Origin of the sequence: Pseudomonas fluorescens, from assembly GCF_902497775.2 — a bacterium.
Taxonomy (GTDB): Bacteria; Pseudomonadota; Gammaproteobacteria; order Pseudomonadales; family Pseudomonadaceae; genus Aquipseudomonas; species Aquipseudomonas putida_F.
Genome location: NZ_OZ024668.1, coordinates 5,824,622 through 5,882,292, shown reverse-complemented (window position 1 = coordinate 5,882,292; position 57,671 = coordinate 5,824,622). Strand labels below are relative to the sequence as shown.

The 57,671-nt window shown below is 62.7% G+C and carries 48 protein-coding genes (2 of these 48 running past the window's edge); 22 read left to right on the top strand and 26 right to left on the bottom strand.

Annotated features, from left to right (window positions below; all coding sequences use genetic code 11):
- The 4 genes in view from bioC to bioB are tightly spaced (at most 7 nt apart) and all read right to left on the bottom strand, a layout consistent with a single transcriptional unit that may run on beyond the window.
- Positions 1-678 carry the 5' portion of a malonyl-ACP O-methyltransferase BioC gene (gene bioC / locus F8N82_RS27075; RefSeq protein WP_038998390.1) on the bottom strand. It extends 147 nt beyond the left edge of the window, so only the first 678 of its 825 coding nucleotides appear in the window; it begins with the start codon at positions 676-678; the stop codon falls past the left edge of the window.
- Positions 671-1,402 carry an alpha/beta fold hydrolase gene (locus tag F8N82_RS27070; RefSeq protein WP_038998387.1) on the bottom strand — a complete coding sequence of 244 codons (732 nt, stop codon included), beginning with the start codon at positions 1,400-1,402 and terminating at the stop codon, positions 671-673. The genes bioC and F8N82_RS27070 overlap by 8 nt, the downstream gene beginning before the upstream one ends.
- Positions 1,395-2,567, bottom strand: a complete 1,173-nt coding sequence (bioF, locus tag F8N82_RS27065) for an 8-amino-7-oxononanoate synthase (RefSeq protein ID WP_038998384.1) — start codon at positions 2,565-2,567, stop codon at positions 1,395-1,397. The genes F8N82_RS27070 and bioF overlap by 8 nt, the downstream gene beginning before the upstream one ends.
- 7 nt (positions 2,568-2,574) lie before the next feature.
- Positions 2,575-3,633 carry a biotin synthase BioB gene (gene bioB, locus F8N82_RS27060; protein WP_038998383.1) on the bottom strand — a complete coding sequence of 353 codons (1,059 nt, stop codon included), beginning with the start codon at positions 3,631-3,633 and terminating at the stop codon, positions 2,575-2,577.
- 89 nt (positions 3,634-3,722) lie between these two features.
- Here bioB and F8N82_RS27055 point away from each other — a divergent pair, with 89 nt between their 5' ends.
- From F8N82_RS27055 to rarD, 5 genes are all read left to right on the top strand, one after another.
- On the top strand, positions 3,723-4,460 hold the full coding sequence (locus F8N82_RS27055; RefSeq protein ID WP_095163117.1) for a ComF family protein: 738 nt from the start codon (positions 3,723-3,725) through the stop codon (positions 4,458-4,460).
- A 59-nt stretch (positions 4,461-4,519) separates the two neighbouring features.
- Positions 4,520-5,284 carry a TOBE domain-containing protein gene (locus F8N82_RS27050; RefSeq protein WP_038998380.1) on the top strand — a complete coding sequence of 255 codons (765 nt, stop codon included), beginning with the start codon at positions 4,520-4,522 and terminating at the stop codon, positions 5,282-5,284.
- A 63-nt stretch (positions 5,285-5,347) separates the two neighbouring features.
- A complete protein-coding gene (locus F8N82_RS27045; RefSeq protein ID WP_038998376.1) occupies positions 5,348-7,249 on the top strand; it encodes a PhoX family protein in 1,902 nt (633 codons plus the stop codon).
- Between the two features lie 87 nt (positions 7,250-7,336).
- The gene (locus tag F8N82_RS27040) at positions 7,337-8,311 is read left to right on the top strand and encodes a serine/threonine protein kinase (protein ID WP_038998375.1); all 975 of its coding nucleotides are present in this window, start codon (positions 7,337-7,339) and stop codon (positions 8,309-8,311) included.
- A gap of 65 nt (positions 8,312-8,376) precedes the next feature.
- Positions 8,377-9,264 (top strand): EamA family transporter RarD, encoded by an 888-nt coding sequence (rarD, locus tag F8N82_RS27035; protein ID WP_038998374.1) that lies wholly within the window; start codon positions 8,377-8,379, stop codon positions 9,262-9,264.
- Positions 9,265-9,362: 98 nt separating this feature from the next.
- Here rarD and F8N82_RS27030 read toward each other — a convergent pair whose 3' ends face one another.
- The gene (locus F8N82_RS27030) at positions 9,363-9,881 is read right to left on the bottom strand and encodes a glycine cleavage system protein R (RefSeq protein WP_038998373.1); all 519 of its coding nucleotides are present in this window, start codon (positions 9,879-9,881) and stop codon (positions 9,363-9,365) included.
- Positions 9,882-10,315: 434 nt separating this feature from the next.
- Between F8N82_RS27030 and F8N82_RS27025 the strand changes: the two genes are divergently transcribed.
- Both F8N82_RS27025 and F8N82_RS27020 read left to right on the top strand, forming a co-directional pair.
- Positions 10,316-12,493: a malate synthase G gene (locus F8N82_RS27025; protein ID WP_038998372.1), complete on the top strand. Its 2,178-nt coding sequence runs from the start codon at positions 10,316-10,318 to the stop codon at positions 12,491-12,493.
- A 181-nt stretch (positions 12,494-12,674) separates the two neighbouring features.
- Positions 12,675-13,589: an EamA family transporter gene (locus F8N82_RS27020; RefSeq protein ID WP_052251618.1), complete on the top strand. Its 915-nt coding sequence runs from the start codon at positions 12,675-12,677 to the stop codon at positions 13,587-13,589.
- A gap of 6 nt (positions 13,590-13,595) precedes the next feature.
- On the opposite strand, the gene F8N82_RS27015 is transcribed toward F8N82_RS27020, so the two are convergent.
- Positions 13,596-14,054: a response regulator gene (locus F8N82_RS27015; RefSeq protein WP_038998370.1), complete on the bottom strand. Its 459-nt coding sequence runs from the start codon at positions 14,052-14,054 to the stop codon at positions 13,596-13,598.
- 234 nt (positions 14,055-14,288) lie between these two features.
- Between F8N82_RS27015 and F8N82_RS27010 the strand changes: the two genes are divergently transcribed.
- From F8N82_RS27010 to F8N82_RS26980, 7 genes are all read left to right on the top strand, one after another.
- The gene (locus F8N82_RS27010) at positions 14,289-16,226 is read left to right on the top strand and encodes a DUF294 nucleotidyltransferase-like domain-containing protein (RefSeq protein WP_038999694.1); all 1,938 of its coding nucleotides are present in this window, start codon (positions 14,289-14,291) and stop codon (positions 16,224-16,226) included.
- Positions 16,223-16,933 (top strand): 3'-5' exonuclease, encoded by a 711-nt coding sequence (locus F8N82_RS27005; RefSeq protein ID WP_038998368.1) that lies wholly within the window; start codon positions 16,223-16,225, stop codon positions 16,931-16,933. The genes F8N82_RS27010 and F8N82_RS27005 overlap by 4 nt, the downstream gene beginning before the upstream one ends.
- 95 nt (positions 16,934-17,028) lie before the next feature.
- The gene (locus tag F8N82_RS27000) at positions 17,029-17,547 is read left to right on the top strand and encodes an RNA polymerase sigma factor (RefSeq protein WP_038998367.1); all 519 of its coding nucleotides are present in this window, start codon (positions 17,029-17,031) and stop codon (positions 17,545-17,547) included.
- Positions 17,544-18,509 carry a FecR domain-containing protein gene (locus F8N82_RS26995; protein ID WP_038998366.1) on the top strand — a complete coding sequence of 322 codons (966 nt, stop codon included), beginning with the start codon at positions 17,544-17,546 and terminating at the stop codon, positions 18,507-18,509. The genes F8N82_RS27000 and F8N82_RS26995 overlap by 4 nt, the downstream gene beginning before the upstream one ends.
- A 109-nt stretch (positions 18,510-18,618) precedes the next feature.
- On the top strand, positions 18,619-21,045 hold the full coding sequence (locus F8N82_RS26990; RefSeq protein ID WP_038998364.1) for a TonB-dependent siderophore receptor: 2,427 nt from the start codon (positions 18,619-18,621) through the stop codon (positions 21,043-21,045).
- Positions 21,046-21,053: 8 nt separating this feature from the next.
- Positions 21,054-22,187, top strand: coding sequence for a PepSY-associated TM helix domain-containing protein (locus tag F8N82_RS26985; protein ID WP_038998361.1), 1,134 nt, complete (start codon positions 21,054-21,056; stop codon positions 22,185-22,187).
- Positions 22,184-22,357, top strand: coding sequence for a hypothetical protein (locus F8N82_RS26980; protein ID WP_167336595.1), 174 nt, complete (start codon positions 22,184-22,186; stop codon positions 22,355-22,357). Before F8N82_RS26985 ends, F8N82_RS26980 begins: the two co-directional genes overlap by 4 nt.
- Positions 22,358-22,401: 44 nt before the next feature.
- Here F8N82_RS26980 and F8N82_RS26975 read toward each other — a convergent pair whose 3' ends face one another.
- The 8 genes from F8N82_RS26975 to glnE all read right to left on the bottom strand — a co-directional run bounded on the left by F8N82_RS26975 (position 22,402) and on the right by glnE (position 32,455).
- On the bottom strand, positions 22,402-23,844 hold the full coding sequence (locus F8N82_RS26975) for a lipopolysaccharide kinase InaA family protein (protein ID WP_038998360.1): 1,443 nt from the start codon (positions 23,842-23,844) through the stop codon (positions 22,402-22,404).
- Positions 23,844-24,596: a lipopolysaccharide kinase InaA family protein gene (locus F8N82_RS26970; protein WP_038998359.1), complete on the bottom strand. Its 753-nt coding sequence runs from the start codon at positions 24,594-24,596 to the stop codon at positions 23,844-23,846. The genes F8N82_RS26975 and F8N82_RS26970 overlap by 1 nt, the downstream gene beginning before the upstream one ends.
- Positions 24,593-25,327, bottom strand: coding sequence for a lipopolysaccharide kinase InaA family protein (locus tag F8N82_RS26965; protein ID WP_038998358.1), 735 nt, complete (start codon positions 25,325-25,327; stop codon positions 24,593-24,595). The genes F8N82_RS26970 and F8N82_RS26965 overlap by 4 nt, the downstream gene beginning before the upstream one ends.
- The gene (gene rfaP, locus F8N82_RS26960) at positions 25,327-26,133 is read right to left on the bottom strand and encodes a lipopolysaccharide core heptose(I) kinase RfaP (RefSeq protein WP_038998357.1); all 807 of its coding nucleotides are present in this window, start codon (positions 26,131-26,133) and stop codon (positions 25,327-25,329) included. The genes F8N82_RS26965 and rfaP overlap by 1 nt, the downstream gene beginning before the upstream one ends.
- Positions 26,130-27,254 carry a glycosyltransferase family 4 protein gene (locus F8N82_RS26955; RefSeq protein WP_038998356.1) on the bottom strand — a complete coding sequence of 375 codons (1,125 nt, stop codon included), beginning with the start codon at positions 27,252-27,254 and terminating at the stop codon, positions 26,130-26,132. Before F8N82_RS26955 ends, rfaP begins: the two co-directional genes overlap by 4 nt.
- Entirely contained in the window at positions 27,254-28,312 is a 1,059-nt protein-coding gene (waaC, locus tag F8N82_RS26950; protein WP_038998355.1) for a lipopolysaccharide heptosyltransferase I, read from the bottom strand. Before waaC ends, F8N82_RS26955 begins: the two co-directional genes overlap by 1 nt.
- Positions 28,313-29,362 carry a lipopolysaccharide heptosyltransferase II gene (waaF, locus tag F8N82_RS26945; protein WP_038998354.1) on the bottom strand — a complete coding sequence of 350 codons (1,050 nt, stop codon included), beginning with the start codon at positions 29,360-29,362 and terminating at the stop codon, positions 28,313-28,315.
- A gap of 156 nt (positions 29,363-29,518) precedes the next feature.
- Entirely contained in the window at positions 29,519-32,455 is a 2,937-nt protein-coding gene (gene glnE / locus F8N82_RS26940) for a bifunctional [glutamate--ammonia ligase]-adenylyl-L-tyrosine phosphorylase/[glutamate--ammonia-ligase] adenylyltransferase (protein WP_038998353.1), read from the bottom strand.
- 383 nt (positions 32,456-32,838) lie between these two features.
- Between glnE and aceE the strand changes: the two genes are divergently transcribed.
- The 6 genes from aceE to F8N82_RS26905 all read left to right on the top strand — a co-directional run bounded on the left by aceE (position 32,839) and on the right by F8N82_RS26905 (position 43,476).
- A complete protein-coding gene (gene aceE / locus F8N82_RS26935; protein WP_038998352.1) occupies positions 32,839-35,484 on the top strand; it encodes a pyruvate dehydrogenase (acetyl-transferring), homodimeric type in 2,646 nt (881 codons plus the stop codon).
- Positions 35,485-35,497: 13 nt separating this feature from the next.
- A complete protein-coding gene (aceF, locus tag F8N82_RS26930; RefSeq protein ID WP_038998351.1) occupies positions 35,498-37,129 on the top strand; it encodes a dihydrolipoyllysine-residue acetyltransferase in 1,632 nt (543 codons plus the stop codon).
- A 541-nt stretch (positions 37,130-37,670) separates the two neighbouring features.
- Positions 37,671-39,083, top strand: a complete 1,413-nt coding sequence (locus F8N82_RS26920) for an alkaline phosphatase D family protein (protein WP_038998350.1) — start codon at positions 37,671-37,673, stop codon at positions 39,081-39,083.
- A 295-nt stretch (positions 39,084-39,378) separates the two neighbouring features.
- Positions 39,379-42,072 carry a putative bifunctional diguanylate cyclase/phosphodiesterase gene (locus tag F8N82_RS26915; RefSeq protein WP_038998349.1) on the top strand — a complete coding sequence of 898 codons (2,694 nt, stop codon included), beginning with the start codon at positions 39,379-39,381 and terminating at the stop codon, positions 42,070-42,072.
- 93 nt (positions 42,073-42,165) lie between these two features.
- A complete protein-coding gene (gene msrA, locus F8N82_RS26910; RefSeq protein WP_038998347.1) occupies positions 42,166-42,834 on the top strand; it encodes a peptide-methionine (S)-S-oxide reductase MsrA in 669 nt (222 codons plus the stop codon).
- A 9-nt stretch (positions 42,835-42,843) separates the two neighbouring features.
- Positions 42,844-43,476 carry a glutathione S-transferase gene (locus tag F8N82_RS26905; protein ID WP_038998346.1) on the top strand — a complete coding sequence of 211 codons (633 nt, stop codon included), beginning with the start codon at positions 42,844-42,846 and terminating at the stop codon, positions 43,474-43,476.
- A gap of 183 nt (positions 43,477-43,659) precedes the next feature.
- Here F8N82_RS26905 and creD read toward each other — a convergent pair whose 3' ends face one another.
- The 4 genes from creD to F8N82_RS26885 all read right to left on the bottom strand — a co-directional run bounded on the left by creD (position 43,660) and on the right by F8N82_RS26885 (position 47,793).
- Entirely contained in the window at positions 43,660-44,994 is a 1,335-nt protein-coding gene (creD, locus tag F8N82_RS26900; protein ID WP_038998343.1) for a cell envelope integrity protein CreD, read from the bottom strand.
- Positions 44,995-45,089: 95 nt separating this feature from the next.
- The gene (creC, locus tag F8N82_RS26895) at positions 45,090-46,523 is read right to left on the bottom strand and encodes a two-component system sensor histidine kinase CreC (RefSeq protein ID WP_038998341.1); all 1,434 of its coding nucleotides are present in this window, start codon (positions 46,521-46,523) and stop codon (positions 45,090-45,092) included.
- Complete coding sequence (gene creB / locus F8N82_RS26890) at positions 46,523-47,206, bottom strand: two-component system response regulator CreB (protein ID WP_038998340.1); 684 nt, start codon at positions 47,204-47,206, stop codon at positions 46,523-46,525. The genes creC and creB overlap by 1 nt, the downstream gene beginning before the upstream one ends.
- An 83-nt stretch (positions 47,207-47,289) precedes the next feature.
- Positions 47,290-47,793: an ATP-dependent zinc protease family protein gene (locus tag F8N82_RS26885; protein WP_038998339.1), complete on the bottom strand. Its 504-nt coding sequence runs from the start codon at positions 47,791-47,793 to the stop codon at positions 47,290-47,292.
- Positions 47,794-47,973: 180 nt separating this feature from the next.
- On the opposite strand from F8N82_RS26885, the gene F8N82_RS26880 reads away from it, so the two are divergent.
- Entirely contained in the window at positions 47,974-48,861 is an 888-nt protein-coding gene (locus tag F8N82_RS26880; RefSeq protein WP_038998338.1) for an acyltransferase, read from the top strand.
- Here F8N82_RS26880 and F8N82_RS26875 read toward each other — a convergent pair whose 3' ends face one another.
- From F8N82_RS26875 to F8N82_RS26860, 4 genes are all read right to left on the bottom strand, one after another.
- Positions 48,862-50,019 carry a glutathionylspermidine synthase family protein gene (locus F8N82_RS26875; RefSeq protein WP_038998336.1) on the bottom strand — a complete coding sequence of 386 codons (1,158 nt, stop codon included), beginning with the start codon at positions 50,017-50,019 and terminating at the stop codon, positions 48,862-48,864.
- A gap of 9 nt (positions 50,020-50,028) precedes the next feature.
- A complete protein-coding gene (locus F8N82_RS26870; protein ID WP_052251617.1) occupies positions 50,029-50,796 on the bottom strand; it encodes a DUF1190 domain-containing protein in 768 nt (255 codons plus the stop codon).
- Positions 50,797-50,812: 16 nt separating this feature from the next.
- A complete protein-coding gene (locus F8N82_RS26865; RefSeq protein ID WP_038998335.1) occupies positions 50,813-51,241 on the bottom strand; it encodes a DUF350 domain-containing protein in 429 nt (142 codons plus the stop codon).
- 71 nt (positions 51,242-51,312) lie between these two features.
- Entirely contained in the window at positions 51,313-51,879 is a 567-nt protein-coding gene (locus F8N82_RS26860; protein ID WP_038998333.1) for a DUF2780 domain-containing protein, read from the bottom strand.
- A 239-nt stretch (positions 51,880-52,118) separates the two neighbouring features.
- Between F8N82_RS26860 and F8N82_RS26855 the strand changes: the two genes are divergently transcribed.
- Positions 52,119-52,574, top strand: a complete 456-nt coding sequence (locus F8N82_RS26855; protein WP_038998332.1) for an REP-associated tyrosine transposase — start codon at positions 52,119-52,121, stop codon at positions 52,572-52,574.
- Positions 52,575-52,632: 58 nt separating this feature from the next.
- On the opposite strand, the gene fdhA is transcribed toward F8N82_RS26855, so the two are convergent.
- The 4 genes from fdhA to F8N82_RS26835 all read right to left on the bottom strand — a co-directional run.
- Positions 52,633-53,832, bottom strand: a complete 1,200-nt coding sequence (gene fdhA / locus F8N82_RS26850) for a formaldehyde dehydrogenase, glutathione-independent (RefSeq protein ID WP_038998331.1) — start codon at positions 53,830-53,832, stop codon at positions 52,633-52,635.
- A 130-nt stretch (positions 53,833-53,962) separates the two neighbouring features.
- Positions 53,963-54,820 (bottom strand): formyltetrahydrofolate deformylase, encoded by an 858-nt coding sequence (gene purU, locus F8N82_RS26845; protein ID WP_038998330.1) that lies wholly within the window; start codon positions 54,818-54,820, stop codon positions 53,963-53,965.
- An 11-nt stretch (positions 54,821-54,831) separates the two neighbouring features.
- The gene (locus F8N82_RS26840) at positions 54,832-55,464 is read right to left on the bottom strand and encodes a sarcosine oxidase subunit gamma (RefSeq protein ID WP_038998329.1); all 633 of its coding nucleotides are present in this window, start codon (positions 55,462-55,464) and stop codon (positions 54,832-54,834) included.
- A 59-nt stretch (positions 55,465-55,523) separates the two neighbouring features.
- A protein-coding gene (locus F8N82_RS26835; RefSeq protein WP_038998328.1) for a sarcosine oxidase subunit alpha crosses the window boundary here: on the bottom strand, positions 55,524-57,671 show its 3' portion. It continues 870 nt past the right edge of the window; only the last 2,148 of its 3,018 coding nucleotides appear in the window; the start codon falls outside the window, past its right edge — the gene reads right to left on this strand; it ends in the stop codon at positions 55,524-55,526.

Below are 57,671 nucleotides of genomic sequence, written 5' to 3'. Positions count from 1 at the left end.
GTTGAGATTATGAGCGCCGAGGGCCTTGAGTTCGTGGGTCAGGCTGCGCACATCCGGGTAGTGCAGCACATGGGGCCGAGCCTCCAGGTTCAACACCTGCAGCTCACTTTCGCCACACAGGCGCTGATAGTCTTCAAGGCGCCGGAAACGATTGACGTGTACCAGGCCATCGACCGCCTGCCAGCTTTCGCGCAACTCATGCAGGGTGCCGACGCAGAGGCTGGCAAAAGCCAGTACCCCGCCCGGTTGCAACACACGCCCGGCCTCGCTGAGTACGGCGCGAAAATCACCGCACCATTGCACCGCCAGGCTGGTGAAGATCAACTCGACACTGGCGCTGCGCAGCGGCAAGCGCTCGGCATCGCCAGCCACATGGTAAGACGCCCCGCCCTGCTCCCAGGCGTGCTGGAGCATGCCTTCGGCAATGTCCACGGCAACACCGGCGGCCTGGGGAAAACGGCTGCTCAGGGCACGGCTGAAGTAGCCGGTACCACTGCCCAGGTCCAGCCAGCGTTGCGGCTCGAATACACCGGGCAACTGCTCAAGCAGCGCACTGCCCACCGCCCGTTGCAGTTCGGCAACGCTATCGTAGCTGGCGGCAGCACGGGAGAACGACGCTGCAACCTGACGTTTATCGGGTAAGGCGCCGGGCAGGCCCGGCAGAGAAAGATCAGTCATCGCCACTCTCATGTACAAAGGCCTTGATTGCTGCCGCCAACTCATGAGGTGTTTCCATCACAAAACCATGAGCACTGTCTTCCAGCAGCCCGACTTCCACGTCGGGCAGTATTTCCAGCAACTCGCCGGCAACTTCGGCCGGCACCAAGCCGTCACGGCCGGCAAACAGGTGCAACTGCGGGCCACCGTAGCGCTGCAGCGCGGCGCGGGTATCGAGCTGGCCGAGCACTTCGAGCCCGGCCACCAGTTGCTCCGGAGCGGGAGCCGGCAGGCTGGCGCTGAGCAAACGGGCCAGGCTGCGCGGCTCTTCAGCGCCCTGGCTGCACAGCGAAACAAAGCGTTTCAGGGTGACCTGGGTGTGATAGCGGCAACCTTCAAGGAAGGTCTGGAAGGTATCCACCGCCATGCCGTGCGGCCAGTCCGGGCGGCTGACGAAACTGAGGTTGCTGCCCAGGGTAATCAACCCATGGCAGTCATCACCGCGCCGGGCGGCCAGTTCTGCGGCGAGCATGCCGCCCAGCGACCAGCCCCCCAGCCAGGCATGGCGCGGCAGTTGCCGATCGAGCTTGTCGAGCCAGTCTTCGGGGTTACTGGACACCAGGCCGGGCAAGGCCTGGATCTCGACCTGCAAACCGGGGTCGATGGCTCGCAGGGTCGCCACCAGCGGTTGCAAGGCGGAAATGCCCAGGCCCCAGCCCGGCAACAGGATCAGATGGTTACGCATCAGCAGGCTCCAGCAGCGGATAACAGTCAGCCAATGCATTCAACAATAGCTGCACCTGCGCCGGGCTGTGCGCCGCACTCAGGGTCACGCGCAGGCGCGCGCTGCCGGTGGGTACCGTTGGCGGACGGATCGCGGTCACCAGCAGGCCGCGCTCGCGCAGCATCTGCGACAGGCGCAAAGCGCGGGTGCTGTCGCCAATCAGGATCGGCTGGATCGGCGTGAAACTGTCCATCAGTTGCAGGCCGATCTGCTCGGCGCCGCTGCGAAATTGCTCAATCAACGCCGCCAGGTGCTCACGGCGCCAGTGTTCGCTGCGCAGCAGCTCCAGGCTGCGCAGGGTGGCGCAGGCCAGGGCCGGTGGCTGGCTGGTGGTATAGATGTAGGGCCGGGCGAACTGGATCAGACACTCGATCAGCTCTTCGCTGCCGGCGACAAAAGCACCCGCAGTACCACAAGCCTTGCCTAGCGTACCGATCAGCACCGGCACTTGTTCAAGGTTCAGGCCGAAATGCTCGACAATGCCGCCACCATTGCGCCCCAGAGTGCCGAAGCCATGGGCGTCGTCGACCATCAGCCAGGCGTCGCGGGCATTGGCTACCGCAGCCAGGGCGGGTAGATCGGCCAGGTCACCGTCCATGCTGAACACCCCGTCAGTCACCACCAGGGAGTTGCCGACGGCCTTGTCCAGGCGATTGGCCAGGCTTTGGGCATCGTTGTGCAGGTAGCGATTGAAACGCGCACCGCTGAGCAGCCCGGCATCGAGCAGCGAGGCGTGATTGAGGCGGTCTTGCAGCACCGTATCGCCCTGCCCGACCAGCGCGGTCAAGGCACCGAGGTTGGCCATGTAACCGGTGCTAAACAACAGCGCTCGCGGCCGCCCGGTAAGCTCGGCCAGGGCCTCTTCCACCGCGTGATGTGGGCTGCTGTGGCCGATCACCAGGTGCGAGGCACCGCCGCCAACACCCCAGCGTTCAGCTCCGGCGCGCCAGGCGGCGATCACTTCAGGGTGGTTGGCCAGGCCCAGGTAATCGTTGCTGCAGAACGCCAGCAACGGCTGGCCATCGACCACCACTTCCGGGCCCTGCGGGCTTTGCAGCAGCGGGCGCTGGCGGTACAGGTCAGCAGCGCGGCGCTGCTCGAGCCGCGCGCGAAGATCAAAAGCCATGCGCGCCTCAGGCCAAGGCGGCGTTGTAGAACAGCTCGCTGCTCTTCTGTTCCACCAGGGCTTGCTCGATGGCGGCCTGATGGACTTCGTCAGCGTGCTCTTCACGGGCTTCAGGCTGGATGCCCAGGCGCGCGAACAGTTGCATGTCCTTGTCGGCTTGCGGGTTGGCGGTGGTCAGCAGTTTCTCGCCGTAGAAGATCGAGTTGGCACCAGCGAAGAAGGCCAGGGCCTGCATCTGCTCGTTCATCGCCTCCCGCCCTGCGGACAGCCGTACGTGGGACTTGGGCATGAGGATCCGGGCCACGGCAAGCATGCGGATGAAGTCGAACGGGTCGACTTCTTCGGCGTTCTCCAGCGGAGTGCCGGCAACTTTTACCAGCATGTTGATCGGCACCGACTCCGGGTGCTCCGGCAGGTTGGCCAGCTGGATCAACAGCCCGGCGCGATCGTCCAGCGACTCACCCATGCCGAGGATGCCGCCCGAGCAGATCTTCATCCCGGCATCGCGTACGTAGGCCAGCGTCTGCAGGCGCTCGCTGTAGGTGCGGGTGGTGATGATGCTGGTGTAGAACTCCGGCGAGGTGTCGAGGTTGTGGTTGTAGTAGTCCAGTCCGGCCTCGGCCAGCGCCTGGGTTTGCTCCAGGTCGAGCTTGCCCAGGGTCATGCAGGTTTCCAGGCCCATGGCCTTGACCCCTTTGACCATCTGCAGCACGTAGGGCATGTCCTTGGCCGACGGGTGCTTCCAGGCGGCGCCCATGCAGAAGCGGGTCGAGCCGATGGCCTTGGCCCGGGCGGCTTCTTCGAGGACCTTCTGCACTTCCATCAGTTTCTGTTTTTCCAGCCCGGTGTTGTAGTGGCCGGACTGCGGACAATATTTGCAATCTTCCGGGCAGGCGCCGGTCTTGATCGACAACAGGGTCGAGACCTGCACGCGGTTGGCGTCGAAATGCGCGCGGTGCACGGTTTGCGCCTGGAACAGCAAGTCATTGAACGGTTGCTGGAACAGGGCTTTGACCTCGGCCAGGGACCAGTCGTGACGTGTTGTTGCAGTTGTGCTGGCGCTCATCGGCGATTCCTTGTTTAGGCTTGTACAAGCGCCGGCACAGGAAACCCCGCCAGCGCATCACGGATAGCTCGCATAGTTAAGGAAGGCTGATGCACTGTCAACCACAAGTCAAAATCAAGGTTTACAACTGGCTATTAAATAACCATATCTGTTTACTCTGCAATGAAGCGGCCGAGCAGCCCTACCCACTGTGTGTCGCCTGCGAAAGCGAACTGCCCTGGCTGAATGAGCATTGCCAGGTCTGTGCCCTGCCGCTGCCCATGCACGGCCTGGTCTGCGGCCAGTGCAGCCGGCGCCCGCCGGCTTTCTATCGAGTCGAGGCGCCCTGGCATTACGGCTTTCCGGTCGATGCGCTGGTGACCCGTTTCAAGCACAACAGCCAGTGGCCGCTGGGCCGCCTGCTGGCGCAACTGCTCGGGCGCTGGCTGATTCACCGCTTCGACGAAGGGTTGCCGCGCCCCACCCTGCTGCTGCCGGTACCGCTGTCACGGCGGCGTTTGCGCCAACGCGGCTATAACCAGGCGGGCATGCTCGGCAAATGGCTGGCGCAACAGCTGGGTATAGGCTGCAGCGAGCAGGTGCTCAGCCGCACCCTCGATACCCCGGCCCAGCAAGGCCTCAAGGCCCAGGCCCGCAAACGCAACCTGCGCCAGGCTTTCGCCATGCACGACAGCAGCCTGATTGCCGGGCGCCATGTAGCGTTGGTGGATGATGTGCTGACCACTGGCGCCACCGCCCAGGCGTTGGCCAGCCTGCTGCTCAAGGCGGGTGCGCGGCGAGTCGATGTCTACTGTCTGGCGCGGACCGCCAAGCCCGGCAGCGCTTGACTTGAACGCGGGGTGCGGGCACTTTCGGGCTGTTTCCTTTCAGGTGCCCGTTACCGCTTATGTCTCTGCCTGCCCTGCTCACTCAGCACATCGTCCGCCGCCCGCAGCGTATTGCCTTGCTGCAACACATTGCCGAACAAGGCTCGATCACCCGTGCGGCAAAAAGCGCCGGCATGAGTTACAAGGCGGCCTGGGATGCCATCGACGAACTCAACAACCTGGCGGCCAGCCCGCTGGTCGAGCGCAGTGTCGGCGGTCGTGGCGGTGGCGGGGCAAAACTGTCCGCCGAAGGGCAGCGGGTGCTGCGCCTGTACCAGCGTTTGCAGGCCCTGCAGGCACAGATCCTCGAAGCCGCCGAAGACGCCAGCGATCTCGACCTGCTCGGCCGCCTGATGCTACGCACCAGCGCGCGCAACCAGCTGCACGGGCGCATCCGCTCGATCGAGGCCCAGGGCCGTTATGACCGTATCAACCTGACCCTGGCGGGCGATCTGCGCATCGATGCCGAGATCACCCACGACAGCACCGAGCGCCTGGAACTGAGCCCGGGTACCGCCGTAGTAGCGCTGATCAAGGCGGGCTGGCTGGAATTGCTGGGCCTCGGTCAGCAGCCTGCCGAGGGCTACAACTGCTTGCCGGTCAAGGTCGATGCCTTGCTTGACGGCACCGAAGGCCCCACCGAAGTGCGCCTGGCCCTGGCCAGCGGGCAAACCCTGTGTGCCTTCGCCGAGGCCCGCTGGCTGAAGGACAATAAGGTCGTTGTAGGCAACGACCTGCAGGTGCAATTCCAGCCTTCCTATGTGCTTCTCGGAACGCCGTTGTAAAACTGCCACAAAACCGTCATGCGCCCTGACTAAGGTGACTGCCAAACCCGCAGGAAGCCTGTCATGCACCTATTAGAAGAACACCAGCCAACCGACCTCGAACACCTGACCAGCCTCAGCCGCCGCCGCTTCATCGGCGCCGGCGCCCTGTGCGGCGCGGCGCTGTTTCTCGGCGGCAATCTGCTCAGCCGCAGCGTCCTGGCAGCCAGCGTCAGCGCCGGCAACAGCAGCCTGCTAGGCTTTGCCAGTATCCCTGCCGCCACCGCCGACAGTATCACCCTGCCGCCAGGCTACCAGGCTCGGGTATTGATCAGCTGGGGCCAGCCGCTGCATGCCGACGCCCCGGCCTTCGACCCTTCCGGCAAGGGCAGCGCCCAGGCCCAGGAACTGCAGTTCGGTGACCACAACGACGGCATGAGCCTGTTCCCCTTCCCCGGCGACGACAACCGCGCGCTGATGGCGATCAACAACGAGTACACCAACTACCGCTACCTGTTCAGCCATGGCGGCAAACCGGCCTCTGCCGAAGAGGTGCACAAGGCCCAGGCCGCCGAAGGGGTGTCGGTGATCGAAGTGCGGCGCCGTGATGGCCAGTGGCAGTTCGTCCAGGACTCACCCTACAACCGGCGTATCCATGGCAACACGCCCATCAACCTGAGTGGCCCGGCCGCCGGCGATGCACTGCTCAGAACCGCGGCCGACAACAGCGGGCGCAAGGCGCTGGGCACCTTCCAGAACTGCGCCAACGGCAAGACGCCGTGGGGTACTTACCTGACCTGCGAAGAGAACTTCACCGACTGCTTCGCCAGCAGCGATTCATCCCAGGCCTTCGACGCCGCACAGAAGCGCTACGGTGCCTCGCTCACCGGCAAGGAGGTCGACTGGCACCAGCACGACCCGCGCTTCGACCTGGCCAAGAACCCCAACGAACTGAACCGTCATGGCTGGGTGGTGGAAATCGATCCGTTCGATCCGCAATCGACGCCGGTCAAGCGCACTGCCCTTGGCCGTTTCAAGCACGAGAACGCCGCCCTGGCCGAAACCCGCGACGGCCGCGCCGTGGTGTACATGGGCGACGATGAGCGTGGCGAGTTCATCTACAAGTTCATCAGCCGTGAGCGCATCGACCACAAGAACCCCAACGCCAACCGCAACCTGCTGGACCATGGCACCTTGTATGTAGCGCGCTTCGACGATAGCGACCACGACGTTGATCATCCGCGCGGCAAGGGCCAATGGCTGGAGCTGACCCATGGCAAGAATGGCCTCAACGCCGCCAACGGTTTTGCCAGCCAGGCCCAGGTGCTGATCCATGCGCGCCTGGCCGCCAGCCATCTCAAGGCCACGCGCATGGACCGCCCGGAGTGGATCGTGGTCAGCCCCAAGGACGGCCAGGTCTATTGCACCCTGACCAACAACATCAAACGCGGTGAAGACGGCCAGCCGGTCGGCGGCCCCAATCCGCGCGAGAAGAACCTCTACGGGCAAATCCTGCGTTGGCGCGAAAACACCGATGACCATGGCGCGATGAGTTTCGCCTGGGATCTGTTCGTGGTGGCCGGCAATCCGTCCGTACATGGCGGCGATGCCAAGGCCGGCTCCGCCAACATCACCCCGCAGAACATGTTCAACAGCCCTGATGGCCTGGGCTTCGATGCCGATGGCCGCTTGTGGATCCTGACCGACGGCGACTACAGCAACAGCGGTGACTTTGCCGGCATGGGCAACAACCAGATGCTCTGCGCCGACCCGGCCAGTGGTGAGATCCGCCGCTTCATGGTCGGGCCGGTGGCGTGCGAAGTGACCGGGATCGCCTTTGCCCCGGACCAGCGCACGGTGTTCGTCGGTATCCAGCATCCGGGGGAAACCGGTGGTTCGACCTTTCCCGAGCACCTGCCCAATGGCAAGCCACGCTCGTCGGTGATGGCGATCAGCAGGGAGGATGGCGGTATCGTTGGGGCTTGAGTCTGTGTAGCCCGCTCCCGCACGAGGCCCTGATGTGCGATACCATGCAGGAACCTTGCGGCCACCTGCCGCACAGCAGGAGCGAGCATGTCCCACCCCTTTGAAACACTCACCCCCGACCTGGTCCTGGACGCCGTGGAAAGCATCGGCTTTCTCAGCGACGCCCGGGTGCTGGCACTCAACAGCTACGAGAACCGGGTCTATCAGGTGGGCATCGAAGGGGGCGAACCGCTGATCGCCAAGTTCTACCGCCCGGATCGCTGGAGCGACGCGGCGATCCTCGAAGAGCACAGCTTTACCGCTGAACTGGCCGAATGCGACGTGCCGGTGGTGGCGCCACTTATCCACAACGGCAAGACCCTGTTCGAACACAGCGGCTTTCGCTTCACCCTGTTCCCCCGTCGCGGCGGTCGCGCGCCGGAGCCGGGCAATCTCGACCAGCTGTATCGCCTCGGGCAGTTGCTCGGCCGTCTGCACGGGGTTGGCGCCACCCGTGCGTTCGAGCACCGTGAAGCACTGGCAGTGGATAACTTCGGTCACGCCTCGCTGAACACCCTGCTTGAAGGCAACTTTATCCCCAAGAGCCTGCTGCCAGCCTTCGAGTCGGTGGCCCGCGACCTGCTCAAGCGGGTCGAGGCGATTTACGCCAACACCCCGCACCAGGTCATCCGCCTGCACGGCGACTGCCACCCCGGCAACATGATGTGCCGCGACGAGGTGTTTCATATCGTCGACCTCGACGACTGCCGCACGGGCCCGGCGGTACAGGATTTGTGGATGATGCTCGCCGGCGAGCGCCACGAGCGCCTGGGCCAGCTAGCCGAGCTGATGGATGGCTACAACGAGTTCCACGATTTCGATCCGCGTGAGTTGGCGCTGATCGAACCCTTGCGCGCCCTGCGCCTGTTGCACTACAGCGCGTGGCTGGCCCGACGCTGGGACGACCCGGCGTTCCCGCGCAGCTTCCCCTGGTTCGGCCAGGAGCGTTACTGGGGCGACCAGATCCTCGCCCTGCGCGAGCAAATGGCGGCGCTGGACGAAGAACCGCTGAAATTGTTCTGAAGCGCGCGCGAGTCTGTCTACAATAGCCCCCTGCTTTTAGATAGCTGCCTAAGCAAGGAATCTGCATGCACGCCGCCAACCCGCGTCGCGGGTACATCCTGGGCCTGAGCGCCTACATCATCTGGGGTTTGTTCCCGCTCTACTTCAAAGCGCTGCAAAGCGTCCCCGCAGTAGAAATCATCGTCCACCGGGTGCTCTGGTCGGCGCTGTTCGGCTCGTTGTTGCTGCTGGTCTGGAAGCATCCGGGCTGGTTGCGCGAACTGCGCGAAAACCCCAAGCGCCTGGCAATCCTGGCCTTGAGCGGCTCGCTGATCGCCGGCAACTGGCTGACCTACGTGTGGTCGGTGAACAACGGGCGCATGCTTGAAGCCAGCCTTGGCTACTACATCAACCCGCTGGTCAACGTGCTGCTCGGCATGCTTTTACTCGGTGAGCGCCTGCGCCGCCTGCAGTGGGTTGCCGTGGGCCTGGCCGCACTCGGGGTGGCCCAGCAGGTCTGGCAAGTGGGCAGCCTGCCGTGGGTATCCTTGGTGCTGGCACTGAGCTTCGGCTTCTATGGCCTGATCCGCAAGCAGGCGCCGGTAGCCGCCCTGCCCGGGCTGGTGGTGGAAACCTGGATGCTGGTGCCGCTGGCCATCGGCTGGATGCTGCTCAACCCCATGGCCCATAGCGCCCAGGCCAGTTTCTACACCAGCAGCGAAGCCTTGTGGCTGGTTGCCGCCGGTCCAGTCACCCTGGTACCGCTGGTCTGCTTCAACGCCGCCGCACGGCACCTGCCCTACACCACTCTGGGCTTCTTGCAATACCTGGCGCCCACCCTGGTGCTGCTGCAGGCGGTGTGGTTGTTTGACGAGCACCTGTCGAGCAGCACCCTGGTGGCTTTCATGTTCATCTGGGCGGGCCTGGCGCTGTACAGCGTGGACGCCTGGCTGAGCCTGCGCCGACGCAGCTGATCAAAAAACACACAACACGCTACAGGCTATGTGAACCCTGGCCTGTAGCGACATCTCCCAAGCTTATCCACAGGCGCATCCCCGATAAACCGGGATAACTAATCCTCGGGGCGCAGCTTCAGCTCCACCATCAGGTCATCGGCCAGTTCCTCCAGCTTGCCCTGCAGGACATCCAGCGACAGCGTCAGCGGCACCGCCAGCAAGGCATCGGCATGGAACAACGGCTCGCTGCTCATCGGCGCCGGACGCACCTCGGTGGTCAGGCGCTCGACGTTGACGCCCTGATCGGCCAGCAGACGGGTAATGTCACGGACGATACCCGGGCGGTCATTACCCACCAGCTCCATGGCGATCGGCTTCCAGGTACAGGACGGCTCGATGCCGCTTTCGGCGATCAGCACACGGATGTCGTACTTGCCCAAGGCCTGCAGCGCCTCGACCAGCTCATCGTAGGACTCAGCCGGCACCGCTACCTTGAGAATACCGGCAAATTGCCCGGCCATCCGCGACATGCGGCTCTCCAACCAGTTACCGTTATGCTCGGCAATGCATTCAGCGATACGCTCGACCTGCCCGGCCTTGTCGGGAGCGATCACTGTCAATACGAGATGATCCACGCGGTAACCCTCTGCTTTTAACGTTCAGCCCCGAAATCAAAGGGCGCGGGGAAAGTATAGGCAAGGCGCGGCAACCTGCCGCAGGAGCGTCGAATGACTAATCGTGTACTGTTTCAAGATTTATCTGGAACAATCTGCCGGTTTTTTGAGAACATACCGCTTCCCAGCGTGACCCTATGCGACCAATTGGTCGCAGAACGACGTATTTAGTCTAATTTTCACAACCGCAGCGCATCATGTAGTATGCCGCAGCGCGGACTACAAAACGTTGGATCGATGTCTGCCAAGGCGCCTGTGAAAATACGCCAACGCCTGCCAGCCTGTCTGGCAGGCCGCATCCAGCCGCCCGCGAGGGCAAGTACTGGTGCCGTGTTTAGAGAAGCGCGCAAGGCTTAAATAGAAGAGCTGAATAGCTGAGCAGAGTGAGGCAAGCAATGACTGAACACGTTCAAGTCGGTGGCCTTCAGGTCGCCAAAGTCCTTTTCGACTTCGTGAACAACGAAGCCATTCCCGGAACCGGCGTCAGCGTCGAAAAATTCTGGGAGGGTGCGGAAAAGATCATCAACGACCTCGCTCCAAAGAACAAAGCCCTGCTGGCCAAACGTGACGCACTGCAAGCGCAGATCGACGCCTGGCACCAGGCACGCAAAGGCCAGGCTCACGATGCCGTGGCTTACAAAGCCTTCCTTCAGGACATCGGTTACCTGCTGCCAGAAGCTGCAGACTTCCAGGCCTCGACCCAGAACGTCGACGACGAAATCGCCCGCATGGCCGGCCCGCAGCTGGTAGTGCCGGTGATGAATGCCCGCTTTGCCCTGAACGCCTCCAACGCCCGTTGGGGTTCGCTGTACGACGCCCTGTATGGCACTGACGCCATCAGCGAAGCCGGCGGCGCGGAAAAAGGCAAAGGCTACAACAAGGTTCGCGGTGACAAGGTGATTGCCTTCGCCCGCGCCTTCCTCGACGAGTCGGCGCCACTGGCTGCCGGCTCCCATGTCGACTCAAGCGCTTACTGCATTGAAGACGGCAAGCTGGTTGTCGCCCTCAAGGGTGGCAGCAACAGCGGCCTGCGTGACGACGCCCAACTGATCGGTTACCAGGGCGAGGCTTCGGCGCCGATCGCGATCCTGCTCAAGCACAACGGCCTGCACTTCGAAATCCAGATCGACGCCAGCACCCCGGTCGGCCAGACCGATGCTGCGGGCGTCAAGGACGTGCTGATGGAAGCCGCCCTGACCACCATCATGGACTGCGAAGACTCGGTCGCCGCCGTCGATGCCGACGACAAAGTGGTGATCTACCGCAACTGGCTGGGCCTGATGAAAGGCGACCTGGCCGAAAGCGTCAGCAAAGGTGGCCAGACCTTCACCCGGACCATGAACCCGGATCGTGAATACACCGCGCCAACTGGCGGCAAGGTCAGCCTGCACGGCCGCTCGCTGCTGTTCGTGCGTAACGTCGGCCACCTGATGACCATCGATGCCATCCTCGACAAGGACGGCAACGAAGTGCCAGAGGGCATCCTCGATGGCCTGGTCACCAGCCTGGCGTCGATCCACAACCTCAATGGCAACACCAGCCGCAAGAACAGCCGCACCGGTTCCATGTACATCGTCAAACCGAAGATGCATGGCCCGGAAGAAGCCGCGTTCACCAACGAGCTGTTCGGCCGCATCGAAGAAGCCCTGGGCCTCAAGCGCAACACCTTGAAGGTCGGCATCATGGACGAGGAGCGCCGCACCACGGTCAACCTCAAGGCCTGCATCCAGGCGGCCAGCGAGCGCGTGGTGTTCATCAACACCGGCTTCCTCGACCGTACCGGTGACGAAATCCACACCTCCATGGAAGCCGGCGCCGTGGTGCGCAAGGGCGCCATGAAGACCCAGAAGTGGATCGGCGCCTACGAGAACTCCAACGTCGATATCGGCCTGGCCACCGGTCTGCAAGGCCGCGCCCAGATCGGTAAAGGCATGTGGGCCATGCCGGACCTGATGGCCGACATGCTCGAGCAGAAGATCGCCCACCCGCTGGCCGGTGCCAACACCGCCTGGGTGCCGTCGCCGACTGCTGCCGCGCTGCACGCCCTGCACTACCACAAGGTCAACGTGTTCGCCCGTCAGGCGGAACTGGCCAAGCGTGCCCCGGCTTCGGTCGATGACATCCTGACCATCCCGCTGGCGACCGACACCAACTGGTCGGACGAAGAAAAGCGCAACGAACTGGACAACAACGCCCAGGGCATCCTCGGCTACGTGGTGCGCTGGATCGACCAGGGTGTCGGATGTTCGAAAGTGCCAGACATCAACGATGTCGGCCTGATGGAAGACCGCGCCACCTTGCGGATTTCCGCGCAGTTGCTGGCCAACTGGCTGCGTCACGGCGTGGTCAGCAAAGCGCAGATTCTTGAAAGCCTCAAGCGCATGGCGCCGGTGGTCGACAAGCAGAATGCCAACGACCCGCTGTACCGCCCGCTGGCACCAGACTTCGACAACAACATCGCCTTCCAGGCGGCGGTCGAACTGGTGGTCGAAGGCACCAAGCAACCGAACGGTTATACCGAGCCGGTGCTGCACCGTCGTCGTCGCGAGTTCAAGGCGCGCAACGGGTTGTAATTCGCAAGCCCGCACAGAAAACCTCACACCCGCAAAGGTGTGAGGTTTTTTTATGCCTGCAGGTCCTACGTAGTGGGGGGAATTTTAATTCTGCTACCGATGCCGATACCTGATAGTCCGCCAAGGCTGAATTGCCCACCATGACAGGCCACCTACCGCTTGCCAGCCTTTGGAGACAAGGATGTCATCTTGCAAGATCGCCACCAGGGACGTATTGGTCATTCTGCTGGTCGCCCTGTTGTGGGGCGCTAACTTCTCATTCATCGGTACCAGCCTGAGTACAGTCGACCCCTACATGCTGACCGCACTGCGGTTTTTCTTCTGCGTCTTCCCGCTGATCTTTTTCTTTCGCAAACCAAAGGCTGTAGGGTTGGGTTTCATCGCCCTGTACGGTCTGTTGTTTGGTGCCGGCATGGCCTGGCTGCTCAACCTCGGCATCGCTTGGGGCGTCAATCCCGGCATTGCCTCACTGCTGCTGCAGTTCAGTGCCTTCTTTACCGTGGGCTGGGGCGTGATGTTCTTCGGCGAAAAGCTGAACCGCGTCGAACTCGGCGCTATTGCCCTGGCCTTTGTCGGACTTGGACTGGTTATCCACACCAGCAGTGACAGCCTGTCCATGGCCGGTGTGCTGTTCGTGCTGCTCGCAGCCCTGTGCTGGAGCCTGTGTAACATCATTGTCAAACTGTGCGGACTGAAAGACGCCTTTGCCTTCCTGGTGTGGTCATGCCTGTTCGCCATTCCTGCGCTGTTCCTGGCAACCTACCTGATCCAGGGCTCAACGCCTTTTGAACAACTGCTAAAGGGCTATGAGACCCCCGTCTACTTTTCGATCATGTACCAGGCCTATGTTTCCACCATGCTGGGCTACTGGATCTGGAACAAACAGATGCACAAGTACCCGGTCAGCCAGATAGCGCCGTACTCGATCCTGGTACCGATCTCCGGGCTGATCATTTCCTGGTGGGTATTTGAAGAGTCAACCAGCGCCGCCAGACTGGCGGCCATTGGCCTGACCCTGACTGCCCTGGCGTTGTTCATCAGCGCCAGACGCCTGGAGCTGTTCATCGGCAAAGCAGCCCAGCTAACTCTTCGCTGAGCACGCTCAGCTTTCCTGGATACCCAACTCGCGCTTGATCAGGCTGACCAGCTTTTGCAGATCGTTTTCCAGCAGGGGTTTGAGCAGAAAATCAATAACGCTCAGGCGCATGGCAGCAATGGCATCCTTGACCGAGGCATCACCGGACACAATGATGATAGGCAACTCCGCACGCTTCGATTTGCGAATCTTGCCAATCAGATCAAGACCATCCAGAGGTGCCATGCGCAAGTCGGTGATCAGCACACCTATCCCCGGCTGCTTGTCCAGGCAAGCCAGGGCGGCTTGGGGCCTCCCCTTGGTAATGCAGAAAATACCGTGACTCGATAGATAGGCCGCCAGCGCGTCGCGGCTGGCTTTGTCATCATCGACAATGAGCACTTTCAACGGTGCAGTCTCAGGCGCAGTCACCGTCGCCAGTGCCTCACGCTCGGCTTCGCTCAGTATGTCTTCATGGTCGGACATGGTTGTCTCATCATCAATGACCTGCAAAATGTCCTTTGAATCAGTTCAGACTGCATTCAGATTAGTTGCAACCTGCCTTTCGTCGGGTAATTGACACATGACGCAACGCTTCAACACCCTGACGCGATTTATAGACTTACGTCCAATGGGCACTGAGCAGCCCGCGACCGACCATGAACAACGAAAACAACAAGGTCGATGGTCACAGCTCGACACAAAGACGCGGTAATGCTCATGAGCAAAATGGACGCCTTCGCCCAGGCAGGAAAGACTGCAGTCATGCAGAACATCCAGGGGACCATGCAGTTTCTGCAACGCTTTCCACCCTTCAACCAGATGGAGAACGCCCACCTGGCGTTTCTCGTCGAACAGTGCCAACTGCGCTTCTACGCGGCCAATGACAGCATCATCAAGCCCAGCGACGGCCCGGTCGAGCACTTCTACATCGTCAAGCAGGGTCGGGTCGTCGGCGAACGTCAGCACGTCACCCGCCCAGGCACCGAAACCACTTTCGAAATCACCAGCGGCGAGTGCTTCCCGCTTGCCGCCCTGCTCGGCGAACGGGCCACCCGCACCGAGCACCTGGCCGGCGAAGACACCTTCTGCCTGCAATTGAACAAGGCTGCGTTCATCCGTTTGTTCACTCTGTCCGAAGCCTTCCGTGACTTCGCCCTGCGCGGGGTCAGCAGCCTGCTCGACCAGGTCAACCAGCAGGTCCAGCGCCGCGCGGTGGAAACCCTCGGCAACCAGTACTCGCTAAACACCCGCCTGGGTGAGCTGGCCATGCGTCATCCGGTGGTCTGCGATCCGGCAACGCCGCTGCGTGAAGCGGTGCGGCTGATGCACGAGCAACAGGTCGGCAGTATTGTCATTGTCGATGAGCAGCGCTTCCCCATCGGCATCTTCACCCTGCGCGACCTGCGCCAAGTGGTCGCCGATGCCAGCGCCGACTTCGCTCAGCCGATCAACCGGCACATGACCGCCGCGCCTTTCTACCTGAGCCCGCAAGCCAGTGCTTTCGATGCTGCCATTGCCATGACCGAGCGGCATATCGCCCACGTCTGCCTGGTCGAAGAGCGGCGCCTGTGTGGCGTGGTTTCCGAGCGTGACCTGTTCTCCCTGCAGCGGGTCGACCTGGTGCACCTGGCGCGCACCATCCGCCACGCCAGCCGGGTCGAAAACCTGGTGTCGCTGCGCGGCGAAATCAGCCAGCTGGTCGAACGCATGCTGGCCCATGGTGCCTCGTCGACGCAGATCACCCAGATCATTACCCTGCTCAACGACCACACCGTGTGCCGGGTCATCGAGCTGGCCATCGAAGACAAGGGCGACCCGGGCGTGCCGTTCAGCTGGCTGTGCTTCGGTAGCGAAGGCCGCCGTGAACAGACCCTGCACACCGACCAGGACAACGGCATCATCTTCGAAGCCCGCGACGCCGCCCATGCCGCTGAAATCCGCGGGCGCCTGCTGCCGCTGGCCCAGCACATCAACCAGGGCCTGGCGCAATGTGGCTTCAGCCTGTGCAAGGGCAACATCATGGCCGGCAACCCCGAGCTGTGCCTGTCCCGGGCCGAATGGGCACGGCGCTTTGCCGCCTTCATTCGCGAAGCCACGCCGGAAAACCTGCTGGCTTCGAGTATTTATTTCGACCTGCGGGTGGTTTGGGGCGACGAACAAGCCTGTGAACAACTGCGCCAGAGCATCCTTGAGCAGGTGGCCGACAACCGCCTGTTCCAGCGCATGATGGCCGACAACGCGCTGCGCCAGCGCCCGCCGGTGGGCCGTTTCCGAGAATTCGTACTGACCCGCCAAGGCAACGACAAGGCCGCCACCCTCGACCTCAAGGTGCAAGGCCTGACGCCTTTCGTCGATGGCGCACGACTGCTGGCCCTGGCCAATGGCATCAGTGCCAACAACACCCTGGAGCGCTTGCGCCAACTGGTGACCAAGGAAGTGATCGATCCGCTTGACGGCGCCGCCTATGAAGAGGCCTACCACTTCATCCAGCAAACCCGCATGCAGCAGCATCAACTGCAGAGCCGGCAAAACCTGCCGTACTCCAACCGGGTCGATCCCGACAGCCTCAACCATCTGGACCGACGCATCCTGCGCGAGTCCCTGCGCCAGGCCCAACGCCTGCAAAGCAGCCTGGCCCTGCGGTACCAGCTATGAGCCTGTTTGCCTGGCTACGCCCCAGCCAACCGCGGCTCGACGAGCACCTGCGCCAGCACGTGCAACAGCTCACTGCCCCGGCGGCACTGGCTGAACACAGCCTGTGCCAGCAGCGCTGGGTGGTGCTCGACCTGGAAACCAGCGGCCTCAACCTCAACCGTGACCAGGTGCTGTCGATTGGCGCGGTGGTGATCGAAGACGGCGCCATCGACTTCAGCCAGCAGTTCGAGCGCACCCTGCACCAGCGCGACCACAAGCTCACCTCCAGTGTGTTGATCCACGGCTTGGGGCCCAGCGCCATTGCCGCCGGCTGTGACCCGGCCCAGGCGCTACTGGAACTGATGGACTTCATCGGCGACAGCCCGCTGTTGGCCTTTCATGCGCCGTTCGATCAACGCATGCTCAGCCGTGCACTAAAGGACCATCTCGGCTATCGCCTGCAGCATCCGTTCTTCGATGTCGCGGAACTGGCGCCCCTGCTCAACCCGCAGATCACCCTGCGCGAAGCCGGGCTGGATGACTGGACCGCCTACTTCGGCCTGCAGGCTGCCGAACGGCACAACGCCAGCGCCGATGCCATGGTCACCGCTGAGCTTGCGCTGATCCTGTTCAGCCAGGCCCGGCGCCAGCAACTGGACAGCCCGGCCTTGCTCGATCAGCAGCTGCAGCGCCTGCGTAGGCGGCGGCAACAAAGTCATGGCTTTTAAGCATCATCCGATGAGCGTGAATTGCGTCTGATGGGGAGCTTCTGCGACAATCGCGAATAATTCTCGTTAGTTAACGCATCTTCCCGGGGAACGCCTTGTCGTCTGTGCAAAGCCCACACACTGAGCTGGTCGGTACGCTGTACCGCGACCATCGCAGTTGGCTGCTCGCCTGGCTGCGACGCAACATCGCCTGCGCCGACCGTGCCGAAGACCTGAGCCAGGACACCTTCGTGCGCCTGCTCGGGCGCGAACAATTGCCTGCGCCACGTGAACCCCGGGCGTTCCTCCTGGCGATCGCCAGGGGCCTGCTGTTCGACCATTTTCGCCGCGCGGCACTGGAGCAGGCGTACCTGGCCGAGCTGATGCTGATCCCCGAAGCCGAACAGCCCTCCCCCGAAGAACAACACCTGATCCTCGAAGACCTCAAGGCTATCGACCGCCTGCTCGGCAAGCTGTCGAGCAAGGCCCGGGCTGCCTTCCTGTACAACCGCCTCGACGGCCTGGGCCATGCCCAGATCGCCGAACGCCTGGGCGTGTCCATATCGCGGGTGCGCCAGTACCTGGCCCAGGGCATGCGCCAGTGCTACGTGGCCCTGTACGGTGAGCCGACATGAACAGCAAACCGGTTTCAGCGCGGGTGCTGGATGCCGCGATTGCCTGGCAGCTGTGCCTGGATTCGGGTAATGGCAGCGCCGACGAACGTGCCGAATTCGCTCGCTGGTATGCCGCCAGCGAAGAACACGCCCGTGCCTGGATGCAACTGGGCATGCTCGACCAGCGCTTCAGCGCCGCGGCCGGCCCGGCCCGCCAGGCCCTACTGCAATCACGCGCCGGACTGCGCCAGCAGATGCGCAAACTGGGTAGCGGCGTGGCCAGCCTGGTGCTGGTGGTTGGCCTGCTAAGCTGGGTCAGCGCCCATCAGTCGCTGGGCTACTGGCTGGCCGACCAGCGTACCGACACCGGCGAACAACGAACGCTGCGCCTCACCGACGGCACCCTGATCAGCCTCAACACCCACTCGGCGGTGGATATCCGTTTTGATGAAAAAGAACGCCTGATCGTCCTGCACGAAGGTGAAATCTCCATCGAGACCGGTCACAAGGATGATCGCCCGTTTGTGGTCAGCACCGCAGATGGCCGCATGCGTGCGCTGGGCACGCGTTTTCTGGTCAAGCTCGAAGACCAGGGCACGCGCCTGAGCGTTTTGCAGTCCGCAGTTGCCGCCCGCCCGCAAGACAGCGGCGATGAGCAAATCCTCAAGGAAGGCCAGCAGGTACTGATGAGCCATGACCGACTGGGCCGGATCAATGGCCTCGTACCAGGTGCTGACGCCTGGACCCGCGGCATGCTGGTGGTCGACAACGTGCGCCTGGCCGATCTGGTCGATGAGCTTGGGCGTTATCGCAGCGGCCATCTGGGGGTTGCTGCGGATGTGGCTGAGCTGCGCATTACTGGCAGCTTCCCGCTCAAGGATACCGACCTGGCGCTGACCTCATTGCTGCCGACGTTGCCGGTGCAGATCGAGCAGCGCACGCCCTGGTGGGTGACGGTGGTGGCTAAGCGCGATAGGCCCTGACCGCCCAGGGCAATAAAAATCTAAATTATTTTCAATACCCCCTGACACTTTTCAAGACTCACTCGGCAAGGAAGCTAGTTAGCACTTACTTCCGTCGAGGAGCCGCTGTATGTCCCGCGCTTTTGAGAACTTTCTGCGCCCCAGCCTGCTGGCCGTGGCCATTGCCCTGACAGCACCTCTGGCAAGCAGCCCGCTGATCGCCGCCGAGCAATCGGGCAGCCTGCGCAGCTACAACCTGCCTGCCGCGCCGCTGTCCACCACGCTGAACCAAATCGCAAGCCAGGCCGGTATCGCCCTGGCCCTGGACCCGAGCCTGGCCAGCGGCCGCACTTCGGCGCCGGTCAACGGCCAGTACGACGGCGTCGGTGCCCTGCAAGCGGCTTTGCGCGGCACCGGCCTGCAATTGCAGCAGAGCAGCGCGGGCACCTATAGCCTGATCGCTACCCCCGAGGGCACCCTGGCCCTGCCGGAAACCAGCGTCAATGCCCGCAGCGACTATGAAAGCGCCTGGGGACCTGCTACTGGCTTTACCGCCACCCGCACCGCCGCCGGTACCAAGACCGACACGCCGATCGTTGAAGTACCGCGCTCGATGAGCGTGATCACCCGCGAGCAGCTGGACGACCGCCAGGTCCTCAACCTCAACGACGCCCTGCGCTACACCGCTGGCGTGCAAAGCAGCGGTTACGGCTCCGACACCCGCGCCGACTGGCTGCGGGTGCGCGGTTTCGACCCGACCCAGTTCCTCGACGGGCTGCCGCTGCCCAAAGGCTCGTTCGCCAACCCCAAAGTCGAACCCTGGAACCTGGAGCGCATCGCCGTGCTGCGCGGGCCGGCCTCGTCGGTTTACGGCCAGACCCCGCCCGGCGGCATGCTCGACATGGTCAGCCGTCGCCCCCAGGCTGAAAGCGCCCACCAGGTCGAAGCCCAGGTTGGCAGCAACAACCATCGCCAGATCAACTTCGACAGCACTGGCAAGATCGATGACGACGGCCAGTTCCTTTACCGTGTCAGCGGCGTGGTACGCGACAGCGGCGCACCAACCGATCATGTTCCAGACAAGCGCTACAACCTCGCGCCAAGCCTGACCTGGAACATGGATGAAGACACCAGCCTGACCTTCATCACCCAGTTCACCCGCGACGATACCGGTATCAGCGGCCAGTTCCTGCCGTTGCAGGGCACCAAGCTGGGCTCGCCGGCCGGCGATATCTCGCACCACAAGAACCTCGGTGACCCGGACTGGGAGTTCTACGATCGCACCTACTACGCCCTGGGCTATGCTTTCGAGCACCGCCTGAACGATGTCTGGCAGTTCCGCCAGAACCTGCGCTATACCAAGAGCGACCTGTCGTTCCAGGGCATCAACGTCGCAACGAACAACATCGGCACCATCCAGCCTGACGGCAGCGTCCCGCGCGAAACCGGCATCGTCAACGAGGACATCAGCCAGTTCGCCGTCGACAACAACTTCCAGGCCGACTTCCAGACCGGTGCCTTTACCCACACCCTGCTGATCGGCCTCGACCACCAGCGCTCGAACACCAATTACCGCTGGGATTACGGCCCGAGCCCCAGCGTGCCGCCAGGCAACGTAATCAACCCGCCGTACGGCCAGGACTTCTCCAAAGTGTCGTATTTCACCATGTACGACTACGGCCAGAAAACCCGTCAGACCGGCTTCTACGTGCAGGACCAGATTGCCCTCGACAACTGGCGCCTGACCCTGGGCGGGCGCGAAGACTGGGTGCACACCGGCACCACCTTCCACAACCAGAACGACGCCACCAGCACCGAGCGCGACAAAGCCTTCACCGGCAACGTCGGCCTGAGCTACGTGTTCGACAACGGCGTGACCCCGTACATTTCCTACACCGAGTCGTTCCAGCCGACGAGCGGCGCCGCCGTCGCCTCCACTGATTCGTTCAAACCAACCGAAGGCCGCCAGTACGAAGTCGGCGTCAAGTACCAGCCGGTCGGCAGCAAGAACCTCTACACCGCAGCCGTGTACGACTTGCGCCAGGACAACGTGAAGGTCACTGAAGGCAACATTACCCAGCAAGTTGGCCAGTTGCAGGTCCGCGGCCTTGAGCTGGAAGCCACCACCCAGGTGACCGAGAACCTCAAGCTGATCGGCTCCTACAGCTACACCGACACAGAGATCCTCAAGGGTGCGGCCAACGAGCAAGGCAACCGCATGGCGCTGATCCCGCGCAATCAGGCGACCCTGTGGGCCGATTACACCTGGCACAACGGCCTGCTCGACGGCTTCGGCGTCGGCGGTGGCGTGCGCTATGTCGGTGACAACTACGGCAACACCACCAACACCGATCTCGGCTATGTCGGCTCCTACACCGTCTACGACGCGTCGGTGCACTACGACCTGGGCCGCAAGGTCAGCACACTCAAAGGCATGACCGTCGCCGTCGAAGCCAAGAACCTGTTCAACAAGGACTACCTGGCCAACTGCGACGGCTACTGGTGCTACTACGGTGACGAGCGCAACGTCGTTGCCAGCGTCAACTACAAGTTCTAAGGCCCGGGATGAACAGCCGAACCATCCGCCGCTGGTCCTTCGTCCACACCTGGACCAGCCTGATCTCTACCCTGTTCCTGCTGATGCTGGCAGTGACTGGCTTGCCGTTGATCTTTCATCACGAGATCGACCACCTGCTGGGCGATGCGCCCGAGCTCAGGCAGATGCCGGCCGACACGCCCAAGCTCGACCTGCAGGCACTGGTGCTCAAGGCCCAGGCCCATCGCCCCGGCGAAGTGATGCAGTACTTCGGTTGGGATGAGGACGACAGCAACGGCGTGATCGCGATCATGGCGGCTACCGCCGGCACCGAGCCGAACGCGTCGCACACCTTCATGCTCGATGCGCGCACGGGTGAGGCGGTGGCAATGCCATCGGCCAACGGCGGTTTCATGATGACCATGCTGCGCCTGCACGTGGACCTGTTTGCAGGCCTCCCCGGCAAGCTGCTGCTGGCGTTCATGGGCCTGTTGTTCGTGGTAGCGATCATCTCCGGCGTGGTGCTCTATGCGCCGTTCATGCGCCGGCTGAAGTTCGCCAGCGTGCGCAACGACAAGTCCACGCGCCTGCGCTGGCTCGACCTGCACAACCTGATCGGCATCGTCACCCTGACCTGGGCGCTGGTGGTGGGGGTGACCGGGGTGATCAGCGCCCTGTCGGACCTGGTCATCGCGGCCTGGCGTAACGAAAGCCTGACGGCAATGGTTGCGCCCTACCGCGATGCACCGCCGCTGACCGAGCTGGCGCCGGTCAGCCGTGTGCTGGATATCGCTGCCGACGCCGTACCTGGCATGCAGCCGGACTTCATCGCCTTCCCCGGCACGCGTTTCTCCAGCGAGCATCACTATGCGGTGTTCATGAAGGGCAGCACGCACCTGACCGCCCACCTGCTGACCCCGGTGCTGATTGACGCCAGCAACCTGCAAGTCACCGCCATCGGCGACCGCCCCTGGTACATGGACGCCATGGGCCTGTCGCAGCCACTGCACTTCGGTGACTACGGCGGGCGGCCGATGCAGATCCTCTGGGCAGTGCTGGATGTGCTGACCATCATTGTGCTGGGCAGCGGCGTGTACCTGTGGGTGGTTCGGCGCCGGGCCAGCAAGCCGATTGCTACGGCGCAAGCGGAGACGGTGCAATGAAGCGCAAGACGTCAGGCTTGTGGACCGTGTTTGGCATGCCGGCAGTCATCGCCCTACTGGGTGCGCTGGGACTGTTTGCTGCGCTGCTCGGTGACGGCTGGTGGGATGCACTGGCCTGGGTCGGGCTGGGCTTGCCGGCGCTGTACAGTTTGCGCGGCTTGGCGAAATAGCTATCGCGGGGCAAGTCGAGACGTCGCCCCGCGATGCGGTTCTATCAGTCCACCAGCTTCGGCAAACACCCATCCAGCCGTTTATACAACGCACTGCCACTGTGCCAGTTGCGCAACAACCGCGCACGGTCGCGGGCAAATGCCTGGGCGAAGCTCATCTGGGTAGCGTGCTGACACATGGCATCCAGATCGATCAGCGACCATTGGCCGTCCTGCCAGAACAGGTTGTGGCCTTTCATGTCACCATGGCTGATGCGCTCGTGAATCAGCTGACCGAGCAGCTGTTGCAGTGCCTGCAGTTGCTCTTCTGGCACCTCACCGGACTCGACGTACGGCGCGAAGCAGGCCAGCAGGTCCGGGCCATCGGCATACTCGGTCACCAGGTAGGCGCGGCTGCGCAAGCCCATGAAGCGCAGCTCCTGGACCGCCAGCGGCTTGGGCGTGGCGATGCCGAGAAACTCCAGCCGGTGCCCCTCGATCCACGAATGCCAGGCCCGGCTCGGCCGCCAGAAGCGCTTGAACCAGTGGGCGGTGTTCTTGATGTTGTAGCGTTTGAGCACCAGTGGCCGGCCATTGACCTCGACCTTGGCCACACTGGCGGCGCCGCCGGTCTTGTACAGGTGGCCCTGGTCGATCAGGCTATCAGCCTGCTCCAGCACCGGCAGCAGGGCGGCCACTTCGTTGCGACGAATTGACCGCAGGCCCGACGGGCCGCGCTCGACGCTGAACAGCGTGCACTCGCGCCCGGCCTTGTCGAGGTAGTCCTTCAGGCGCCAGCTACGGACCTTGTCGATCTGCTTTTGCAGCGCTTCCAGCGGTAGCGCGTGCTCGACATTGGCCAGCAGGTAATGCACCAGCAGCTCTTCGATAAAGGGCTCCAGGCGTTTGGGCAACTGGGCGAACAGCACCCCGAGGTTCTGCAGCACTTGCTGACGCGACAGCGGCTGGCCGAGGGTTTCAGCCTTGATCCCGGCGCCGTCGATCAGATACAGCTGGCCGTTGTGGCGCAGCAGGTTGTCCAGGTGCAGGTCATCCTGCCACAGGCCCTTGGCGTGCATCTGCGCCACGCCAGTCAAGGCTTCGCCAAGCACCAGATGCTGTTCATCGGCCAGCGGCGGCAGGGCTTCGACTTCGGCCCAGGCATCGGCCAGGCTCACTGCCCCTTCAAGAAACTCGAACAGCAGCCAGCCGCCCTCGCCTTCGCGCAAGCCATCGGCCAGCAGCAGCGGCGTGGTCAGGCCTTGTGCGGCCAGCAGCCGCGCACCGTCCAGCTCGCGCTGAAAATGCCGGGCGGCGCTGCTGCCGACCAACAACTTGGCCAGTACCGGCTTGCCACGCCAGATTCCTGCGCCGACGTAACGCTGGCCCGGCAGCACTCGCAGCAGGCTGAGCAATTGCAGTTCGGCGCTGCCAGCGGCGTCCGCCAGGCTGATGTTCAGCGGCAGGTCCGGGCTGCGCCCGGCACCCTTGAGTTCAGACAAACGCATTAGCGAGCCTCTTTCTCACGGCGGCGGCGCGTCAGGCGCTGCAGCCAGGTATCAACCAACGGACTGTCGGTGGGCTGGTCCAGGTAGGACGAGAGCATCACCCGCACTTCAGCTTCGCTCCAGATCGGCGCCCGGCGCAACAGCGGCTCAAGGTCCTTGAGCCGGTCGCGCATGCCCAGCAGCAGCGGCCGGGTTTTCTCCAGGTCGATCAGTTGCGCCAGCCAGCCGTCGCTACGGGTACGCAGGAAGATATGCTTGGGGTAAAAGCAGCCATGCACCTGGTTGGCCGCGTGCAGGGTGCGCGCCAGCTGCCCGCAGGCGCGCAGGATGCCCTGACGCTGACCGATGTCCAGCTGCGGCCACTGCGCCAACAGGCTGTCGAGGTCGTTCCAGTCATCCAGGGCGCGGGTCATGAGGATCGCCCGGCGCTCGCCTTCAACCTTGCGCTCGCCGTAGTACACCGCCTGCAAAGCAGGAATGCCGAGCTTCTGGTAGCGGCTGATATTCCGAAACTCACGGGCGAAGGTCGGCTCGCCGAACGGCCGGTGCAGGGTTCGGGTCAGGTAGTCGCTCTGGCGCTTGAGGTAGTAGCCTTTGCCTTCAAGCTCCAGGCGATAGACGCTGCTCCAGCCACCTCGGCCGGTATTGGGCTCATCCACCGCATCGAGCTGCAGGGCCCAGAGCTGGTCGAAACCGTTGAGACCATGGCGCTCAAGCAGTGCCATGTCGGCACTGGCGAGAAAATCAGTCATTCGCGTCCCTCGAAAAACGTCACCACATGACGAACGCGGCGCTTGTCCGATTCGTTCAGACGCTCGCGCCCGCGGTATTGCAGGTAAAAGCGCAGGCGCTGGCTGTTGGACAAGTGGTACTTGGCCACTTTGTCCAGGCACGCCAGGTCTTTGGTGATGCGGTAACGCAGCATGAAGCCCCACCAGAAATCGCCGGTCGGGCAGTCGATGAAGAATAGCGTGGCCTGGTCGTCCACCAGCAGATTGCGCCACTTCAGGTCGTTATGGGTGAAGTGGTGGTCATGCATGATCCGCGTATGGCGGGCCAGCTGACGGCTGATGTGGTCGACCCAGCCGCGATCGGCCAGGCGCGCATCATTGCGCTCGGCCAGGGCCGACAGGTCTTCGGTGCGCGGCAGCTCGCGGGTGATCATCGCCCCACGGCCAAAGGCCAGGCCATTGCGCTCAAGGCCGAAGGCGACCACTTCGGCGGTGGGAATGTCCCACTTGGCGAACTGCTTGAGGTTCTGCCATTCCGCCTTGATCCGCGGCCGCCCCAGGTAGCGACGCAAGCCTTTGCCGGCACCGGTGTAACGCTTGACGTAGTAGTTGACCCCGTCACGCTCGACACGGATCACTTCGCTCAGCGGGTCGTGGGTCAGGCGCTCGCCCTTGAGGGCGAACACCGCGTCGATACTGCCAAAATCCGTCGCCAGGGCCTGATAGGCAGGCTCCAGTTTCCAACCCGCCATCAGAGCGCGTCTCCGTACCGTTGTTTACGCGCGTAGAGCTTCTGCGCCTTGCCTTCCAACCAGGCCAGCAGCCCGGCTTCTTCGGCCAGGATCTGGCGTAGCGGCTGCTGGAAGTAGCCACGCAGGAAGCGCAACTTGTCGCGCCGGGTCAGGCCGATGTCCAGCGCCGAGAAGTACAGCGCGGCCAAGTCCTTGTCACGCCAGCGGCGGGAGATTTTCGCCCGGGTCTGGGCGCGGTGCAGGTCGATGACCGACAACTTGAAGTCATCGGCCGTCACCGGCCGGTCGGTATGCAGCAGGAAATGGCAGATGTAGCAGTCGCGATGGTTGACCCCGGCGCGGTGCATCATGCCCGTCATGCGTGCCACTTCGGCGATCAGCGCACGCTTGAGGCGCGGCTGCGGCGGCTGCTTGAGCCAGTCGATACTGAAGTCTTCGAGGCTGACAGTCGGCGCCAGTTCTTCTGTGACGATGAACGAATGCTGGGTTGCCGGGTTTTCGCCACGCTCGCCATAGGCCACCGCGGTCATGGTCGGCACGCCGACTTCGTGCAGGCGCTGGATGGCCTGCCATTCCTGGCCGGCACCGAGTACCGGCAGCTTGGCGGTAAACAGGTTCTTGAAGATCTCGCCCCAGCCGATGCCGCGGTGGATCTTGACGAAATAGCCACGGCCTTCGACTTCGGTGCGCAGGGTACGGCGGCCTTCCAGCTCGCGGTACACCTCGCCCTGCAAGGCCTCGACGGCCTCGAAGGCATCGCGCGCGGCCCACAGGCGCTTGAACGGCTCAGCCAGTATCAGTTTCATGCGCGCTCCTGCGCCAGGATCACGTCGGCGGCATGCTCGGGCATGCTGTAGAGGTCGGCCGTGTCGGCAAACGCCAGGCCATTGCGCGCCCAGTCGGCGCGGGCCGAGCCATCTTCGAGCATGCGCTGCAGGTACTGATTGAGCTGCTCTTGCTCGAACGGCTCATCAAGCACCAGACCGCTGTCGGCCTCGGCGATGTAATGGGCATAGCCGCATACGGCCGAGACCAGCACCGGCAGCCCGGCGACCAGCGCTTCGAGCAGTACGGTGCCGGTGTTTTCGTTGTAGGCCGGGTGAATCAGCAGATCGGCGCCAAGCAGAAAACGCGGAATATCACTGCGGCCCTTGAGGAACTGCACTTGCTCGGTCAGGCCCAGGGTCGCGCTTTGCAGCTGGAACACTTTGGGATCGTCCTGGCCGATGACCATCAGCCGCGTGCGCTTGCGCAAGGCTGACGGCAAGGCGGCCAGCGCCTTGAGGCTGCGGTCGACGCCCTTGGTCTTGAAGCCCGAGCCGATCTGCACCAGCAGCAGTTGATCGTCTGCAAGGTTGAATTCGCGGCGGAACTCGGCGCGGATCTCGGCGGCATTGGCCGGTGCCCGGCGGTCCTGGCTGATGCCTGGTGGCAGCAGGTGGAAGCGCTCGTTCGGCGTGCCGTAGTGTTTGATGAACAGCGGCTGCTGGACTTCGGAGATCATCAGGATCTCGGTCTTGGCGTCCTTGGCGAACACCGCCCGCTCGTACTCGGCAAAGTGCCGGTAGCGGCCCCAGCGCCGGTACAGCGAGTTGCGCAGGTTCTGCGCCTTGTCTTCGAAGCAGCCATCGGCGGCGTAGTAAACGTCCAGCCCGGGCATCTTGTTGAAGCCGATCAGGCAGTCAACCGGACGCTTGGCCAGGTCGGCTTCCATCCAGGCGCTGAGTTTCTCGTTGCGCCGATGATTGAACAGCGCCTTGACCGGCGCCACCAGCACCTCGAAGCCCTCGGGCACGTCACCTTCCCAGATCAGCGTATAGACGCGGATCTGGTGACCGCGACGCTGGCACTCCAGGGCAATGCGCATGAAGTCGCGCTGCAGGCCGCCGAAGGGGAAATACTTGTATAGAACAAAAGCCAGTTGCATCAACGAACATCCTCAGCCAGCAGCAACGCGCGCAATTGGCTCGCCACACGCTCGGGATTCAGGCGAGTGAAGCACAGCGGCCACTCGCGTTTGAGATCGAACCGGCGCTGGTCGTCAGCGCTCGGCTTGTAGGTACATTTTTTCTGCAGGCATGGCGCACAGGCAAAGTCGCTGGCGATATGCACCTGGGACTTGCCATAGGCACCGGTGAGCCCCGGGTTGGTCGGGCCGAACAGCGACAGGGTCGGCACATCCAGTGCCGCTGCCAGGTGGCCCAGGCCGGTATCCACGGCTATGCAGGCCTTGGCTGCGGCCAAGACCCGGGCAACGCCCACCAGGTTGAGCTTGGGCAATACCTGGCAGTTGTTCAGGCCCTTGGCGATGCGCTCGGCACGCGCCTGCTCGGCCGGGTTGCCCCACGGCAAGCGTACTTGCAGGCCTTGCTGGCCGAGGCGCTCGGCCAACTGGCGCCAGTAGGCTTCCGGCCAGTGCTTGGTGGCCCAGGTGGTGCCATGCAGGAACACCACGAATGGCGCTGCCGGCGGTAATTGCAGACGGTTCAGGTCCAGGCCGTAATCACCCAGACCTGCCGGCAGGTTGTAGCCCAGGGCCAGGGCGAACAGCTGGCGCACCCGCTCCACCGCATGCTGGCCGCGTTCCACCGACAAACGCCGGTCGTAGAAGCGGCTCGACAGCCCTTCACGGGCCGAGTAACGGTCCATGCCGGCCACCGGCGCCTTGACGTAGCGGGTCAGCCAGGCCGATTTGACCAGGCCCTGGGCGTCGATCACCAGATCGTACTGGCTCTCGCGCAGACGCTGCTTGAACTGGCGCCATTCGCCGCTCTTGAAGGTCTGCCAGAGGTTCTTGCGCCAGCGGCGGATGGCCACCGGGATAATCTTGTCCACCGCCGGGTGCCAGCTGGGGATCTCGGCAAAGCCTTCTTCGACCACCCAGTCGAAGCGGATGCCGGGGATTGCCCGGGCCGCGTCAGTCAGCGCCGGCAGCGCGTGGATGACATCGCCCAGGGACGAGGTCTTGATCAGCAGTACCCGCACTTAGTCGACCTCGGCCATGACGTCGATCAGGCGCGGGCCATTCAGGCGCTGCAGCGCAGCCTCCACGGCTTCCGGCTCCAGTTGACGCAAGCAGTTGTAATGGCCGAAGCGGCAGGTACGGTCAAAGCACGGGCTGCACTCCAGGCCCAGGCGCACCACTTCGACCTGATCGGCCAGCGGCGGGGTGAAGCCCGGCGAGGTCGAGCCGTAGACCGCCACCAGCGGACGGTTTAGCGCCGCCGCCACGTGCATCAGCCCGGAATCGTTGGACACCACCGCATCGCTGCACGACAGCAGGTCGATGGCCTCGGCCAGCGAGGTCTCGCCGCTGAGGTTGGTCGCTTCTTCGCGCAGGCCCGGGATCAGGCGGGCACGAATGGCCTCGCCGACGGCGTGGTCGTTCTTCGAGCCGAACAGCCAGACTTGCCAGCCTTCGCGAATCTTGGTCTCGGCAACCTTGGCGTAATGCTCCGACGGCCAGCGCTTGGCTTCACCGAACTCGGCGCCAGGGCACAGCGCCAATACCGGGCGGTCCAGGCTCAGGCCGAACTTGGCCAGGGCGGCGTCACGACTCTGTGCTTCGATCTGCAGGCTCGGCCGTGGATACGGCTGCGGCAGCTCGGCGCCAGCCGGATAAGCCAGGGCCATGAAGCGCTCGATCATCAGCGGGTACTTGGCTTTGTCGAGCTTGCGCACGTCGTTGAGCAGGCCGAAACGCAGCTCGCCGCGCCAGCCGGTACGCTTGGGGATGCCGGCAAAGAATGGCACCAGCGCCGACTTGAGCGAGTTGGGCAGCAGGATTGCCTGGTCGTATTGGCCGGCCAGGGACTTGCCGATACGCCGGCGCGTCGCAAGCTCCAGCGCGCCATGGCCGAGCGGGAAGCTCAAGGCCTGGCGCACTTCAGGCATGCGCTCAAGGATCGGCCGGCTCCACTCGGGCGCCAGCACATCGATCACACATTCCGGGTGACGCTGCTTCAGGCACTGGAACAGGGTCTGCGCCATTACCATGTCGCCTACCCAGCTGGGGCCAATGATCAAAATTCTCATGCTTTATCCAGAAACGATCAGGGAGGCTGCAAACTGTTCGCAAACAGCCTGGCCTCCCCTCTTTATATTCAGGCTATATATCGACCAGTGTACGCCACTCGGGCTGTACTGTGGTCGTGGCAGGCGTCCTGGTGCCTGAACCGCCTGGTCGAAGTATCACGTCAAACCCAGCTGCGCCCAGATCCGCCGCACCTCCTGGCGCTCCTGCACGAACTGCCCGGCATCGATTACCCCGGCTTGCTTTTGCAGGGCCTGACGGTGCGCGGCAGAACGGAACGCCTTGTACACCTCGCGCAGCAGCACGGCATCGCTGGCGGGCATCAGCCCGGCCTGCTCGAGCTCTTCGAGGAGGCGGATATTGTCGGTCCAGCGCAGCAGTGCCGGATGGTCGTAAGACCATGCCAAAGCGGCGTATTGCACCATAAATTCGATATCGACGATACCACCGGCATCCTGCTTGATATCGAAGGGCACGCCGGCATCGAAGGCATTGGCCGCCGTCCCGGCAGCGCTGAGCTTGGTGCCGAGGTTGTCGCGCATCTTGGCGCGCATCTCGCTGACTTCGGCCTGCAGTTTGGGCAGGTCGCGGGCCTGGCCGAGGATGCGCGCGCGCACGGCCTCGAACGCCGCGCCCACCTGCGGGCAGCCGACCAGCACCCGGGCGCGGACCAGGGCCTGGTGCTCCCAGGTCCAGGCCTCGTTCTGCTGGTAACGCTCGAAGGCGCCCAGGGAGCTGACCAACAGACCTGAAGCGCCCGACGGCCGCAAGCGCATGTCCACGTCGTAGAGCTGCCCGGAGTTGGTCTGGGTGGTCAGCAGATGAATGATGCGCTGGCCCAGGCGGGTAAAGAACTGCGCGCTGTCGATCGGCTTGGCGCCGTCGGTTTCGGCTTGCGGGTCACCGTCGTGGATGAACACCAGGTCCAGGTCCGAGCCGTGACCCAGCTCGATCCCGCCGACCTTGCCGTAGCCGACAATAATGAAGCCCGGGTCGCACAGGCTGCCATCGCTGCGCTTGGGCTGGCCGTGCCGGCTCACGGTCTGGCGCCAGGCCAGGGCCAGCACTTGGTTGAGAATGGCTTCGGCCAGCCAGGTCAGGTAGTCGCTGACTTTCATCAACGGCAGGTTGCCGGCGATTTCCGAAGCGGCCACGCGCAAGCTGTGGGCCAGCTTGAAGTGGCGCAGGGCTTCCATCTGTTGTTCGAGGTCGTCCTCGGGGATGCGCGTCAGCCGCTCGCGCAACTCGGCCGCCAGTTCCGGGGCCTGTGGCGGGCTGAACAGCCGGCCTTCGTTGAGCAGTTCATCGAGCAGCAGCGGGAAACGGGTGATCTGTTCGGCGATCCATGGGCTGGCGGCGCACAGGGTCAGCAGGCGGCGCAGCGCTCCCGGGTTTTCGGTGAGCAGCACCAGGTACGCCGAACGCCGGGCGACCGCTTCGACCAGCGGCAACACCCGCTCCAGCACCAGGTCAGGGTCGGCGTGCTCCACCGCCTGGGCCAGCAAACGTGGAATAAAGGCATCCAGACGCTCACGGCCCAGGCGCTGCATGGCCCGCAACTGCGGGCTGACGCGCAGGCCGGCGAGTTGTTTGAGGGCTTTTTGCGGGTCGGCGAAACCGGCGTCCTGCAACTGACGGCACGCGGCTTCTTCATTCTGGGCTTCTTCCCACAGCGGCAGCCATTCACCGCCGACGATCACTTCACCTTCTTCATGCTCGTCTTCGTCCGGGTCGGCAATCACCTGACGGAAGTGCCAGTCGATCCGCCCACGCCAGTGCATCAACTGCGCATGGAAACTCGGCCAGTCGGCAAAACCGAGCATGAAGGCAATGCGCCCGCGGTCCAGGGCATCGTCCGGGAGCATCTGGGTCTGGCGGTCGGCAATCGCCTGGATTGCGTGTTCGGTGTAGCGCAAGAATTCATAGCCTTCGCGCAGCTCGGCAATCACCGCCGGTGGCAGGTAGCCCTGGCCTTCGAGGGTCGACAGCACCTTGAGCAATGGCCGCTGCTGCAGGCTCAGGTCGCGCCCGCCGTGAATCAGCTGGAAGGCCTGGGCGATGAACTCGACTTCACGGATGCCACCAGCACCCAGCTTGATGTTATCGGCCATGCCCTTGCGCCGCACTTCCTGCTGGATCAGCTGCTTCATGGTGCGCAGCGCTTCGATCGCCGAGAAGTCCAGGTAACGCCGGTAAACGAAGGGCCGCAGCATATCCAGCAGTTGCGCGCCAGCAGCCTGGTCGCCCGCCACTACCCGCGCCTTGATCATCGCGTAGCGTTCCCAGTCGCGGCCCTGATCCTGATAATACTGCTCCAGTGCATTGAAGCTGAGCACCAGGGCGCCGGCCGAGCCGTAAGGGCGCAGGCGCATGTCGACGCGGAACACGAAACCATCGACGGTGATCGGGTCCAGGGCCTTGATCAGGCGTTGGCCCAAACGGGTGAAGAACTCCTGGTTGTCCAGCGAGCGCTTGACCCCTTCGGTCTCGCCACCTTCGGGGAAGGCGAAGATCAGGTCGATGTCCGACGACAGGTTCAGCTCCACCGCGCCCAGCTTGCCCATGCCCAGCACCACCATGTGCTGCGGCTGGCCGCTGCGATGGCCGATCGGCGTGCCGAACTGCTGGCAATGGCGCGGGTACAGCCAGTTGTAGGCCTGGTCGATACACGCGTCGGCAAGGTCGGACAAGTCGCGGCAGGTCTGCACCAGGTCGGCCTGGCGGGTCAGGTCGCGCCAGATGATCCGCACTTGCTGGCGGCTGCGCTGGCGACGCAGGTTGCGCGCCAGTTCGTCCTCGCTCTCGGCCGCCTGGCTGGCGGTAGCGATCTGCTCGCACAACTGGCCCGCTGCGAAGGCCCGGTCGAGTTCACCACTGGCAGCCAGATCAACCAGCATCGCCGGGTCACGTACCACCTGTTCAAGGGCAAAGTCACTGGCCGCACAGACCCGGGCGAACTGCGCCCAGCGCTCGGTACTCCAGTCAGCAACAGACAATTCAGGGTGCTGGGCAACAGCCGCACGAAACGATTGCTCGTTACGGCTGACCAAGGCAGTGAGGGTGGCCGGCAGTTCGGCCAGCAAAGGCAGGCTCATGGTCTATCCTTGATCGGCGAGATTGGGTTGGCAGCGAGCGGACTGGGGAACCCGGACCACGGTTGGACTGTCATACAAAAGTTAGAAATAGCTGAAAAATCTGATTTTATGGCAGAAACCATCGCAGCAAACCTTTTCTTAACTTGTTTTTAACCACCGGTATCGATTTTTCCCACAACCCGAACAGCGGCCACGAGCCATTTTTGTGTAGTTTTACTACTGCCTGATCACTTCAAAAGCATGAAATGGTGATTCATTTGTAGTAAAACTACACAACGCCGGTACACTCTCCGGTAATCCAAGAATTTCATGTCGTCTGCCCAAAAGGCCAGTCGCAAACTCAGGCAACCGATTCTGGAAGCCTTTCCGCCCTGGAGCAAGCCATGCAAGACCTCGATCCCGTCGAAACCCAGGAATGGCTGGACGCCCTGGAGTCGGTTCTCGACAAAGAAGGCGAAGACCGCGCTCACTACCTGATGACCCGTATGGGCGAGCTGGCCACCCGTAGTGGCTCTCAGCTGCCATATGCCATCACCACGCCATACCGCAACACCATCCCCGTCACCCACGAAGCACGCATGCCTGGCGACCTGTTCATGGAACGCCGCATTCGCTCGTTGGTCCGTTGGAACGCGCTGGCCATGGTGATGCGCACCAACCTGAAAGACTCGGACCTGGGCGGCCACATTTCGAGCTTCGCCTCCAGCGCCACCCTGTACGACATCGGCTTCAACTACTTCTTCCAGGCTCCGACCGAAGAACACGGCGGCGACCTGATCTTCTTCCAGGGCCACGCCTCGCCTGGCGTCTACGCCCGCGCCTTCATGGAAGGCCGCATCAGCGAAGAGCAGATGAACAACTTCCGTCAGGAAGTCGATGGCAAGGGTCTGTCCTCGTACCCGCACCCATGGCTGATGCCTGACTTCTGGCAGTTCCCGACCGTTTCCATGGGTCTGGGCCCAATCCAGGCGATCTACCAGGCACGCTTCATGAAGTACCTGGAAAGCCGCGGCTACATCCCTGCAGGCAAGCAGAAAGTCTGGTGCTTCATGGGCGACGGCGAGTGCGACGAGCCGGAATCCCTGGGCGCAATCTCGCTGGCTGGCCGCGAGAAGCTGGACAACCTGATCTTCGTCATCAACTGCAACCTGCAGCGCCTCGACGGCCCGGTTCGCGGCAACGGCAAGATCATCCAGGAACTCGAAGGCGTGTTCCGTGGCGGTGGCTGGAACGTCAACAAAGTGGTCTGGGGCCGTTTCTGGGACCCACTGCTGGCCAAGGACGTCGACGGTATCCTGCAGCGTCGCATGGACGAAGTCATCGACGGCGAGTACCAGAACTACAAGGCCAAGGACGGCGCGTTCGTCCGTGAGCACTTCTTCAACACCCCAGAACTCAAGGCCATGGTCGCCGACCTGTCCGACGACGAGATCTGGAAGCTCAACCGTGGCGGCCACGACCCGTACAAGGTCTATGCGGCCTACCACCAGGCGGTCAACCACAAAGAGCAGCCGACCGTCATCCTGGCCAAGACCATCAAGGGTTACGGCACCGGTGCTGGCGAAGCCAAGAACACCGCGCACAACACCAAGAAGGTCGACGTCGACAGCCTGCGCCACTTCCGCGATCGTTTCGACATCCCGGTCAAGGACGAAGAGCTGGAAAACCTGCCGTTCTTCAAGCCTGAAGAAGGCAGCGCCGAAGCCCGTTACCTGGCCGAGCGCCGCACCGCCCTGGGTGGCTTCGTGCCGCAGCGCCGCGCAAAGAGCTTCAGCATCCCGACGCCGCCACTGGAAACCCTGAAGGCCATCCTCGACGGCTCGGGCGACCGTGAAATCTCCACCACCATGGCCTTCGTGCGGATCCTCGCGCAGCTGGTCAAGGACAAGGAAATCGGCCAGCGCATCGTCCCGATCATCCCGGACGAAGCCCGTACCTTCGGTATGGAAGGCATGTTCCGCCAGCTGGGCATCTACTCGTCCGTCGGCCAGCTCTACGAGCCAGTCGATAAAGACCAGGTGATGTTCTACCGCGAAGACAAAAAGGGCCAGATCCTCGAAGAAGGCATCAACGAAGCGGGCGCCATGTCCTCCTTCATCGCTGCCGGTACTTCGTACTCGAACCACAACCAGCCGATGCTGCCGTTCTACATCTTCTACTCGATGTTCGGCTTCCAGCGTATCGGTGACCTGGCCTGGGCCGCTGGCGACAGCCGTACCCGTGGCTTCCTGATCGGCGGCACCGCCGGCCGTACCACCCTTAACGGTGAAGGCCTGCAGCACGAAGACGGTCACAGCCACATGCTGGCCGCGACCATCCCGAACTGCCGCACTTATGATCCGACCTACGGCTACGAGCTGGCGGTGATCATCCAGGACGGCATGAAGAAGATGACCGAAGAGCAACAGGACGTCTTCTACTACATCACCGTGATGAACGAGTCCTACCAGCAGCCAGCCATCCCGGCCGGTGTCGAGGAAGGCATCATCAAGGGCATGTACCTGCTCGAGGAAGACACCCGCGAAGCTGCACATCACGTTCAGTTGCTGGGCTCCGGCACCATCCTGCGTGAAGTGCGTGAAGCGGCGAAGATCCTGCGTGAAGAGTTCAACGTTGGCGCCGACGTCTGGAGCGTTACCAGCTTCAACGAACTGCGTCGCGACGGCCTGGCAGTAGAGCGCAGCAACCGCCTCAAGCCTGGTCAGAAACCTCAGGTTACCTACGTCGAAGAGTGCCTGGCTGGCCGTAAGGGCCCGGTCATCGCTTCCACCGACTACATGAAGCTGTTCGCTGAACAGATTCGCCAGTGGGTACCGAGCAAAGAGTTCAAAGTCCTGGGTACCGATGGCTTCGGTCGCAGCGACAGCCGCAAGAAGCTGCGTCACTTCTTCGAAGTCGACCGTCACTTCGTGGTGCTGGCTGCCCTGGAAGCCTTGGCTGACCGTGGCGATATCGAACCGAAGGTCGTGGCTGAAGCCATCGCCAAGTTCGGCATCGACCCGGACAAACGCAACCCACTGGACTGCTGAGGAGTATTTTTAAGTGAGCGAACTCATTCGCGTACCTGACATCGGCAGCGGTGAAGGTGAAGTCATCGAGCTGTTCGTCAAAGTTGGCGACCGTATCGAAGCCGACCAGAGCATCCTGACCCTGGAATCGGACAAGGCGAGCATGGAAATCCCTGCTCCCAAGGCCGGCGTGGTCAAGAGCCTGAAGGTCAAGCTGGGCGACCGCCTGAAAGAAGGCGACGAACTGCTGGAACTGGAAGTCGAGGGCGCCGCTGCTGCGGCCCCTGAGACTGCCGCCCCTGCCGCAGCGCCTGCAGCCGCGGAAAAACCTGCTGCTGCCCAGGCCCCTGCGGCCCCGGCCGCTGCACCGGCTGCCGCTACCGTCCAGGACATTCATGTTCCGGACATCGGCTCCTCGGGCAAGGCCAAGATCATCGAGCTGCTGGTCAAGGTTGGCGACACTGTCGAAGCCGACCAGTCGCTGATCACCCTCGAATCCGACAAAGCCTCGATGGAAATCCCGTCGCCGGCTGCCGGCGTGGTCGAAAGCATCGGCGTCAAGCTCGAAGACGAAGTCGGCACTGGCGACTTCATCCTCAAGCTCAAGGTCCAGGGCGCCGCCGCCCCGGCTCCTGCGCCAGCCGCTGCTGCTCCGGCCAAGGCTGAAGCTGCGCCTGCGGCTGCCGCCTCTGCGCCAGCGGCCAAGGCCGAAGCTGCGCCAGCCCCTGTTGCTGCCCCTGCGGCCAACGGTGCCAAGGTGCATGCCGGCCCTGCCGTACGTCAGTTGGCCCGTGAATTCGGCGTCGAGCTGAGCGCGGTTACCGCCAGCGGCCCGCATGGTCGTGTGCTCAAGGAAGACGTGCAGGTTTACGTCAAGGCCATGATGCAGAAGGCCAAGGAAGCTCCAGCCGCCGGTGCCACCGGTGGTGCAGGCATTCCGCCGATCCCGGAAGTCGATTTCAGCCGTTTCGGCGAAATCGAAGAAGTGCCGATGACTCGCCTGATGCAAGTTGGCGCCGCCAACCTGCACCGCAGCTGGCTGAACGTGCCACACGTGACCCAGTTCGACAGCGCCGACATCACCGAGCTGGAAGCTTTCCGCGTCGCCCAGAAGGCCGTGGCCGAGAAGGCTGGCGTCAAGCTGACCGTACTGCCGCTGCTGCTCAAGGCGTGCGCCCACCTGCTCAAGGAACTGCCGGACTTCAACAGCTCGCTGGCGCCAAGCGGCAAGGCAATCATCCGCAAGAAGTACGTCAACGTCGGTTTCGCCGTGGACACTCCGGATGGCCTGCTGGTCCCTGTGATCAAGAACGTCGACCAGAAGAGCCTGCTGCAACTGGCTGGCGAAGCTGCAGCCCTGGCGGAAAAAGCCCGGACCAAAAAGCTCTCGGCCGACGACATGCAAGGCGCCTGCTTCACTATCTCCAGCCTCGGTCACATTGGCGGCACCGGCTTCACGCCGATCGTCAACGCGCCGGAAGTGGCGATCCTCGGCGTCTCCAAGGCGACCATCCAGCCAGTCTGGGACGGTAAAGCCTTCCAGCCGAAGCTGATGCTGCCACTGTCGCTGTCCTACGATCACCGCGTGATCAACGGTGCAGCGGCTGCGCGCTTCACCAAGCGCCTGGGCGACCTGCTGACCGACATCCGCACCATGCTGTTGTAATTGCTGTTTCCTGTCTCTCCTGCCGGGGAGACAGGCTCCCTTTTCGAGCTGCCACGCTCGTACCTCAACCCCGTCATTTTGGCGGGGCTTTTTTTTGCTTCATCGCAGCTTACCGAGAAAGGCCGCTTTTATATTCAGGCCCCGTCCCGGTAACCATAAACGACTCGCGACAGCCCCCCTCACCGATCCAGAGTACCTGTTGGCTTTCAGCACACATCGCCACCGTCGCGTAGCGATGCCCTTTGTACAAGGCGAACCAACCTTAACTCTTCCAGCTACCGCTTGCCTTTCTGTTTCATGCTAATCAGCGATGAAACTTCTGTTGCCTGACAACGCCCTTGGCACGATTACCACACCAGTGGGAATTCTCACATCCGCACTCCCGTAAAACCCACCCATACAAAGTCACTTCCCACCTGACAGCGCGACCGCAGACTAACTACTAACAGGTCTTGCAACTTTAGTATTTGTTCATTGCAGCGCAACGACACAGAGATACAGACGAACTTAATTTGCGGACTTCGAAAGGACCTCGAAACCCATGAACATTTCCCCGCCCATTGTAGGCCCGATTATCGGCCATACCACGACAGTTCAAACACGAATATTCATTCAACCCGCAACCTCCAACAGCAAAGAGACCTACGCCATTATTCGATTCCGCCACGCGGGCGAAAAGCAATGGCTACCTGTCATTATCAATCGACTCAACAGCACATTTGAAAAAACAGCTGTCATGGTCCTCAATGACCTCACGCCCTCCACGACCTACGAATACCAGATCGGTTCCTTTTCTCACGCAGGCTCTTTGAAGGACGCTCGAACCATCAACCCACAGGTGTTCACGTGGCCGATAGAAAGCCCTATTTATCGTTTCAATACCTGTTCCATCGAGACGAAAAAAAGCCGTCATTATCTGATTGGTTCCTGCCGCTACCTTAACCTTACCGGCGGCCACGCGGTGGACGTAAAGTTCAGTGACGAAATCTTTGGGAGAATACTGGAAAACATCAAGAACCAACGACTCGACATCGAAGCCTTCGTCATGACCGGGGATCAGATCTATGCCGACGACTGGAACTTTGCCGCCCCCGACACCCTGCTCAGGGAATTCGCGAAAAAATACCGGCAGGCTTTTTCAACACCCAATTTCAAAGCCTTAACCTCTCGCATTCCCAGCTATATGATATTGGACGATCATGAGATCGAGGACAACTGGCCAGCCAAGGCAACGCCTGCTAAAAAAAACACACTGTACCGTGATGCCCTTCACGCTTATACCACTTACCAATGTAGTCACAGCCCGGCTTTTGAAGCGTCCGGTACTGAGGCCGTCTATTTTCCCGGAAACTACTGGTACACCTTCAGCCATGCTGATTTGGACTGGTTCGTGCTGGACGTAAGAACCGAACGTGATCTGGTAAAAAAACAAACCATCAATGACAGGCAAATGGATAGCTTTCTAAAATGGCTTGAAAGCAGTCACGCCCGCGTCAAGTTTGTCGTCACCCCGGTCATGTTCTATCCCGACTCAAAAGATAGCGACAAGGGGGGGCTGGATGCGTGGAAGGGTTTCACTCAGCAACGCAACCAGATACTCGAGCATATCCGCTTGAAAAAAATCAAAAACGTCATCTTCATCACAGGTGACGTGCATTGCGCCCTGACCTGTGAGCTCAAGCACTCCGTGGACAAGGATTTCTCGGTGCATACCATCGTGTCTTCACCTTTGAGCAAACACCGGTTACTGCCCAATACGACCGAAAACTACTTCGAACTGAACAAGCCCCTCACCGACGTCAATGGCGGTCGATACACCAATCACCTCACCAGCCCTGTGATTGATAAAGACAACTATGCTCTGCTCAGCGTCGAAAAAAGCCACGTGAAGGTCAACTACTATGGCCGCAACGGCAAACCGCTGGGCCACGAAATACAGATCCCGTTGAAATGATGCCCCCTGCAAGGAACCTCCGATCAACTTGCCGCAACCTCTCAACCCGTTAAAAACTCCGCTGAACTCGAGGCACTATTGGCCGCGAAATACCCTGTACGCGAGGCAAGCCTTCTGGCTTGCCCTCGGATGTTGGTGCTGGGTACTGAAGAAAAACGCCGCCCTGCCGACACACTGAAAACACGGAGTAACTGTATTACTTGTAAGCCCGTGCCGCATGATGCAACCTTGCTGCACGCGCCGGAATGCAGGGATGCCTGCCGTGCGTGATCAGTTCTCTTGAAGCGAGCTCTCGATGAAAAGCCAACCTGATGCCGCCAGCCGTATGGTGGCCGAGGTCGTGACGCAGTTGCCCGTGCCCTCGCGGCTCGGGATGCTGCGTTTCGAGCGGCTGAACGAGGCGAGCTGGGCGCTGCTCTATCTGGATCCTGGTTGTGAACGGCAATTTGGCCTGGCCGCAGTCGAACTCTGTTCCCTGGTCGGCTCACCCTACGCCAGCCTGATGGAGCCCGAAGCCCGCTACAAACTGCATGATGCCATCCAGCTGCAACTGGCCCGGCGCCCGCACTACCTGGTGCGCTATACCCTGCACACCGGCCAGGGCCCGCTGCACCTGCTGGAACTGGGCGAAGCCTACAAGCAGCACAACCGTCAGCTCCTGCGCGGTTATCTGATGGTCCTCGACAGCCAGCCTGGTGATACCCCGGACCTGTCGGCCGCCGACCTCGAGACCCGCAACAGCCGCCTGCAGATCGCCTTGCAGCTCAACCAGCGCGCCCAGCAGGAACAGCTCGAGCACCTGGAGCGAGTGCGCGCCCAGCAAGACTTGATCCTGCACCTGGCTCGCCATCGCTACAGCGCCAGCAACTCGCTGCTCGAAGCCGCCGAGCTGATCACCCGCAGCGCCTGCGAGATCTACAAGATCGACTGCGCGAGCATCTGGTACCTGGAAGAGCAGCAACTGCAGCCGATCTCGGCGTTCTACCGCGATACCCAGGAATACCGCCTGCCCGAACCGATCGACGCCAGCCGCTTTCCCGACTACCTCGAAGCCCTGCACACCAGCCGCGCCATCGATGCGCACAACGCCACCCACGACCCGCGTACCCGCGAAATGGCCGAAAGCCTGCGCCCACGCGACATCAACGCCATGCTCGATGCCAGTATCCGCATCGATGGCCAGGTGGTCGGGGTGCTGTGCCTGGAGCAGACCGGCTCGGCGCGGGCCTGGCAAACCGATGAAATCGCCTTTGCCGGCGAGCTGGCCGACCAGTTCGCCCAGGTCATCAACAACCACAACCGGCGCACCGCGACCAACGCCTTGCACCTGTTCCAGCGCGCCGTCGAGCAAAGTGCCAACGCCTTTTTGCTGGTCAACCGCGATGGCGTTGTCGAATACGTCAACCCAAGCTTTACCGCCATCACCCAGTACAGCACCGATGAAGTCCATGGCCACCGCCTGTCGGAACTGCCGGCGCTGGAAAACTTGAGCGAGCTGCTGTTCGACGCGCCGTCGAGCCTGGCCATGGGCAACAGCTGGCAGGGCGAATTCAAGAGCCGGCGCAAGAACCTCGAGCCGTACTGGGGCCAGTTGTCGATCTCCAAGGTGTTCGGCGATAACCGCGAACTGACCCACTACATCGGCATCTACGAAGACATCACCCAGAGCAAGCTGGCCCAGCAGCGCATCGAGCGCCTGGCCTACACCGATAACCTGACCAGCCTGGGCAACCGCCCGGCGTTCATCCGCAACCTCGACGAGCGCTTTGCCCGCGACAGCGACAGCCCGATCAGCCTGCTGCTGGTGGACATCGACAACTTCAAGCGGATCAACGACAGCCTCGGCCACCAGACCGGCGACAAACTGCTCATCAGCCTGGCCCGGCGCCTGCGCAACAGCCTGAGCCCCGGCGGCAGCCTGGCACGCTTTGCCAGTAACGAATTCGCCGTGCTGCTCGAAGACACCGACCTGGAAAGCGGCCAGCAGGTTGCCCAGCAACTGTTGCGCACCCTCGACAAGCCGATGTTCGTCGACAACCAGCTGATCAATGTCACCGGCTCCGTGGGCCTGGCCTGCGCGCCGCTGCATGGCCGCGACCCGCAGACCCTGATGAAGAACGCCGGGCTTGCCCTGCACAAGGCCAAGGCCAACGGCAAGCATCAGGTCCAGGTGTTTACCGAGGCGCTGAACGCCGAAGCCAGCTACAAGCTGTTCGTCGAAAACAACCTGCGCCGCGCCCTGACCCAGAACGAGCTGGACGTGTTCTACCAGCCCAAGCTGTGCCTGCGCAGCGGTCGTCTGCTGGGCCTGGAAGCGCTGCTGCGCTGGAACCATCCGGAAAAGGGCATGATCCGCCCCGACCAGTTCATCAGCGTCGCCGAAGAAACCGGGCTGATCATCCCCATCGGCAAGTGGATCGCCCGCCAGGCCTGCCGCATGAGCCAGAAGCTGCGTATGGAGGGCCTGGGCAACCTGCAGGTGGCGATCAATCTTTCGCCCAAGCAGTTTTCCGACCCGGATCTGGTCGCCTCGATCGCCAATATCCTCAAGGAAGAAGCCCTGCCCCCGCACCTGCTGGAGCTGGAGCTGACCGAGGGCCTGCTGCTGGAAGCCACCGAAGACACCCACCGCCAGCTCGACCAACTCAAGCAACTGGGCCTGACCCTGGCCATGGACGACTTCGGCACCGGTTATTCATCGCTGAGCTACCTGAAGAAATTCCCGATCGACATCATCAAGATCGATCGCAGCTTCATCCACGAAATCCCCGACAACCAGGACGACATGGAAATCACCTCGGCGGTGGTGGCCATGGCCCACAACCTCAAGCTCAAGGTGGTTGCCGAAGGCATCGAGACCGCCGAGCAGCTGGCATTCCTGCGTCGTCACCGCTGCGATGTTGGCCAGGGCTACCTGTTCGACCGACCGATTCCGGGCAGCGAGCTGATCGAAAAACTCAAACGCTATCCACGTGGTCCAATCGCCTGACAGCGGCGTTGCTCTCGGGCAATATAGAGTTCATTCAGGCCCCTTCGCGGGGCAAGCCCGCTCCTACCTACCCCTATCAGCAGAGGAACGATCATGGTCCTGCGCTCGGAGATCCTGGTGAACAAAAACGTCCTGCCCACCGCCGAACAGGCCCTGCCTGGCCGTGAAACGCCGATGGTCCTGCCCGAAAAACATTTTGTCTTCAAAGACACCCCGCTGCTCGGCCCGTTCTTCGAAGGCGCCATCGACTTCGCAATCTTCGGCCTGGGTTGCTTCTGGGGTGCCGAGCGGCGCTTCTGGCAGCGTGAAGGCGTGGTCAGCACCGTGGTCGGCTATGCCGGCGGCTTCACCCCCAACCCGACCTACGAAGAAGTCTGCTCGGGCCTGACCGGCCACACCGAAGTGGTGCTGGTGGTGTTCGACAAGGACAAGGTCAGCTACCAAGAGCTGCTGGCGATGTTCTGGGAGCTGCACAACCCGACCCAGGGCATGCGCCAGGGCAACGACGTCGGCACCCAGTACCGCTCGGTAATCTACTGCACCAGCCCACAGCAACTGCAAGAAGCTCTGGCCAGCAAGCAGGCCTACCAGGTCGAACTGACCAAGGCCGGTTTCGGCGAGATCACCACCGAGATCGACCAGGCGCCGACCGTGTACTTCGCCGAGGCCTACCACCAGCAGTACCTGGCCAAGAACCCTGAAGGCTACTGCGGCATCGGCGGTACCGGTGTCTGCCTGCCACCGAGCCTGCAAGGCAACTGAGGGATCGACATGTCCGCACCGAGCATGACCCTGTTCCATTCGCCAGCCTCGCCGTTCGTGCGCAAGGTGCTGGTGGTGCTGCACGAAACCGGGCAAACCGACCGCGTGGCACTGCAGACCGTCAACCTCACCCCGGTCGACCCGGTGGCCGAGCTCAACCAGGGCAACCCGGCGGGCAAGATCCCGGCCCTGCGCCTGGCCGACGGTAGCGTGCTGCATGACAGCCGGGTGATCTGCGAATACCTCGACCTGCAGCATGTGGGTAACCCGCTGATCCCCCGTGAAGGCTGGCCGCGCTGGCATCGCCTGACCCTGGCGTCGCTGGCCGACGCGATCATGGATGCCGCGGTACTGACCCGTTACGAGACCTTCCTGCGGCCCAAGGACAAGCAATGGGACAGCTGGATCGACGCGCAACAGGACAAGATCCGTCGTGGCCTGAGCAATCTTGAGCAGGAACACTTCGCCGACCTGGCCTCGGGGTTCGACATCGCCGCCATCGGCGTGGCCTGCGCCCTGGGTTACCTCGACCTGCGCTTCCCCAACTTCGGCTGGCGTGAGCAGCAGCCGAAGCTGGCGGGGTGGTATGCGCAGGTATGCCTGCGTGAGTCGATGCGGGCGACTGATCCTTCAGCTAGCTGAAGCGCCTGGCTGTACCGTCCTCATCGCTGGCAAGCCAGCTCTCACAAGAGATCGCCGAACACTGGGGGAGCTGGCTTGCCAGCGATGGGGCCCGACAGAACACCTTGTATTCCCAGTGCACGAACAGCCTGGCGATTTTCATCGCCAGCACTGCCCCCAGACACCTCTCCTCGCGCAAGCCACTCATGCCAGCTTCACCTGGCCAACCCCATACCAGTCCAGGCGACGGGTCAGGATCATGAACACACCCAGCAGCGCGAACAGCAGCAGCGAACCCATCAGCAAGGCGTAATCCTCGGCCGTCAGCAGGCTGTAGAGCATGCCGTAGAGCATCGCCAGGCCCAGGGCAAAGCCCATGCCGCGAAACGCGCTGTGCAGTACGTGGCACAGGTAGAAACCGATCAGCAACACGCAGCCGCTCGCCGACAAGGCATAGGCCATGGCAAAGCCCGTGTGTTCGGACAACGACAGCAACAGCAGGTAGAAGAATGCCAGGGCCACGCCCACCAGGCCGTACTGGATCGGGTGCACGCTGAGGCCCTTGAGCACTTCGAAAAGGAAGAAGCCGGCAAAGGTCAGGGCAATGAACAGCAGCGCATATTTGATCGCCCGCTCGCTCTTGAGGTACTGGTCCACCGGGTCGATGAAGCTGACACCGAAGGCGCGGCCGTTGAAAACATTGCACTTGTCGTTGACCACGCACTGGGTCAGGGCGTCTTCAAGGTTGGTGGAGAAGAACGAGGTCTGCCAGCGCGCCGAGAAACCACCGGCATCGATCTTGCGGCTGACGGGCAGGTAGTTGCCGTCAAAACTCGGATGCGGCCAGTTGGCAGCCATGGCCACGCTGCTGGTCCGCCCCACCGGCAACACCTGCAGCTGTTCGGTACCTTGCAGGCTGAGGTCGAACGCATAATTGAGCACGGTCTCAACCTTGCCATCGACGCCCGGCAACAGCGCGTGCACGCCTCCGCTCATCCAGTCCAGCTTGGTCCCGGCGGCAAAGTCCAGGCGCTGGTCGTTGAGCTGCAGCTGCAGGCCTTTCTCGATGCCGCGGATGTCGCTGATACCGACCACCAGGAACGCAGGTTCAAAGCGGTAATCCGCGAAGTCCTCGGTAATGCCCCAATTGGCCGGAATCTCGAAGTGGCCATTGATATGACTGTTGGCGTGGAACAGGCGCGCCTCGTAGATACCGCGCGAACGCAGCTCGGTGTCGATGCTGGCGTTGAGGTCGAAGGTTTCCGGCAAGAAATACAGGTGGCCATTGACCTGGCTGATTTCCTGGAAGCTCTTGCCCTCCTCGGTCTTCCAGCGTCGTTCGATCTTGCGGTACGGCACCACCAGCATCGGCCCGGTGATCTGCTGGGCGAAGCTTGAGCTTTGGGCAATGTCGCGGACCACGCTATCACGCTGGTACTGACGGTCCTGGATCAGACCGCCGATCATGAACAACGGGATCAGCAGTAGTACGACCAGAAAGCCGATGACGGCTAGTTTGAAACTCAGTTTGCGGTTCATGGACAGGACTCCGGTTTCGATGGGCAGAGTCTGCGCAAACGAAATGGAGCCCTTGCGGACTTATGTGGAGCCTGTGTGCAGACTCTGTGAAGTTTTCAGCCCAGGCGCTTGGCCGGCAGCCACAAACGCACGCGCACGCCATCCTCGACGTTGGCCACTTCCAGCGCACCGCCATGCAGTTGCATCACTTCTTCGACGAAGTTCAGCCCCAGCCCGGTGCTCTTGCGCCCGCTCAACGGTCGCGGCAGCGAGTAGAAACGCTCGCTGAGGCGGCCCAGGGCATAGTCAGGAATCGCCTCGCCCTGGTTGAACAGGCTCAAGGCCACGCGGCCGTCACCGTGCTCCAGTTCGAACACCAGCAATCCGCCTGGCGGGGTGAAGTCCAGGGCATTATCCAACAGGTTGGCGATGGCCTGGCGCATCAAGAACGGGTCACACAGCAGTCGCGTGGCAGCGGGCACGCGCTGGCGCACCTGCAATTCGCCGCTTTCGATGCGCGCGCTCTGGGCCAGCAGCAACTCGTCGACCAACGCCGCCAGCGGCACCTGCTGCTGCTCTTCGAGCTCCTGCATCTGCTCGACCTGGGCCAGGTTGAGCAGGCGTTCGATCAGGTGCTGCATGCGCGCACTTTCACTTTCGATGTTGCCGGCAAAACGCTGGCGCTGTTCGTCGCTCATCGGCCCCTGGAGCAGCTCGGAGGCGCCACGGATCGCCGCCAGCGGGCTTTTCAGCTCGTGGGTCAGGGTGTGTACGTAACGCTCGACGTAGTCCTTGCCTTCGAGCTGGGTACGCATGCGCTCCACCGCTGCCGCCAATTGCCACAGCTCACCGCCACGGTAATGCGGCAGCGCCGTACGCTCGCCTTCACTCACCGCCTGGGCGTAACGGGTCAGTCGGCGCAGCGAGCGCGCCAGCCACCACGACAGCGCCGCGCCCACCAGCAGGCCCAGGCCGATAAGACCCAGGCCAAGGTACAGCAGGCGTCGTTCGGAGCGGTCGATATAGGGTTGCAGCGACTTGTTCGGCTTGGCCACGGTGACCACGCCAATGATCGTGCCTTCATCCAGAATCGGCGCCGCCACGTGCATCACCGAAGACTCCGGGTCTTCTGGGTTGCTGCGGGTCGAGCGCGCGCCATATTGGCCGCGCAGGGTCAGGTAGACGTCGTTCCAGCGCGAATAGTCCTCGCCCACTGCCACCCCTGCCGAATCGAGCAGGACCTTGCCCTGGGCATCGGTAACGTAGATGCGGTGGTTGACCTGGTTCTTCGACAAGCCCCAGATATCAGCCTTGGGCTGGCGCTGGCCGTAGGCGCGCAGCAGCACCGGCAAACGGCTCTGGCCGAGGGTGCCGGCCTTGACGTCGTCGTGGAGGATTTCCGCCAGCAGGTTGGCAGTGTCGACCAGGGTTTCTTCGGTGGACTGGCGCACACCGGGGCGAATCTGCTCACGCACGGTGCTGAGAATGAAATAGCCGGTCAGCCCGACGAACAGGAAGTACACCAGGAAAATCCGGATGCCCAGGCGCATCAGCTGTGGCTCGGGCTGTAGCTGTAGCCAAGGCCGCGGTGGGTCTGGATCGGCTCGGCGTCGGCGGCCACCGCGCGCAGCTTGGCGCGCAGGCTCTTGATATGGCTGTCGATGCTGCGCTCGTAACCGGCATCGGCAGCAACGCCGACGGCATCGAGCAATTGCTCGCGGCTGAACACCCGCTCGGGTTGCTCCAGCAGGCTTTGCAACAGGCGGAACTCGTGCCGAGTCAGGCTCAGGGCCTGGCCGCGGTAGTGGATCTGCATGCGCAGGGTATCGACCTGGAACAACTGCGCAATGCTGGCAAGCGACTCGGCACGTGGCGCCATGCGCTTGAGGATCGCCCGCACCCGGGCCGCCACTTCACGGGGGCTGAAGGGTTTGACCACGTAATCGTCGGCGCCGATTTCCAGGCCCACCACCCGATCGATTTCGCCATCGCGGGCGCTGAGGAACATCACCGGCACCTCGCTGAAACGACGCAGTTGCCGGCAGGTTTCAAAGCCGCTGATATCCGGCAGGCCGATGTCGAGGATGATCAGGTCGGCCGGTCGCTGGCGGTGCTGCTCCAGCGCGGCGCTGCCGAGGCTCACCCATTCGGTGCTGTGACCGTCGCCTTGCAGGGCGAAAATCAGCGTATCGGCGATGGCCGCTTCGTCTTCGACAATTAAAATATGCGGCATGGCATCCGGGCCTGGCGGTAGAAATGCTGCACTTGTAGGAGATTATGCGGCGCCTGGCAAGGCCTCATCGCGGGGCAAGCCCGTCAGCAATCCGGCTTGTCTGCGGTAAACCGCCGCGCCGGGTTTACCGCCGCCTTGAACTCGCGCAATGCCTTGGCACCAATCAGCAACGGATAGTTGAAGCTGCTGCGGTCGGTCAGGTTGACTTCGACGGTGCGTTTTACATCGCCCAGGCACAGCTCCAGGTCGACCACCGGGCGTTTGCTGATCTCGGCACCCTCGCCGTCTTCGTCTTCATCGGCGCGGTTCTTGATCTTGCTGATGCGCGCCAGCTTGTGTTCATAAACCTTGCCGTCGGCATCCTTGGTGGCGACACGAAAGCGCACCCAGTCTTCGCCATCACGGGTGAAGGTCTCGATGTCCTTGGCCGACAGCGAGGCGGTCAGCGCGCCGGTGTCCATCTTGGCCTTGAAGGTCTGGCCACCGACTTCCGGCAGTTTGATGTATTCGTAGCGGCCATACAGGGTCGGCTCGGCGGCCATCACCGGCAGGGCCAACAGGGACAGCAGTGCAAGTACCGATTTCACAGGATCCGCTTCCTTGAGATAAGACAGTGTTTAGACTGCGAAGGCAGAATAGGTTCGCGCCGATAGCTTATTCAACACAATGTGAAACATTTGTCCGGCAGGAGCAAACCGGAGCATTTGGCGTACACCGACAGGGTGCTTATCATTGCCGACCGCTTACTTGAATATAAGAGCTTTCTTATGCGCCGCTTGCTGACGGGCATTCTTGTGACCTTGCTGTTGCTGCTCAACACCCTGGTCCTGATCGGCCCGCTGATGGTCTTTGCCCTGCTCAAACTGGTCCTGCCCGGCCGCTACCGCGACTACGCCTCATGGGCGGTGATGTGGATCGCCGAAACCTGGGCCGAAATCGACAAACTGATCTTCCGCCTGTGCATCCCCACCGTCTGGGACGTGCGCGGCGCCGCCGACCTGCGCATCGATACTTCGTACCTGGCGGTCAGCAACCACCAGAGCTGGGTCGACATCCCAGCGCTGATCCAGGTGCTCAACCGCCGCATTCCGTTCTTCAAGTTCTTCCTGAAAAAAGAGCTGATCTGGGTACCCTTGCTGGGCCTGGCCTGGTGGGCGCTGGATTACCCGTTCATGAAGCGCTACAGCAAGGCTTTCCTCGACAAGCACCCCGAGCTCAAGGGCCAGGACCTGGAGATCACCAAGGCCGCCTGCGAGCTGTTCAAACGCCAGCCGGTAACCGTGGTCAACTACCTCGAAGGCACGCGCTTCACCGAAGCCAAGCGCGCCGCCCAGCACTCACCGTTCAAGCACTTGCTCAAACCCAAGGCCGGCGGCGTGGCCTTCGTGTTGGCGGCGCTGGGCGAACAGCTCGACGCCCTGCTCGATGTCACCATCGTCTACCCCGGCGACCAGGCCCCGGGTTTCTGGGACCTGCTTAGCGGCCATTTGCCGAGGGTGATCATCGATATCCAGGTGCATGAACTGGACTCGGCGCTGTGGAGTGGCGACTACGAAAACGACCCGGCCTTGCGCCAGACCGTGCAGGACTGGGTCAACCAGCTCTGGCACGCCAAGGACGCCCGCATCGAGGCCCTGCGCGCCGAGCTGCGCTGATCAACCGATGATCGCATGGGGCAGGAAGCGGCTGCTGTCCTTGGTGATCAGCGAGTTGTCTTCGCGAATACCGATACCCGCCGGCAAGTCGCCGACCACCCAGCTGCCGATCACCGTGTAGCTGTCGGCAAAGCGCGGCAGCGCCCGGAACTGCTGGATGATGCTCGGCCCGCCGCCATAGGGGCCGTCTTCGACCACTCGCTGGCCACTGCCGGTGTGGATCTCGATGTTGGCGCCTTCGCGAGAGAAGAACGGTTTGCGTACCCAGCCCTTGTCCAGCGTCGCGCCCGGCGCTTGCTCGATGAACGCCGGCAGCAGGTTCGGGTGGCCCTGGTGACGCTCCCACAGCAGCGCCAGCATGCCTTTGTTGGAGAGGATCGCCTTCCACGGCGGCTCGACGAACAAGGTGCCGCTGTTGGCAATCGCCGGGCCGTAGGGGTCGTGGAAGATGTCTTCCCAGGGGTAGAGCTTGAACAGGCTCGGGATCGGCGCGCCCACGTCATCGACAAAGCGCCCGCCACGGCTCAGGCCGATGTCTTCCATGTCCACCAGACGCGCATCCAGCCCGGCGCCCAGGGCGATATCGCGCAGGTATTCGACGGTGCCGCGGTCTTCAATCGAGTCTTTTACCGAAGAAAAGTAGAACGGCGTAGCAAAGGTATTGGCCCTCATTACCTGGGTGAGCTTGTCTTCCAGGCTGTTGAACTGATCGGCATCGGCTGGCAGCACGCCGCGCTGCATCTGCTGCTCCAGCCACAGGTACTGGAAGAAGCTGGCTTCGTAGAGTGACGTCGGCGTGTCGTAGTTGGCCTCCAGCAGCTTGGCCGGGCCCTGGCCGTCGTAGCACAGGTCCATGCGCCCGTAGAAATGCGGGTGGCCGTCGCGCCACGAACGACGGATCAGGTCGAAGTACGGCGCAGGGATGGCCAGGCGCTCAAGCAGCTCTTCACTGTCGACCACCTCGGCCACCAGCGCCATGCACAACACGTGCAGCTCGCGAGTCGGCTCTTCGAGATCGTCTTCGATCTGCCGCAGGCTGAACTGGTAGTAGGCCGTCTCGTCCCAGTAGGGCTCGTCGCCAAAGGTGTGGAAGTTGAAGCCGAAGTGCTCGGCGGTGGCACGCCAGTCGGGGCGCGGGGCAATGGAAATTCGCTTCATCGCCAGGCCTCAGGACGCAAAGCCGCCACGCCCCGAAGCGCGCGAGACAAAACCGTTGTGGGTGCCCACCGCGAACGGCCGTGCCGAGCTGATCAACTTGTTCGGCTGGGCCATGGGGATGATGGTTGGATGGGCGCTGCCCACATGCGCCGGATCGCTGCTGACAGCGCCAGCACCACTACTCATCGCCGCATGCTGCGCCGCTTCGCTGAACGGTCGCGACGCTGGATACGAGGTGTCCAGGCCGCTGTAGTAATTGTGGTTGGCGACCTGCTCGGTCAGGGTGCTGACCTTGAACGCGTTGCGCCCGTCGCGCTCGTGGTAGATCGCCTCGGACGAAAAGCGCGGGTCGGTATCGGTGTACTCGTAATAGCGGCGCCCGCCGCCGGAGCCGCCGCTCGAGGAGGAGCTGGTGGTCGACGAGCCGCTACTGCTTTCGTCCTCATCGTCGGCGTACACCTGGCGTTCGGTGGTCAGGGCAAAGCCTTCCATCGGCGGGATGAAGTTCTTTGCGTAGGGGCGATAATCGCACTTGAAATAGGCCGTTTCACAGCTCTCGGCGGTCAAGAAGCGCGGGACGTTGGCGGCATGGTGGTTCTGCGCAGCGACCCAGGCCTGCTGGCATACCTGGCGCGGCTTGCCGTCCATGACGCAATAGTCGACGTCCTGATAGCGCTTGGTTTCGCTGATGATCTTGGTTGGCCGGTCGCCACAGGCGGACAGCACCAGGGGCAGACTGCCCAGAGCGACCAGGCGAATGGTTTTGCTGCGTTTCATTGTCGATCGTCCCTGATCAGGCGGCGGGGGTCATGCAGGCGGCGTTGAGCAGGCCAGTGCCGATGGACACGGCGGCCAGCAGAATGGCCGAGGCGGTCTCCTGGCGGGCAACCCGTTCAGCCATGCCTTTGACGCAGCGGTTGACCACCACGAACGCGAGCAACTGCACCACCGCAGCGATCAGCGCCCAGAGCAGGAAGTCGAGCAGGGAAATCGAATGGGAAATGGCACTGGCCACTGGAATCGCAAAGCCGATCAGCGCACCGGCCAGGGCAATGGCCGCGGCATTGTTGCCTTCGCGGATCAGGCGCAATTCGTTGTACGGGGTCAGGCGGGTGTAGATGAATGCGTAGAGGGCGAACAGCACGGCGGCGCCGAGCATGTAGACCACAAAGCCGAGCACGGCGTCGGCAGGCAAAGACATCTTCAGGGCATCCATAAACATGGCGAATCACACTTCCTTGTAAAACGGGGCGGGACATATAGCACACCGCCCCGCCCGCGCAAATACCTGCCTTAAACGGAAGGTACGCTACCACCGGCGCCCCACAGGCTGCCCAGGCTCTGCAGCAGCGAGCCGCCGACGCCTTGCTGGCCGAGGTACTGCAGGATCAACGGGGCAAACTGGCCGATCATCCCGGTGTCCATGCCCAGCCCGCTGAAGGCGTTGTTCAGGTCGTTGGTGTCTTTGACATTGCCCAGGGCATTGCTCAGGGCCGAAGACTTGTCGCTCTTACCGAGCAGCGCACCCAAGCCGTTCAAACCGCCCAGAGCTTGCTCTCCGGAAAGCAGGTCGAGGCCCGGTACCGCTTTGCTCAACTGCTCGTAGTCGCCGCTGCTGAGCTGGTTTCTGGCCAGGCCCAGCAGTGCGCCGGTGCCGCCAATGGCTTGTTCGGGGGTGACTTTCAGTTCGCTGCCGAGGGTATTAAGCAGGTCCGCCGAAGCCGCTGGCGCCTGCACGGCGGCATCGCCATTGTTGCCCTTGGCGGCGTTGTAGACGTTGGCCGCGTCATTGAGGCTGAAGCCTGCGAACACCGGAGTGGCAGCCAGGGTCATCAGGGTGACCAGTGCGAAACGTTTCATCGAAATACCTCGTCAGCCATAAAGGCAGGGAAAACGAGGGTTTGACCCTGGGGACGGGGGATTGTTCCCTTGTACCAGGTGGGAGCGGGCTTGCCCCGCGATGCGATGTGACTGACAGACCTCTATCGCGGGGCAAGCCCGCTCCCACAAAGGTCCTGGCAACATCAGGATTCAATAGGGTCCACTGTCGCCACCGTCCGGCATCTACCTTGAATATTCACCAACCAAGGAGCCAAGACATGGACAGTCCCGCTTCCCATCGCCCGCGCCGCGGTCGTTTCTCCGAACCCGGCCGCCTGTACCTGCTGACCAGCATTACTCGCGACCGAGTGCCAATATTCGACAACTTCCACGCCGCCCGCTGCATCCCCAGGCAGTTTCGCCAGGCACAACTCGAAGGCGCCGCTCGCACCTTGGCCTGGGTGGTGATGCCCGATCACGTGCACTGGCTGATCGAACTGCAGCAGGGCTCATTGGCCTGCCTGATGCGCCGCTTCAAGTCACGCAGCCGTTGTGCGCTGTACAAGCTCGGCACACTGCAAGGCAGGCTGTGGCAGCCTGGGTACCATGACCATGGGTTGCGTCGGGAAGAGAATGTATGCGCGGTAGCGCGCTATGTGGTGGCCAACCCGCTGCGGGCCGGGCTGGTGAAGAAGCTGGGGGATTATCCGCATTGGGATGCGGTTTGGTTGTGAAACCCTATCGCGGGGCAAGCCCGCTCCCACAGTGGAGCGGGCTTGCCCCGCGATGTTTTTAGGCCGCGCTGAACAGCTTGTGCGGGTCGATGACGAATTTCTTTGGCACGCCGGCATCGAACTCGCCATAACCTTCAGGTGCCTGGTCCAGGCTGATCACCTGCACGCCCACCACTTCAGCAATGTTGATGCGGTCCCACATGATCGCCTGCATCAGCTGGCGGTTGTACTTCATCACCGGCGTTTGCCCGGTGTGGAAGCTGTGTGACTTGGCCCAGCCGAGGCCGAAGCGAATACTCAGGCTGCCGATCTTCGCCGCAGCGTCCACCGCGCCCGGGTCTTCGGTGACGTACAGGCCGGGGATACCGATCTTGCCCGCGACCCGCACCACGCCCATCAACGAGTTGAGCACAGTGGCCGGCGCTTCGTGCTTGGCGCCGGCATGGCCGTGGCCACGGGCTTCAAAGCCTACGGCGTCGACCGCGCAGTCAACCTCCGGCTCGCCCAGCAGGTTGGCGATCTGTTCATGCAGCGGGGTGTCCTGGGACAGGTCGGCAATCTCGAAACCCTGGGCCTTGGCGTGGGCCAGGCGCACCGGGTTGACGTCACCAACGATCACCACCGCAGCGCCCAGCAAACGCGCCGACGCAGCCGCAGCCAGGCCTACCGGGCCGGCCCCGGCGATGTACACCGAGCTGCCCGGGCCAACACCGGCCGTTACCGCACCGTGGTAGCCGGTGGGGAGGATGTCCGACAGGCAAGTCAGGTCGCGGATCTTCTCCATGGCCTTGTCGCGGTTTGGCAGTTTCAGCAGGTTGAAGTCAGCGTACGGCACCAGCACGTATTCGGCCTGGCCGCCGGTCCAGTCGCCCATGTCGACATAGCCGTAGGCGCCACCGGCGCGGGCCGGGTTGACGGTGAGGCAGACGCCGGTGTGTTGCTCTTTGCACGAGCGGCAGCGGCCGCAGGCGACGTTGAACGGTACCGACACCAGGTCACCGATCTGCAGGTTCTCGACGTCCCTGCCCTTCTCGATGACTTCGCCAGTGATTTCATGGCCCAGCACCAGGCCGACCTGAGCCGTGGTACGGCCGCGGACCATGTGCTGGTCGGAGCCACAGATGTTGGTGGAGACCACCCGCAGGATTACCCCGTGCTCGATCTTGCGACCGCGCGGGTCCTGCATTTTCGGGTAGTCAATCTTCTGCACCTCGACCTTGCCGCCGCCGAGATACACCACACCACGATTACCAGACATGCTTTCACCTCGCTAAAGTTTGTTGTTATGTAGCGGTGCAAAGTGCGCTGCCCGGGGGCGGCGCTGTGTTACTGGAATCTTTGTTTCGACGCTAAGGCCTCATCGCGGTTCAAGCCCGCTCCCACAGGGGTCAGAGCACTACCGTCCTGTTGGCGTTCAAGAACACCCGCCGCTCAATGTGATACCCCACCGCCCGTGCCAGGGTCAGGCACTCGATATCGCGGCCCTTGGCAATCAGGTCTTCGGGGTAGTGACTGTGGTCCACCGCTTCGACGCCCTGGGCGATGATCGGCCCTTCGTCGAGGTCGTTGTTGATGTAGTGCGCGGTGGCGCCCACCAGTTTCACGCCCTTGTTGTAGGCCTGGTGATATGGCTTGGCGCCCTTGAAGCCGGGCAGCAACGAGTGATGAATGTTGATCGCCCAGCCATCGAGCTTGCGGCACAGCTCAGGCGACAGCACCTGCATGTAGCGGGCAAGAATCACCAGCTCCGCGCCGGAGTCCTCGATCACCTGCAACACCTTGCGCTCCTGCGCCGGTTTGTCATGCGGGTCGAGGGCAAAGTGGTAATAGGGAATACGGTGCCAGTGGGCCAGGGGTTCGAGGTCCGGGTGGTTGGAAATCACCGCCACCACGTCCATGCTCAACTGGCCGATACGCTGGCGATAGAGCAGGTCGTTGAGGCAGTGATCGGCCTTGGAAACCATGATCACGACTTTCGGTCGGTGCTTGGGCGCGGTCAGCTCGAACAACATGCCAAACGCCTCGCCCCGCTCGGCCAGGCCTGCGCGAAAGCTGGCCTCGTCGAAGTCATCCGGCTGGCGGAATTCCACACGAATGAAGAAGCGCCCGGACAGCCGGTCATCGAACGAATGGTGCTCGGTGACGTAGCAGTGCTGCTCGAACAGGTAACGCGTCACCACATCGACCGTGCCGAGCAGGCTCGGGCAGTCGGCGGTGAGAATCCAGGTGTCCGGTGCACGACTCATGGCATTGCTCCTTAGGCCTGAATGCTCAGGCCGTATTCGGCGGAGGCGTCCTGCAGCCACAGCCACCAGTAGTCGGAGAAACTGCGGCGGATCAGCAGCTCCCAGGTTTCTTCACCGGTGCGGCGGATCACCAGTTGCGACTTGGCGAACACCGTGCCGACAGCCTTGCCCACCGGAAAGTTGTTTGGATGTACATCGTAGCTGGTGGATTTCATCAGCACGTCGCGCACGTTGGGGCCGCTCAGCTCCAGCACGGTTTGCCCGCCGCTGACGTTGACGATTTGAATGTGCAGACCATCGAGGGCGTCGCGCAGTTTTTGCTCGACGGCAAATTCCTCGCCGCCGGGGACGATCAGCAGCCATTCATCCGGGCCCAGCCATTGCAGCGACATCTCGCCGTTGGCGACTACGGTCAGGGCCACCGGCAGCTCCAGACCCAGGGCCTTGAACACGCCACCGGCAAAGGCCGGGTCCTTGCCATCGCCACGGATGGTCAGGTGGCCGAGGAGTTTTTTCTCGCGCAGGGTCACCCCGGCGTTCTTGCGACCCTTGCCGATCAGGCTGGGCAGGTCGGCGTGGTGCAGTGGCGTTTCAGCCTTGGCGTCGTTGCCGGGGCGTTGCTGGTAGACGTTGAACGTGCTCATTTCACACCTGCCTTGAATTCTGTGGATTGAAGAGGGCTTGACCTTGTAAGAGCCCGCTCCTACACGTTCTGCCGCTCACCCTTCGGATCGAAGAACACCGAAGAACAGATCTCTGCCTCGATCACGCTGCCATCGGCCTGGGGCGAGTAGACCCGCTCGCCGATGCGCTTGAGCCCGCCCTTGACCACACCCATGGCAAACGAATAACCCAGGGAGTTGCTGGCGTAGCTGGAGGTGACGTGACCGACCATGTCCATCGGAATCGGTTGTTTCGGGTCGAACACCAGTTGCGCGCCTTCAGGCAGCCACGTGTTCGGGTCGACCGGCTTGAGCCCGACCAGTTGCTTGCGGTTCTCGCGCACGCAGTCTTCACGGTTCATACCGCGCCAGCCGATCCACGAGAACGGCTTGGTGCGACCGACACACCAACCCATGTTGAGGTCGTCCGGGGTCATCGAGCCATCGGTGTCCTGGCCAACGATGATGAAGCCCTTCTCGGCCCGCAGTACGTGCATGGTTTCGGTGCCGTACGGGGTCAGGTTGTATTGCTTGCCGGCGGCGACGATCTTCTCCAGCACGCCCATGGCGTAGTTGGCCTGGACGTTGACTTCGTACGACAGCTCGCCGGTGAACGAGATGCGGAACACCCGCGCCGGCACGCCGCCGACCAGGCCTTCCTTCCAGGTCATGAACGGGAAGGCGTCCTTGTCCAGGTCGATATCGGTGACTTCGCTGAGCAGCTTGCGGCTGTTGGGGCCCGACAGGGTCAGGGTCGCCCAGTGGTCGGTGACCGAGGTGAAGTACACCTTCAGGTCTGGCCATTCGGTCTGCTGGTAGATCTCCAGCCACTGCAGCACGCGCGCCGCGCCACCAGTGGTGGTGGTCATGATGAAGTGGTTGTCGCCGACGCAGGCGGTCACGCCGTCGTCGAAGACCATGCCGTCTTCCTTGCACATCAGGCCGTAGCGGGCCTTGCCGACATCGAGCTTGGTCCAGGCGTTGGTGTAGATGCGGTTGAGGAATTCGCGCGCGTCCGGGCCCTGGATGTCGATCTTGCCCAGGGTCGAGGCGTCGAGCAGGCCGACGCTGTCACGCACCGCCTTGCACTCGCGAGCCACGGCGGCATGGATGTCTTCGCCGTTGCGCGGGAAGTACCACGGCCGCTTCCACTGGCCGACATCTTCGAACTCGGCGCCGTTCTTCACATGCCAGGCATGCAGGGCGGTAAAGCGCACCGGCTCGAACAGGTGACCGCAGTGCCGACCCGCCACCGCGCCGAAGGTGATCGGCGTGTAGTTGGGGCGGAACATGGTGGTGCCCATTTCCGGGATGGTGATGCCCATCGAGCGGGCGGCAATCGCCAGGCCGTTGATGTTGCCGAGCTTGCCCTGGTCGGTACCAAAGCCCAGGGCGGTGTAGCGCTTGACGTGCTCGACCGACTCGAAGCCTTCGCGGGTGGCCAGTTCGATGGCGGCGGCGGTGACGTCGTTCTGCTGGTCGACGAACTGCTTCGGCGCCCGGGCGGTGTTCTTGTCGTGGGGCACCTGGAACAGCGCCACGGTCGGTTCTTCCTGGCGTGCCAGGACTTTCGGAATCACCCCCAGCACGGCCTTGAAGCCGGCTTCGGTAGCGGCGCGCACGCCGCCTTCAAAGCCATCGGCGAGGGTGTCGGCGAGGGCGAACACACCATTGATGCCACCCACGCATACGCGTTTTTGCGGTGCTTCGCCGGGCACGAAACCGAGAATGTCTTCACGCCAGACCGGCTTGCCGCCCAGGTGCGAAGCCAGGTGCACCACCGGGCTGTAGCCGCCGGAAGTCGCCACCAGGTCGCAATCCAGCCACTCGCCGGGGCTGCTGATTTTATGGGCTTTGACGTCGATGGCGGCAACGCGGGCCGCGGTGACGTGTTTGCTGCCACGGGTCTCGATCACCGCGCTGGAGGTAAGGATGCGGATGCCTTTGGCCCGCGCCTCTTCCACCAGCGAACCGCGAGGGTTGTGGCGGGCGTCGGCGACAGCGACCACCTTCAGGCCGGCGTCATGCCAGTCCAGGGCCACGCGGTAGGCGTGGTCGTTGTTGGTCGACAGCACCAGCTTGCGCCCCGGCGCCACGCCGTAGCGGCGCACGTAGGTCGAGACCGCGCCGGCGAGCATGTTGCCCGGCACGTCATTGTTGCCGTACACCAAAGGCCGCTCGTGGGCGCC

Bases quoted from the DNA above. Each gene is read 5' to 3' on its own strand.
- F8N82_RS27070 (WP_038998387.1), bottom strand. From the start codon at position 1,402: ATGCGTAACCATCTGATCCTGTTGCCGGGCTGGGGCCTGGGCATTTCC.
- bioF (WP_038998384.1), bottom strand. From the start codon at position 2,567: ATGGCTTTTGATCTTCGCGCGCGGCTCGAGCAGCGCCGCGCTGCTGAC.
- bioB (WP_038998383.1), bottom strand. From the start codon at position 3,633: ATGAGCGCCAGCACAACTGCAACAACACGTCACGACTGGTCCCTGGCC.
- F8N82_RS27055 (WP_095163117.1), top strand. From the start codon at position 3,723: ATGCACTGTCAACCACAAGTCAAAATCAAGGTTTACAACTGGCTATTA.
- F8N82_RS27050 (WP_038998380.1), top strand. From the start codon at position 4,520: ATGTCTCTGCCTGCCCTGCTCACTCAGCACATCGTCCGCCGCCCGCAG.
- F8N82_RS27045 (WP_038998376.1), top strand. From the start codon at position 5,348: ATGCACCTATTAGAAGAACACCAGCCAACCGACCTCGAACACCTGACC.
- F8N82_RS27040 (WP_038998375.1), top strand. From the start codon at position 7,337: ATGTCCCACCCCTTTGAAACACTCACCCCCGACCTGGTCCTGGACGCC.
- rarD (WP_038998374.1), top strand. From the start codon at position 8,377: ATGCACGCCGCCAACCCGCGTCGCGGGTACATCCTGGGCCTGAGCGCC.
- F8N82_RS27025 (WP_038998372.1), top strand. From the start codon at position 10,316: ATGACTGAACACGTTCAAGTCGGTGGCCTTCAGGTCGCCAAAGTCCTT.
- F8N82_RS27020 (WP_052251618.1), top strand. From the start codon at position 12,675: ATGTCATCTTGCAAGATCGCCACCAGGGACGTATTGGTCATTCTGCTG.
- F8N82_RS27015 (WP_038998370.1), bottom strand. From the start codon at position 14,054: ATGTCCGACCATGAAGACATACTGAGCGAAGCCGAGCGTGAGGCACTG.
- F8N82_RS27010 (WP_038999694.1), top strand. From the start codon at position 14,289: ATGAGCAAAATGGACGCCTTCGCCCAGGCAGGAAAGACTGCAGTCATG.
- F8N82_RS27005 (WP_038998368.1), top strand. From the start codon at position 16,223: ATGAGCCTGTTTGCCTGGCTACGCCCCAGCCAACCGCGGCTCGACGAG.
- F8N82_RS26995 (WP_038998366.1), top strand. From the start codon at position 17,544: ATGAACAGCAAACCGGTTTCAGCGCGGGTGCTGGATGCCGCGATTGCC.
- F8N82_RS26990 (WP_038998364.1), top strand. From the start codon at position 18,619: ATGTCCCGCGCTTTTGAGAACTTTCTGCGCCCCAGCCTGCTGGCCGTG.
- F8N82_RS26985 (WP_038998361.1), top strand. From the start codon at position 21,054: ATGAACAGCCGAACCATCCGCCGCTGGTCCTTCGTCCACACCTGGACC.
- F8N82_RS26980 (WP_167336595.1), top strand. From the start codon at position 22,184: ATGAAGCGCAAGACGTCAGGCTTGTGGACCGTGTTTGGCATGCCGGCA.
- F8N82_RS26975 (WP_038998360.1), bottom strand. From the start codon at position 23,844: ATGCGTTTGTCTGAACTCAAGGGTGCCGGGCGCAGCCCGGACCTGCCG.
- F8N82_RS26970 (WP_038998359.1), bottom strand. From the start codon at position 24,596: ATGACTGATTTTCTCGCCAGTGCCGACATGGCACTGCTTGAGCGCCAT.
- F8N82_RS26965 (WP_038998358.1), bottom strand. From the start codon at position 25,327: ATGGCGGGTTGGAAACTGGAGCCTGCCTATCAGGCCCTGGCGACGGAT.
- rfaP (WP_038998357.1), bottom strand. From the start codon at position 26,133: ATGAAACTGATACTGGCTGAGCCGTTCAAGCGCCTGTGGGCCGCGCGC.
- F8N82_RS26955 (WP_038998356.1), bottom strand. From the start codon at position 27,254: ATGCAACTGGCTTTTGTTCTATACAAGTATTTCCCCTTCGGCGGCCTG.
- waaF (WP_038998354.1), bottom strand. From the start codon at position 29,362: ATGAGAATTTTGATCATTGGCCCCAGCTGGGTAGGCGACATGGTAATG.
- glnE (WP_038998353.1), bottom strand. From the start codon at position 32,455: ATGAGCCTGCCTTTGCTGGCCGAACTGCCGGCCACCCTCACTGCCTTG.
- aceE (WP_038998352.1), top strand. From the start codon at position 32,839: ATGCAAGACCTCGATCCCGTCGAAACCCAGGAATGGCTGGACGCCCTG.
- F8N82_RS26920 (WP_038998350.1), top strand. From the start codon at position 37,671: ATGAACATTTCCCCGCCCATTGTAGGCCCGATTATCGGCCATACCACG.
- F8N82_RS26915 (WP_038998349.1), top strand. From the start codon at position 39,379: ATGAAAAGCCAACCTGATGCCGCCAGCCGTATGGTGGCCGAGGTCGTG.
- msrA (WP_038998347.1), top strand. From the start codon at position 42,166: ATGGTCCTGCGCTCGGAGATCCTGGTGAACAAAAACGTCCTGCCCACC.
- F8N82_RS26905 (WP_038998346.1), top strand. From the start codon at position 42,844: ATGTCCGCACCGAGCATGACCCTGTTCCATTCGCCAGCCTCGCCGTTC.
- creD (WP_038998343.1), bottom strand. From the start codon at position 44,994: ATGAACCGCAAACTGAGTTTCAAACTAGCCGTCATCGGCTTTCTGGTC.
- creC (WP_038998341.1), bottom strand. From the start codon at position 46,523: ATGCGCCTGGGCATCCGGATTTTCCTGGTGTACTTCCTGTTCGTCGGG.
- creB (WP_038998340.1), bottom strand. From the start codon at position 47,206: ATGCCGCATATTTTAATTGTCGAAGACGAAGCGGCCATCGCCGATACG.
- F8N82_RS26880 (WP_038998338.1), top strand. From the start codon at position 47,974: ATGCGCCGCTTGCTGACGGGCATTCTTGTGACCTTGCTGTTGCTGCTC.
- F8N82_RS26875 (WP_038998336.1), bottom strand. From the start codon at position 50,019: ATGAAGCGAATTTCCATTGCCCCGCGCCCCGACTGGCGTGCCACCGCC.
- F8N82_RS26870 (WP_052251617.1), bottom strand. From the start codon at position 50,796: ATGAAACGCAGCAAAACCATTCGCCTGGTCGCTCTGGGCAGTCTGCCC.
- F8N82_RS26865 (WP_038998335.1), bottom strand. From the start codon at position 51,241: ATGTTTATGGATGCCCTGAAGATGTCTTTGCCTGCCGACGCCGTGCTC.
- F8N82_RS26860 (WP_038998333.1), bottom strand. From the start codon at position 51,879: ATGAAACGTTTCGCACTGGTCACCCTGATGACCCTGGCTGCCACTCCG.
- F8N82_RS26855 (WP_038998332.1), top strand. From the start codon at position 52,119: ATGGACAGTCCCGCTTCCCATCGCCCGCGCCGCGGTCGTTTCTCCGAA.
- fdhA (WP_038998331.1), bottom strand. From the start codon at position 53,832: ATGTCTGGTAATCGTGGTGTGGTGTATCTCGGCGGCGGCAAGGTCGAG.
- purU (WP_038998330.1), bottom strand. From the start codon at position 54,820: ATGAGTCGTGCACCGGACACCTGGATTCTCACCGCCGACTGCCCGAGC.
- F8N82_RS26840 (WP_038998329.1), bottom strand. From the start codon at position 55,464: ATGAGCACGTTCAACGTCTACCAGCAACGCCCCGGCAACGACGCCAAG.